56 protein-coding genes and 2 tRNA genes (1 of these 58 cut by a window edge) are annotated in these 55,675 nt (G+C 63.3%); 43 read left to right on the forward strand and 15 right to left on the reverse strand.

Translation table 11 applies throughout. The features are described from left to right. The 9 genes from dnaA to L0U80_RS00045 form a co-directional block, all read left to right on the forward strand. On the forward strand, positions 1–936 hold a 936-nt coding region (gene dnaA, locus L0U80_RS00005), incomplete at its 5' end, for a chromosomal replication initiator protein DnaA (protein ID WP_233861557.1). A 315-nt stretch (positions 937–1,251) separates the two neighbouring features. Further along, entirely contained in the window at positions 1,252–2,355 is a 1,104-nt protein-coding gene (gene dnaN / locus L0U80_RS00010; RefSeq protein WP_233861560.1) for a DNA polymerase III subunit beta, read from the forward strand. 114 nt (positions 2,356–2,469) lie between these two features. Continuing rightward, positions 2,470–4,944: a DNA topoisomerase (ATP-hydrolyzing) subunit B gene (gene gyrB / locus L0U80_RS00015; protein ID WP_233861563.1), complete on the forward strand. Its 2,475-nt coding sequence runs from the start codon at positions 2,470–2,472 to the stop codon at positions 4,942–4,944. Between the two features lie 426 nt (positions 4,945–5,370). Then, the gene (locus tag L0U80_RS00020; protein ID WP_233861565.1) at positions 5,371–5,685 is read left to right on the forward strand and encodes an ArsR/SmtB family transcription factor; all 315 of its coding nucleotides are present in this window, start codon (positions 5,371–5,373) and stop codon (positions 5,683–5,685) included. A 4-nt stretch (positions 5,686–5,689) separates the two neighbouring features. Continuing rightward, positions 5,690–6,121 (forward strand): YeeE/YedE family protein, encoded by a 432-nt coding sequence (locus L0U80_RS00025; RefSeq protein ID WP_233861567.1) that lies wholly within the window; start codon positions 5,690–5,692, stop codon positions 6,119–6,121. 10 nt (positions 6,122–6,131) lie between these two features. Continuing rightward, entirely contained in the window at positions 6,132–6,563 is a 432-nt protein-coding gene (locus tag L0U80_RS00030; RefSeq protein WP_233861570.1) for a YeeE/YedE family protein, read from the forward strand. Between the two features lie 223 nt (positions 6,564–6,786). Further along, entirely contained in the window at positions 6,787–7,134 is a 348-nt protein-coding gene (locus L0U80_RS00035) for a carboxymuconolactone decarboxylase family protein (protein ID WP_233861573.1), read from the forward strand. Positions 7,135–7,182: 48 nt separating this feature from the next. Then, on the forward strand, positions 7,183–7,707 hold the full coding sequence (locus tag L0U80_RS00040) for an ArsR/SmtB family transcription factor (protein ID WP_308444833.1): 525 nt from the start codon (positions 7,183–7,185) through the stop codon (positions 7,705–7,707). Next, on the forward strand, positions 7,700–8,221 hold the full coding sequence (locus L0U80_RS00045; protein ID WP_233861574.1) for an SRPBCC family protein: 522 nt from the start codon (positions 7,700–7,702) through the stop codon (positions 8,219–8,221). Before L0U80_RS00040 ends, L0U80_RS00045 begins: the two co-directional genes overlap by 8 nt. A 53-nt stretch (positions 8,222–8,274) precedes the next feature. On the opposite strand, the gene L0U80_RS00050 is transcribed toward L0U80_RS00045, so the two are convergent. The 4 genes from L0U80_RS00050 to L0U80_RS00065 form a co-directional block, all read right to left on the reverse strand. Continuing rightward, a complete protein-coding gene (locus L0U80_RS00050) occupies positions 8,275–9,141 on the reverse strand; it encodes an NmrA family NAD(P)-binding protein (protein ID WP_233861577.1) in 867 nt (288 codons plus the stop codon). Positions 9,142–9,326: 185 nt separating this feature from the next. Continuing rightward, complete coding sequence (locus tag L0U80_RS00055) at positions 9,327–10,172, reverse strand: helix-turn-helix transcriptional regulator (protein WP_233861580.1); 846 nt, start codon at positions 10,170–10,172, stop codon at positions 9,327–9,329. Positions 10,173–10,209: 37 nt separating this feature from the next. Continuing rightward, a complete protein-coding gene (locus L0U80_RS00060) occupies positions 10,210–10,767 on the reverse strand; it encodes a carboxymuconolactone decarboxylase family protein (protein ID WP_233861583.1) in 558 nt (185 codons plus the stop codon). 683 nt (positions 10,768–11,450) lie between these two features. Continuing rightward, positions 11,451–11,930 (reverse strand): AraC family transcriptional regulator, encoded by a 480-nt coding sequence (locus L0U80_RS00065; RefSeq protein WP_233861586.1) that lies wholly within the window; start codon positions 11,928–11,930, stop codon positions 11,451–11,453. Between the two features lie 159 nt (positions 11,931–12,089). Here L0U80_RS00065 and L0U80_RS00070 point away from each other — a divergent pair, with 159 nt between their 5' ends. Then, positions 12,090–13,496, forward strand: a complete 1,407-nt coding sequence (locus L0U80_RS00070; protein ID WP_233861588.1) for an ethanolamine ammonia-lyase subunit EutB — start codon at positions 12,090–12,092, stop codon at positions 13,494–13,496. Continuing rightward, a complete protein-coding gene (eutC, locus tag L0U80_RS00075; protein WP_233861591.1) occupies positions 13,493–14,281 on the forward strand; it encodes an ethanolamine ammonia-lyase subunit EutC in 789 nt (262 codons plus the stop codon). Before L0U80_RS00070 ends, eutC begins: the two co-directional genes overlap by 4 nt. Before the next feature lie 6 nt (positions 14,282–14,287). Here the strand turns inward: eutC and L0U80_RS00080 are convergent, their stop codons facing one another. Continuing rightward, positions 14,288–14,674, reverse strand: coding sequence for a DUF779 domain-containing protein (locus L0U80_RS00080; RefSeq protein ID WP_233861594.1), 387 nt, complete (start codon positions 14,672–14,674; stop codon positions 14,288–14,290). A gap of 92 nt (positions 14,675–14,766) precedes the next feature. Continuing rightward, positions 14,767–16,287: an aldehyde dehydrogenase gene (adh, locus tag L0U80_RS00085; RefSeq protein WP_233861597.1), complete on the reverse strand. Its 1,521-nt coding sequence runs from the start codon at positions 16,285–16,287 to the stop codon at positions 14,767–14,769. Positions 16,288–16,604: 317 nt separating this feature from the next. On the opposite strand from adh, the gene L0U80_RS00090 reads away from it, so the two are divergent. Both L0U80_RS00090 and L0U80_RS31760 read left to right on the forward strand, forming a co-directional pair. Then, positions 16,605–16,799, forward strand: coding sequence for a hypothetical protein (locus tag L0U80_RS00090; RefSeq protein ID WP_233861600.1), 195 nt, complete (start codon positions 16,605–16,607; stop codon positions 16,797–16,799). Positions 16,800–16,927: 128 nt separating this feature from the next. Then, positions 16,928–17,131 carry a hypothetical protein gene (locus L0U80_RS31760; protein ID WP_373322169.1) on the forward strand — a complete coding sequence of 68 codons (204 nt, stop codon included), beginning with the start codon at positions 16,928–16,930 and terminating at the stop codon, positions 17,129–17,131. Positions 17,132–17,299: 168 nt separating this feature from the next. On the opposite strand, the gene L0U80_RS00100 is transcribed toward L0U80_RS31760, so the two are convergent. Then, entirely contained in the window at positions 17,300–18,886 is a 1,587-nt protein-coding gene (locus tag L0U80_RS00100) for a winged helix-turn-helix domain-containing tetratricopeptide repeat protein (RefSeq protein ID WP_233861606.1), read from the reverse strand. Positions 18,887–19,068: 182 nt separating this feature from the next. On the opposite strand from L0U80_RS00100, the gene L0U80_RS00105 reads away from it, so the two are divergent. The 3 genes from L0U80_RS00105 to L0U80_RS00115 all read left to right on the forward strand — a co-directional run bounded on the left by L0U80_RS00105 (position 19,069) and on the right by L0U80_RS00115 (position 20,789). Then, the gene (locus L0U80_RS00105; RefSeq protein ID WP_233861609.1) at positions 19,069–19,824 is read left to right on the forward strand and encodes an SDR family oxidoreductase; all 756 of its coding nucleotides are present in this window, start codon (positions 19,069–19,071) and stop codon (positions 19,822–19,824) included. Positions 19,825–19,887: 63 nt separating this feature from the next. Next, positions 19,888–20,367, forward strand: coding sequence for a carboxymuconolactone decarboxylase family protein (locus L0U80_RS00110; RefSeq protein WP_233861611.1), 480 nt, complete (start codon positions 19,888–19,890; stop codon positions 20,365–20,367). 23 nt (positions 20,368–20,390) lie between these two features. Beyond that, entirely contained in the window at positions 20,391–20,789 is a 399-nt protein-coding gene (locus tag L0U80_RS00115; RefSeq protein ID WP_233861614.1) for a cupin domain-containing protein, read from the forward strand. 393 nt (positions 20,790–21,182) lie between these two features. On the opposite strand, the gene L0U80_RS00120 is transcribed toward L0U80_RS00115, so the two are convergent. Together L0U80_RS00120 and L0U80_RS00125 are read right to left on the reverse strand one after the other, a co-directional pair. Further along, positions 21,183–22,133, reverse strand: a complete 951-nt coding sequence (locus L0U80_RS00120; RefSeq protein ID WP_233861617.1) for a cation diffusion facilitator family transporter — start codon at positions 22,131–22,133, stop codon at positions 21,183–21,185. A 637-nt stretch (positions 22,134–22,770) separates the two neighbouring features. Beyond that, positions 22,771–22,846: transfer RNA gene (locus L0U80_RS00125), tRNA-Lys, on the reverse strand. A 253-nt stretch (positions 22,847–23,099) separates the two neighbouring features. On the opposite strand from L0U80_RS00125, the gene L0U80_RS00130 reads away from it, so the two are divergent. Next, positions 23,100–23,504 (forward strand): PaaI family thioesterase, encoded by a 405-nt coding sequence (locus tag L0U80_RS00130; protein ID WP_233861620.1) that lies wholly within the window; start codon positions 23,100–23,102, stop codon positions 23,502–23,504. A 35-nt stretch (positions 23,505–23,539) separates the two neighbouring features. Continuing rightward, entirely contained in the window at positions 23,540–24,424 is an 885-nt protein-coding gene (locus tag L0U80_RS00135; protein WP_233861623.1) for a patatin-like phospholipase family protein, read from the forward strand. Positions 24,425–24,472: 48 nt separating this feature from the next. On the opposite strand, the gene L0U80_RS00140 is transcribed toward L0U80_RS00135, so the two are convergent. Continuing rightward, complete coding sequence (locus L0U80_RS00140) at positions 24,473–25,486, reverse strand: D-2-hydroxyacid dehydrogenase family protein (RefSeq protein ID WP_233861625.1); 1,014 nt, start codon at positions 25,484–25,486, stop codon at positions 24,473–24,475. A gap of 433 nt (positions 25,487–25,919) precedes the next feature. On the opposite strand from L0U80_RS00140, the gene L0U80_RS00145 reads away from it, so the two are divergent. Beyond that, positions 25,920–27,776, forward strand: a complete 1,857-nt coding sequence (locus L0U80_RS00145) for a phosphoenolpyruvate carboxykinase (GTP) (RefSeq protein WP_233861628.1) — start codon at positions 25,920–25,922, stop codon at positions 27,774–27,776. A 316-nt stretch (positions 27,777–28,092) separates the two neighbouring features. Further along, positions 28,093–29,217 (forward strand): transcriptional regulator GvmR, encoded by a 1,125-nt coding sequence (gvmR, locus tag L0U80_RS00150; protein WP_233861630.1) that lies wholly within the window; start codon positions 28,093–28,095, stop codon positions 29,215–29,217. Positions 29,218–29,343: 126 nt separating this feature from the next. On the opposite strand, the gene L0U80_RS00155 is transcribed toward gvmR, so the two are convergent. From L0U80_RS00155 to dprA, 3 genes are all read right to left on the reverse strand, one after another. Continuing rightward, positions 29,344–31,980, reverse strand: coding sequence for a DNA topoisomerase III (locus tag L0U80_RS00155; protein WP_233861633.1), 2,637 nt, complete (start codon positions 31,978–31,980; stop codon positions 29,344–29,346). Positions 31,981–32,221: 241 nt separating this feature from the next. Further along, positions 32,222–32,599 (reverse strand): thioredoxin family protein, encoded by a 378-nt coding sequence (locus tag L0U80_RS00160; protein WP_233861635.1) that lies wholly within the window; start codon positions 32,597–32,599, stop codon positions 32,222–32,224. Positions 32,600–32,664: 65 nt separating this feature from the next. Then, on the reverse strand, positions 32,665–33,885 hold the full coding sequence (gene dprA, locus L0U80_RS00165; RefSeq protein ID WP_233861638.1) for a DNA-processing protein DprA: 1,221 nt from the start codon (positions 33,883–33,885) through the stop codon (positions 32,665–32,667). Between the two features lie 252 nt (positions 33,886–34,137). Between dprA and def the strand changes: the two genes are divergently transcribed. From def to ccmI, 23 genes are all read left to right on the forward strand, one after another. Further along, positions 34,138–34,641: a peptide deformylase gene (def, locus tag L0U80_RS00170; protein ID WP_233861640.1), complete on the forward strand. Its 504-nt coding sequence runs from the start codon at positions 34,138–34,140 to the stop codon at positions 34,639–34,641. Positions 34,642–34,696: 55 nt separating this feature from the next. After that, a complete protein-coding gene (gene fmt / locus L0U80_RS00175) occupies positions 34,697–35,695 on the forward strand; it encodes a methionyl-tRNA formyltransferase (RefSeq protein ID WP_233861641.1) in 999 nt (332 codons plus the stop codon). A gap of 104 nt (positions 35,696–35,799) precedes the next feature. Continuing rightward, positions 35,800–36,444, forward strand: a complete 645-nt coding sequence (locus L0U80_RS00180; protein ID WP_233861644.1) for a LysE family translocator — start codon at positions 35,800–35,802, stop codon at positions 36,442–36,444. 113 nt (positions 36,445–36,557) lie between these two features. After that, positions 36,558–37,415, forward strand: a complete 858-nt coding sequence (htpX, locus tag L0U80_RS00185) for a zinc metalloprotease HtpX (protein WP_233861647.1) — start codon at positions 36,558–36,560, stop codon at positions 37,413–37,415. Positions 37,416–37,584: 169 nt separating this feature from the next. After that, complete coding sequence (gene rsmB / locus L0U80_RS00190; RefSeq protein WP_233861650.1) at positions 37,585–39,108, forward strand: 16S rRNA (cytosine(967)-C(5))-methyltransferase RsmB; 1,524 nt, start codon at positions 37,585–37,587, stop codon at positions 39,106–39,108. Next, positions 39,105–39,695: a DUF4390 domain-containing protein gene (locus L0U80_RS00195; RefSeq protein ID WP_233861653.1), complete on the forward strand. Its 591-nt coding sequence runs from the start codon at positions 39,105–39,107 to the stop codon at positions 39,693–39,695. Before rsmB ends, L0U80_RS00195 begins: the two co-directional genes overlap by 4 nt. Beyond that, on the forward strand, positions 39,685–42,108 hold the full coding sequence (locus L0U80_RS00200) for a sensor histidine kinase (protein ID WP_233861656.1): 2,424 nt from the start codon (positions 39,685–39,687) through the stop codon (positions 42,106–42,108). The genes L0U80_RS00195 and L0U80_RS00200 overlap by 11 nt, the downstream gene beginning before the upstream one ends. Further along, positions 42,109–42,795 (forward strand): response regulator transcription factor EsaR, encoded by a 687-nt coding sequence (gene esaR, locus L0U80_RS00205; RefSeq protein ID WP_233861659.1) that lies wholly within the window; start codon positions 42,109–42,111, stop codon positions 42,793–42,795. It abuts the gene before it with no gap. A gap of 81 nt (positions 42,796–42,876) precedes the next feature. Next, a tRNA-Phe gene (locus tag L0U80_RS00210) sits at positions 42,877–42,952 on the forward strand. 326 nt (positions 42,953–43,278) lie between these two features. Next, complete coding sequence (locus L0U80_RS00215; RefSeq protein ID WP_233861662.1) at positions 43,279–43,461, forward strand: periplasmic nitrate reductase, NapE protein; 183 nt, start codon at positions 43,279–43,281, stop codon at positions 43,459–43,461. 62 nt (positions 43,462–43,523) lie between these two features. After that, a complete protein-coding gene (locus L0U80_RS00220) occupies positions 43,524–43,919 on the forward strand; it encodes a chaperone NapD (protein ID WP_233861665.1) in 396 nt (131 codons plus the stop codon). After that, positions 43,891–46,383: a periplasmic nitrate reductase subunit alpha gene (gene napA, locus L0U80_RS00225; protein ID WP_233861667.1), complete on the forward strand. Its 2,493-nt coding sequence runs from the start codon at positions 43,891–43,893 to the stop codon at positions 46,381–46,383. Before L0U80_RS00220 ends, napA begins: the two co-directional genes overlap by 29 nt. A gap of 9 nt (positions 46,384–46,392) precedes the next feature. Then, on the forward strand, positions 46,393–46,878 hold the full coding sequence (locus tag L0U80_RS00230) for a nitrate reductase cytochrome c-type subunit (protein ID WP_233861669.1): 486 nt from the start codon (positions 46,393–46,395) through the stop codon (positions 46,876–46,878). A 15-nt stretch (positions 46,879–46,893) separates the two neighbouring features. Continuing rightward, the gene (locus L0U80_RS00235) at positions 46,894–47,511 is read left to right on the forward strand and encodes a NapC/NirT family cytochrome c (protein ID WP_233861671.1); all 618 of its coding nucleotides are present in this window, start codon (positions 46,894–46,896) and stop codon (positions 47,509–47,511) included. 23 nt (positions 47,512–47,534) lie between these two features. Beyond that, positions 47,535–48,179: a cytochrome c biogenesis heme-transporting ATPase CcmA gene (gene ccmA, locus L0U80_RS00240; protein ID WP_233861673.1), complete on the forward strand. Its 645-nt coding sequence runs from the start codon at positions 47,535–47,537 to the stop codon at positions 48,177–48,179. Next, complete coding sequence (gene ccmB / locus L0U80_RS00245) at positions 48,167–48,835, forward strand: heme exporter protein CcmB (protein WP_233861675.1); 669 nt, start codon at positions 48,167–48,169, stop codon at positions 48,833–48,835. The genes ccmA and ccmB overlap by 13 nt, the downstream gene beginning before the upstream one ends. 5 nt (positions 48,836–48,840) lie before the next feature. Next, on the forward strand, positions 48,841–49,584 hold the full coding sequence (ccmC, locus tag L0U80_RS00250; RefSeq protein WP_233861677.1) for a heme ABC transporter permease CcmC: 744 nt from the start codon (positions 48,841–48,843) through the stop codon (positions 49,582–49,584). Then, a complete protein-coding gene (locus tag L0U80_RS00255) occupies positions 49,581–49,775 on the forward strand; it encodes a hypothetical protein (RefSeq protein WP_233861679.1) in 195 nt (64 codons plus the stop codon). The genes ccmC and L0U80_RS00255 overlap by 4 nt, the downstream gene beginning before the upstream one ends. After that, positions 49,772–50,248 (forward strand): cytochrome c maturation protein CcmE, encoded by a 477-nt coding sequence (gene ccmE / locus L0U80_RS00260; protein WP_233861681.1) that lies wholly within the window; start codon positions 49,772–49,774, stop codon positions 50,246–50,248. Before L0U80_RS00255 ends, ccmE begins: the two co-directional genes overlap by 4 nt. Beyond that, positions 50,245–52,320 (forward strand): heme lyase CcmF/NrfE family subunit, encoded by a 2,076-nt coding sequence (locus tag L0U80_RS00265; RefSeq protein ID WP_233861683.1) that lies wholly within the window; start codon positions 50,245–50,247, stop codon positions 52,318–52,320. Before ccmE ends, L0U80_RS00265 begins: the two co-directional genes overlap by 4 nt. Continuing rightward, positions 52,317–52,871, forward strand: a complete 555-nt coding sequence (locus L0U80_RS00270) for a DsbE family thiol:disulfide interchange protein (RefSeq protein ID WP_233861685.1) — start codon at positions 52,317–52,319, stop codon at positions 52,869–52,871. The genes L0U80_RS00265 and L0U80_RS00270 overlap by 4 nt, the downstream gene beginning before the upstream one ends. A 32-nt stretch (positions 52,872–52,903) precedes the next feature. Then, positions 52,904–53,347 (forward strand): cytochrome c-type biogenesis protein, encoded by a 444-nt coding sequence (locus L0U80_RS00275; protein ID WP_308444834.1) that lies wholly within the window; start codon positions 52,904–52,906, stop codon positions 53,345–53,347. After that, positions 53,344–54,231, forward strand: a complete 888-nt coding sequence (gene ccmI, locus L0U80_RS00280; RefSeq protein WP_233861687.1) for a c-type cytochrome biogenesis protein CcmI — start codon at positions 53,344–53,346, stop codon at positions 54,229–54,231. Before L0U80_RS00275 ends, ccmI begins: the two co-directional genes overlap by 4 nt. A gap of 113 nt (positions 54,232–54,344) precedes the next feature. Here ccmI and arcC read toward each other — a convergent pair whose 3' ends face one another. Next, the gene (gene arcC, locus L0U80_RS00285) at positions 54,345–55,274 is read right to left on the reverse strand and encodes a carbamate kinase (protein WP_233861689.1); all 930 of its coding nucleotides are present in this window, start codon (positions 55,272–55,274) and stop codon (positions 54,345–54,347) included. A 102-nt stretch (positions 55,275–55,376) separates the two neighbouring features. Continuing rightward, a protein-coding gene (locus L0U80_RS00290; RefSeq protein ID WP_233861691.1) for an ornithine carbamoyltransferase crosses the window boundary here: on the reverse strand, positions 55,377–55,675 show its 3' portion. The gene runs 712 nt beyond the window's last position; the window shows 299 of its 1,011 coding nt (coding positions 713–1,011); its start codon lies off the right edge, out of view; the stop codon is at positions 55,377–55,379.

Below are 55,675 nucleotides of genomic sequence, written 5' to 3' on the forward strand. Positions count from 1 at the left end.
GTCGCCGACAATCCGGGGGTCTCGTACAACCCGCTGTTCCTTTATGGCGGCGTGGGCCTCGGCAAGACCCACCTGATCCACGCCATCGGCAACCAGCTGCTGCTGGACAAGCCGGGCGCGCGGATCCGCTACATCCACGCCGAGCAATACGTTTCGGATGTCGTGAAAGCGTACCAGCGCAAGGCGTTCGACGACTTCAAGCGCTATTACCACTCGCTGGACCTGCTGCTGATTGACGATATCCAGTTCTTCTCGGGCAAGTCGCGCACGCAGGAGGAATTCTTCTACGCGTTCGAGGCGCTGGTCGCGAACAAGGCGCAGGTCATCATCACGAGCGACACGTACCCGAAGGAGATCTCGGGTATCGACGACCGCCTGATCTCCCGCTTCGACTCCGGCCTGACCGTGGCGATCGAGCCGCCCGAGCTGGAAATGCGCGTCGCGATCCTGATGCGCAAAGCCCAGTCCGAAGGTGTGAGCCTGAACGAGGACGTCGCGTTCTTCGTCGCGAAGCACCTGCGGTCGAACGTCCGCGAACTGGAAGGCGCGCTGCGCAAGATCCTCGCGTACTCGAAGTTCCATGGCCGCGAGATCTCGATCGAACTGACCAAGGAAGCGCTCAAGGACCTGCTGACGGTCCAGAACCGGCAGATTTCGGTCGAAAACATCCAGAAGACGGTCGCCGACTTCTACAGCATCAAGGTCGCCGACATGTATTCGAAGAAGCGTCCGGCGAACATCGCGCGGCCACGGCAGATTGCGATGTACCTCGCGAAGGAGCTGACGCAGAAGAGCCTGCCGGAAATCGGCGAACTGTTCGGCGGCCGCGACCATACGACCGTGTTGCACGCCGTGCGCAAGATCGCCGACGAGCGCAGCAAGGACGCGCAGCTGAACCACGAGCTACATGTTCTAGAGCAAACGCTCAAGGGGTGACGCCGGCGACGGCGGGGCCGGCCCCGGTCCCGGTGGCGCGGCTGGAGCGGGCGCCTCGCCCACGCAGCACGTAACGGGCACTCCCTGGCAGTATCCCTGAGTGGGCTGACCTGTTTATTGCGCGGATCAGCCCCAATTTAGGGAAGTGGGTCGTTTTCAGGCACAATATGGGTTTAACCGTCAGACGATGCCGGCTACGCTGGCGGACCGGACGGATTTCTCGCCGCGGCGCTGCAGCAAGGCGGCGCCAGCGCCCGGACTACGGTTTGGGTGCTGGACGGGGAGCGCAGGCCGTCACATCAACGAAGGAACTCTATGCAACTGGTCAAGACCGAACGCGATAACCTCCTCAGGCCGCTGCAAACGGTGAGCGGCATTGTCGAACGCCGCCACACGTTGCCGATCCTCGCCAATCTGCTCATCACCAAGAACGGTTCCGATGTTTCGTTCCTTTCGACGGACCTCGAACTGCAGATCACCACGCACGCCGACTTCGGCGTGGGCGGCGACCAGATCGCCACGACCGTCGCCGCGCGCAAGCTGCTCGACATCCTGCGCGCGATGCCCGACGGTCAGGTGACGCTCACGCTCGCCGACAAGCGCCTCACGGTGCAGTCCGGCAAGAGCCGTTTCGCGCTCCAGACCCTCGCCGCGGACGAGTTCCCCACGGTCGCGCAGTCGAAGGAATTCGGCGCGAGCCTTGAAGTGCCGCAAAAGACCTTCCGGCAACTGCTCGGCATGGTCTATTTCGCGATGGCGCAGCAGGACATCCGCTACTACCTGAACGGCATGCTGCTCGTCGTCGACGGCGACCAGCTCATGGCGGTTGCGACCGATGGTCACCGCCTCGCGTTTTCGTCGATGAAGATCGAAGGCTCGTTCGCGCGCCAGGAAGTCATCATCCCGCGCAAGACGATCCTCGAACTCCAGCGCCTGCTCGAAGACATCGACGACGTGCTGAAGATCGACATCGGCTCGTCGCAGGTGAAGTTCACCTTCGGTCAGGTCGAACTCGTTTCGAAGCTCGTGGAAGGCAAGTTCCCCGACTTCCAGCGCGTGATCCCGAAGGCGCACAAGAACACCTTCCAGATCGGCCGCGAAGAACTGCAACGCTCGCTGCAGCGCGCGGCGATTCTCACGTCCGACAAGTTCAAGGGCGTGCGCTGCATCATCGAGCCGGGCCAGCTCAAGATCATGTCGACGAACGCGGATCAGGAAGAGGCCCAGGAAGAACTGGAAATCGCCTACCAGGGCGACACCATCGACATCGGGTTCAACGTCACGTATCTGCTCGACGTACTGGCGAACCTGAAGATCGACATGCTGGAAGTCAGCCTCGGCGACGCCAGCTCCAGCGCACTCATCACGATTCCTGAGAACGAGGAATTCAAATACGTGGTGATGCCGATGCGCATTTAAAAAGCGCGACAGAAGAAGAACTCCAGGGGGCGCTGCGCCCCTTTGGCGTTTTTATGGCTTTTCAAAAGCCCCTGAGCAGTAACGCTGGCAGTACAGCAGAACCGGAACAAATCCATGACTGATACGAACAACTCCCAAACCGACAACAGCAGCTACGGCGCCGCGTCGATCCAGATCCTCGAAGGTCTGGAGGCCGTGCGCAAGCGGCCGGGGATGTACATTGGCGACACGTCGGACGGCACCGGTCTGCATCACCTGGTTTTCGAGGTGCTCGACAATTCCATCGACGAAGCGCTCGCAGGCTACTGCAACGACATCCATGTCGTGATCCACGCCGACAACTCGATCTCCATCACCGACAACGGCCGTGGCATTCCCACGGACGTCAAGATGGATGACAAGCACGACCCGAAGCGCAGCGCCGCTGAAATCGTGATGACCGAGCTGCACGCGGGCGGCAAGTTCGACCAGAACAGCTACAAGGTCTCGGGCGGCCTGCACGGCGTGGGCGTCTCGTGCGTGAACGCGCTCTCCAGCTGGCTGCGCCTCACGGTGCGCCGCGACGGCAAGAAGCGCTTCATGGAATTTCACCGCGGCGTCGCGCAGAACCGCGTGATCGAGGAAGTGAACGGCACGCCGACCTCGCCGATGCTACTGGTCGGCGACACCGAACACCGCGGCACGGAAGTGCACTTTATGGCCGACGAGACGATCTTCGGAAGCGTCGAATACCACTACGACATTCTTGCGAAGCGCATCCGCGAACTCTCGTTCCTGAATAACGGCGTGCGTATCCGTCTGACCGACCAGCGCACGGGCAAGGAAGACGACTTCGCGTTCGCGGGCGGCGTGAAGGGCTTCGTCGAGTACATCAACAAGCAAAAGAGCGTCCTGCATCCCACCATCTTCTACGTGCAGAACGAGAAGGATGGCGTGGGCGTCGAAGTGGCGATGCAGTGGAACGACAGCTACAACGAAAGCGTGCTGTGCTTCACGAACAACATCCCGCAGCGCGACGGTGGCACGCACTTGACGGGCTTGCGCGCGGCGATGACGCGCGTGATCAACAAGTACATCGCCGACAACGAAATCGCCAAGAAGGCCAAGGTCGAAACGTCCGGCGACGACATGCGCGAAGGGCTTTCGTGCGTGCTTTCCGTGAAGGTGCCCGAGCCGAAGTTCAGCTCGCAGACGAAGGACAAGCTCGTTTCGTCGGAAGTGCGCGCGCCGGTTGAGGAAATCATCGCTAAGGCGCTCGAAGAATTCCTGCTCGAAACGCCGAACGACGCAAAGATCATCTGCAGCAAGATCGTCGACGCCGCGCGTGCGCGCGACGCCGCGCGAAAAGCGCGTGAAATGACGCGCCGCAAGGGTGTGCTCGACGGCGTGGGCCTGCCCGGCAAGCTCGCGGACTGCCAGGAAAAGGATCCGGCGAAGTCGGAAATCTACATCGTCGAGGGCGACTCTGCAGGCGGCTCCGCGAAGCAGGGCCGCGACCGCAAGTTCCAGGCGATCCTGCCGCTGCGCGGCAAGGTGCTCAACGTCGAGAAGGCGCGCTACGACAAGCTGCTGTCGAGTGAGCAGATCGTCACGCTGATCACGGCGCTCGGCTGCGGCATCGGCAAGGACGACTACAACCTCGATAAGCTGCGTTATCACCGCATCATCATCATGACCGACGCGGACGTGGACGGCGCGCACATCCGCACGCTGCTGCTCACGTTCTTCTATCGTCAGATGCCGGAGATGATCGAGCGCGGCTACATCTATATCGCGCAGCCGCCGCTCTACAAGATCAAGGCGGGCAAGGACGAGCGTTATCTGAAGGATGAGTCGGACCTCAACGCTCACATGCTGCGTCTCGCGCTGCTGGGTTCGGAGCTTGTGCCGAATGAAGGTGCGACGCCGATCGCTGGCGACGCGCTCGGCGAACTCGCGCGTTCGTATCAACTGGCGCGTGGTGTGGTCGATCGTCTGAGCCGCCTCTATGACGAGCGCGCACTCGAAGCGATCATGGATGGTGTCGCGATCGATCTGTCGAGCGAGGCTTCGACCGAAGCATCGGCGCGCACGCTCGAAGCCGCGCTGCGCGATGACGCGCTCAAGCCTGAGGTCAATGTTGTGCCGATGTACGACTCGGTGCGCGAACAGCGTTCGCTGCGCGTTGAGCGGCGTCATCACGGCAACTTGAAGGTGTCGGTGATCGACGAGGAGTTCCAGCTCACCGCCGATTATCAGCAGCTCGTGAATACGGCCAACACGTTCAAGGGTTTGGTTGGTAAGGGCGCGATTATCCGGCGCGGTGAACGCAACATGGCCGTGACCGACTTCAAGAGCGCCATGAAGTGGCTCATCGCCGATGCAGAACGCAATGTGTCGAAGCAGCGTTATAAAGGCCTCGGCGAAATGAATCCCGAGCAGCTTTGGGAAACGACGATGGATCCGGGTGTGCGGCGCTTGCTGCGCGTGCAGATCGAGGATGCTATTGCCGCCGATGGTATCTTCACTACGCTGATGGGCGATGATGTGGAGCCGCGTCGGGCGTTTATCGAGAACAATGCGCTTCGGGCGGGGAACATCGACGTTTGAGGTTCCTTGTAGATGAACGCATAACCTGAGAAAAACGGGCCCATAAGTTGAGAGACTTATGGGTCTTTTCTATTGGTAGCCTGGATTTTTCGAGGATTCGTCCACGGGTCTGTGCTCTACGAAGAGATTCACGAACGTGAAGGACTGGGGTACACGTCGACACTGCGCACTATGACACGGTGCTCTTTGCGTTCCAGCCCGTCTCCTCGCGCGGTTGGCGTCCCCAGCACGTTCAGTGGACTCTTCAGGTGTCGTACGCCGTCATCATCAGCGCGCCGGGGTTGTCCGGCGCGAGACTGAAGTACAGGGAAGGCAGAACGCGCATCGGCACGGGACGTTTGAGTAGCAACCTTCGACTAAACATTCTATTGATTTATATTATATGTATTTGTATAGTGACTCAAAGCAGAGCCTTGGAACACCTTCATGCCCGCTGTTGCCCTGGACCCTCAACTGATGCGCGAAGCCGCAGCCCGCGCCGTTGACCACCTCAAGGTGCTGGGGAACAGCGAGCGGCTGTTGCTGCTGTGCCAACTGTCCCAAGGTGAGCTTTCCGTGAGTGAACTGGAGGAGTGTCTGGGAATTCGTCAACCGACGTTGTCGCAGCAACTGGGCGTCCTGCGCACTGACGGGGTGGTGAATACCCGCCGGGACGGCAAGCGCGTTATCTACAGCATCGCGGACCAGCAGCTCCTGCAATTGCTCGCGGCTCTGTACAGCATTTATTGCCCTCAAAAGTGAAACCATGAGCATCGACTGGAACGCTTTCACGCCCTCGTTCGCGCTGGCTGGCGGCTTGCTTATCGGCATCGCTGCAGCGATGTTGGTCCTCTTCAACGGCCGCATCGCCGGTATCAGTGGCGTGCTCGGTGGATTGCTTCGCCCCGTAAAGGGCGACGTCGCATGGCGGGTCGCCTTCCTGGGAGGCCTTATCGTCGCCCCGGCGCTCTTTACGCTGTTCAGCGGCCAAACTGGCCGAATCGATGCCGGATTTGATGCGTTGGTTGTGGCCGGCTTACTGGTGGGGGTCGGCACGCGCTATGCCGCGGGCTGCACATCGGGACACGGTGTCTGTGGCTTGTCGCGGCTTTCACCGCGGTCGATGGTGGCAACACTGTCCTTCATGGGCGCGGGCTTCGCGACCGTCTTCGTAGTTCGGCACGTTCTTGGCGCCTAAGGAGAACCGCATGGGCATCCTGGTTTCGTTTTTGAGCGGTCTCGTCTTCGGACTTGGCTTGCTCATCTCCGGCATGGCCTCACCCGCCAAGGTGCTTGGCTTTCTGGACATCGCCGGCCAGTGGGACCCGTCACTGGCTCTGGTGATGGTTGGCGCCATCGCAGTGGGATTGGTTGCCTTCACGTTGGCGCGTCGGCGTAGCGTGAGCTTGCTCGGCTTTGACATGAAGTTGCCCACTAACCGGCATATCGACCGTCGCCTGGTTATTGGCAGCCTTTTGTTCGGCGTCGGTTGGGGCGTGGCAGGCTTGTGTCCGGGGCCCGCGCTGGTCGCGCTGGGGACAGGACAGCCCGAGTTCGTCGTGTTTGTCGCGGCAATGCTGGCAGGTATGGGCTTTTTCGAACTGCTGGAGCGCGCGAAATCAAGCGGGCAGCAAGCGTAAAAAGTGAACGGCCAACGCTGCATCGCCGTTAATGGCGCTGCTACTTCCATGCGACACGCAAAGCCCGATTACCTGGTCGAGTTGTTCGTACTGCTATCGATAATCCCACGCGTGAGGGATTGGTATTGACCGACCGGATCCGTGGTTTAGCGCCGTGGCGATTCAGGCTGGCCAACTTAACACGCACAGTGTGCGATCTGATTTGTGTAGCGAGGAGAACCTCATGAGCAGCATCCCATCCTTCAAACAAACGGTCAAAGACGTCTCGGCGCAAACGCGACGGTTGCGCGAGAGCCAGCCCGATTTGATGACGGCGTTTAACCAACTCGCTGCGGCCGGCACCAAGGACGGCGCGTTGCCCCACAAGACCCGCGAACTGGTGGCGTTAGGCATCGCGATCGCAGGCCGTTGCGACGACTGCATCGGCTTTCATGTGCAGACTCTTGTCAAACTCGGCGTCACGCGAGCCGAACTGGAGGACGTGCTGGGCACAGCCATCTATATGGGCGGCGGACCCTCATTGATGTACGCCACGCACGCCCTCGCGGCTTTTGATGAGTTTTCGTCTTGATGCATCCTGAGGTGCACGTCAAGGCCCCGGTCGAGTGACCGGGGCCTTGTGTTTTCACGAAGCACCCCCGTCGATGCTCATCTACACAGCTTCCTTGACAAACCGATTTGGTTTACCGAGTATTTAACCTATCAGCTAATTAACCGATTGGAAAATTACTTGGACCAGGATCACCTCAGCGTCACGTTTGCCGCGCTGGCGGACCCGACGCGACGCGCCATCCTCGCGAGGCTTGCGCAAGGCGAAGCCACCGTTGGCGATCTTGCCGTGCCTTTTGAACTGAGTGCGCCGGCCATCAGCAAGCACCTGCGCGTTCTCGCGCGGGCTGGCCTCATTACGCAAGGGCGCGATCGCCAGTATCGCCCTTGTCGCATTGCACCTGCGCCGCTCAAGCAGGCCGCCGACTGGGCACTGCAGTACCGTGCCCTGTGGGAGCAGCGACTCGATCAACTCGACAGCTACCTGCAGCAACTGCAACAGAAGCCGGTCAAGGGCGCTCCCGGACAGGCAGCACCGAAGCCCACACCCAAAGTTTCCAAACCTCGAACCAGGAAAACTCGTCACCATGACTGACAAACTTTCCGCTCCATTCGTCATCGAGCGCCGCTTCGCTGCGCCGCGCGAACTCGTGTACGCCGCATTGACTGAAGCTGAGCATCTGAGTACGTGGATGAGCCCACCCGGGATGGAACTGTCCCACTGCACGGTGGATGCGCGTGTCGGTGGCGTCTTTCACTACGCGATGAAGCCGCGCGGCATGCCCGACGCTCCGGCGATGTGGGGCAAGTGGACGTTCCGCGAATTGACGCCGCCCGAGCGCATTGTCGTCGTCGTGCAGTTCAGTGATGCCGACGGTGGCGTGACGCGACATCCAATGGCCACACTATGGCCGCTTTACACACTATCGACGACCACGCTCAGCGAAATCGACGGCGGCACGTTACTGCGCCTCGAGTGGCGCGCGCTGAACGCAAGCGAAGCCGAAGAAGCTATCTTCGACGCGTCGCACGCGAGCATGTCGCAAGGCTGGGGCGGAACCATGGACGTGCTCGACAAGTACCTCACGCAGCAGCAAGCCGGGCGCTGAATCGAGACGCGGTGCAGGGGCGCGACGATGCGCAACCGCCTGCACCGCACTGATCAGACAGCGCGTGACACAAGCTCGCGCAGAACGGTTTCGAGACCGATCCGACCACGGAGGATTGCGTCCGCGTGACCTTCGAAGTCGATCCAGCCTTCGTTGAATCCATCGAGCATCCGCATGCGCGGCAGCGGATGCTTCATCCCTTGCGCCCGGAACAATGCTTCCCAGTTCTGCCTGTCGACCACCTCGGAACGTGCCGGGCGATCGAGTACGCGGGCAAACGCCGATGCGAGGTCGTTCGGGCTCACGCGGTGCGGGCCTTCGAGTTCGACGATGCGCACGCCATCCCACGTTTGCTGGAGCAGTTCGGCCGCGACGCGACCGACGTCGGCGGTGGCGACCATCGGCACGGGTTTGTCGAGCGGCTGCAGGAAACTGGCGATGACACCGTCGTCGCGTGCCGAGGCGACATCCCATTGGGCGTTTTCCATGAACCACGCGGGACGCAGGAACGTCACAGGCATCGGCAGGCCGCTCAGTGCCTGCTCCATCAACGTGCGTTGCGTGAGCAGGTTGCTCTCGGAAGCCTGCGCACCGATCGTCGAAAGGCAGACCACTCGTTCTGGCTTGGCCATCCGGATCGCTTCAGAAACGGCATCGATGACCACGCGCGCTTCAGGAAAATCCGGTTCGGGATCGAATTCCGAAGGCGGCAGAATAAACACGCCAGTCGCGCCTTCGAACGCGGCCGCGAGGGAGGCAGCGTCTTCCATGGGGGCCGTCGCCAGCTCGCAGCCGCGCTCCGCCCATGCGTTTGCCCGCGTGGCGTCGCGTACGACGGCACGCACCTGATGACCCGAAGCTAGAAGCTCGCGCGCCGCTGCACCGCCGACCTTGCCAGTGATTCCTGTGATTGCATACATCGTTCGTGCTCCTTGCGTCGATAAGTAAAGTGTCGAGCCGACGATGTGCATTCTGGACAAGCACCAGCCGAAACAAAATGACATGGATAGCACTGAAAAAGTGACATCGTGTCACCAATGAGGCGCGATAAGCGCGCGGTCCGCTTCAATCGACACAGCCCGACGAACCGTGGGCATCGATCGGTTCAGTGTTGTCTGGAATGGCTGGCGAGCAACTGCCGGTGGCGCGCTTCGGTTTCGTCATCGGCGGGGAACATGCATTCCAGCCGCAGTTCCTGCGCCACAACGTTCTGCGGCGCACCCACGGTCGTGACCAACGAGAAATATCGAAGCACGTCCCCCTCGCGGACGAAACCCAGCGGAATGACGGGCATCGCGGGGTCGCCTGGCTGACCATGCTGCATTTTCCAGTCGCGTGGCACGTCGGGATACGCGCGTAGTTCGTCGAGCAACCGCCGGGTGCCGGCATCAACCGCGTGTCCAACCGATTCTCGATACACGCGTTGCAGCAAGCTTCGCGAGACCGCGTGCCAGTCGGCAATGAATGGACGCATCCCCTGAGGATCGAAGATCAAATGCAGCATGTTGCGCGGACCTTCGCGCGAGGCCATGTCGATGAAACAGTCGAAGAAGCGCGGCGCTGCGTCGTTGGTCATCAACACGTTCCAGTAGCGATCCATCACGATCGCCGGAAACGGCTCATGTTGGCGTACGACCCGCTCGAGCGCGCGGATGACACTATGCATCTCCTGGGCGTTCCATGGCGCCTCTGAATAGACGGGCGCGTAGCCAGCGGCGAGCAGAAGGCCGTTGCGCTCGCGCAATGGCACATCGAGCGTCTGCGCGAGTATCAGCAGCGTGTCCCGGCCCGGCACGCTGCGCCCGCTTTCGATGAAGCTGATCTGTCGCTGCGAGATGCCGGCCTCGAGCGACAGATCGAGCTGACTCACGCCACGCACGTCGCGCCAATAGCGCAGCAAGTCGCCGAGTTCGCTCGATGGCGCTTTCGGATCGGGGCGGGTGGCGTTCATCGGATTCCCCTGATCGAGGTGGACGAGTACAGATGGCTCAGTGTTCGCTCGCGTGCCAGGCGAACTCCTCGAACTGCGCTTCGAGCCGCGGCTGAGTCACGCTGGCGGTGTAGTTCGTAATCGTAGATGCAGCAACCACCGCGATGACTTCAAGGATCTGCTCAGCACTGAACCCTGCATCCAGGAAGCGTTTCTGATCCGAATCGGCCAGGCGGCCCCGTTTTTCTATCAGTGTGCGCGCCAATGCCGATAGCGCGGCCGGTCCATCGTCATAGGGCAAGATGCCGTTCCGGATTGCATCGACATCGGCGGGGCGCACGCCCTCCTTCAACGCGAGCGCCGTGTGAAATGCGACCGGCCATTCGCTGGCGTTCACGACCGCGTTGGTCAGCAACACCGTCTGAATCTGCGGTTCGGTGAGACTGCTCGAATGCACGCGCTGGAACAGGCCGATGAAACCGTTGATCAGCACCGGCGATCCGGCCATCGTGGCGGCGATGTTCGGAATCAGGCCGAACGTCTGATGCAATTGCTCGAGCACGGGCTTTGATTGCGCGGGAGCGGAATCGATCGTGTATGCGGGAAAGCTGGACATGATGTATCTCCTGGGCGGTGTGCGCTACCGGAACGGAAGCGCGACAGCCGAAGAGTAGATGCGGGCGTTCATCGCGCCAATTACATCGCATGTAATCACCGCGCGGTGAAATGCGGGCGGCGCGTGGAAGCGCGGTTACAGCCACGTCCTGCGGTTCCCTGATTTGCACTCACGGGCGACTGTGGCCCGACGCACCCAGGTGCACGCGGCTGATTTCGAGTCGGTGTGGCGCCGCGGAATATCACAACCGCCGGTTATGCGTCTCGCGCAACGTTCGGCTGAGAGTCAGCAAATGAAGCCCTTCACCAATCGCTGCCCGGCAGTCAAATACCGGGCAGCTTGCCTTCTGGCCGCGCTATTCACAGGCGCGTGAGGATAACGTGCGGATAAGCTCACGGAACGGCTGTGCACGAAATGGGGATAAGTCCGACCGTGTCGCGAAGCCGAAAAAGTTACCAGACGCACCACGACGTTGTTCACGCACGCCGCGCGCGGTTATCAATCGAGTAACTTTTTGATTGGCGAGTAGTTTTTCCCGGTTATCCACAGGAAACGAGCGGGCTTGTTAACTATTACTACGTTTACATACGAGTAAACAAGAAAACCTTAAAGACCACGCCCGGGAGCAGCACTGCGATGCTTCCAGCTAACGCATCTAGCGCCGCCAGTCTTTCCGGTGGCACTCAGACAAGCGGTAGATAAAGCTCCGTGCGCAGCGCCTCGGGTGGCACCTCTTCAGGTGTATTCAGATACAGCTCGAAAGAAGGCGCTGCAAAATCGGCCTGGTGCCCCGATTTGGGCAGCCAGTCGGCGTAAAACCAGGTCCATGCCACTTTCAGGTCGTCATACGGTCCCTCGTGAAGGAGCATCGCGTGCGCGCCACCGCGCAGCTGGATCCGCTCGACCGGCGACGTGGGCGTCACATCCTGCGCGTCCTGCAGATGAATCGCGGCCTTCGCACGCAGTTTCGACGCATCGACCTGATTGGGATCGTCGTAAAAGATGCCGACCAGCTTCGCCCCCGACGTCTGCACGCGGCGTGCCCCGAGCCACTGGGCGAGCGTGTCAAACGCATCGCCGATCTTCGTGTACGGACCGACGTGCCCCACTGCAAGCAGGTTCATCGGTTCGAGGGTGACCAGCTTGACGTCGCTCCGTTTCATGATCGTGTCTCCGTGGCAATCGGCGGGTCGAACCGCCGGGGTCGAACGATTCACGATAGCACCGACGCGCACAGCGCGTGGGCGGGCGTGACGCTGCCTTTTTTTGGCGCTATCGTGGCAACAGACGGCGGAGCCACCGCCTGCACCGGAGCGTCCCCGATGAGCCATGCGACGACGCATGTTCAGACGATAGGTAGCCGTGTCTATCGCTTCGAAGGTCTACGCACGCTGCTCGCAAAGGCGAGCCCGCCGCGCTCCGGCGACCAGCTCGCGGGCCTCGCCGCCGAATCCGAAGAAGAACGCGTCGCGGCAAAGCTCGCGCTGGCCGACCTGCCGCTGCGCGCGTTTCTCGACGAGCCGCTGATTCCCTATGAAACGGACGAGGTGACGCGGCTGATCGTCGATAGCCATTCGGCGCAGGCCTTCGCGCCTGTTGCGTCGCTGACCGTCGGCGAATTCCGCGAGTGGCTGCTGGCGGATTCGACCGATGCCCCCACGCTCGCCGCCCTCTCCGACGGCCTCACGCCAGAGATGGTCGCCGCCGTGTCGAAGCTGATGCGCAATCAGGATCTCATCGCGGTGGCGAAGAAGCGTCCGGTGGTCACGCGTTTTCGCAATACGATCGGCTTGCCCGGCCGTCTTTCGGTGCGTCTGCAACCCAATCATCCAACCGACGATGTCAAAGGCATTGCTGCGTCGATGCTCGATGGCCTGATGTACGGCTGCGGCGACGCGGTAATCGGCGTGAATCCCGCCTCCGACAACCTCGCCGCGATCATCCCGCTGCTCGACATGATCGACGGTTTTCGCGAGCGCTACGCGGTGCCGACTCAGTCGTGCGTGCTCACGCATGTGACGAACACGCTTGCCGCGATCGAAAAAGGCGCGCCGGTCGATCTCGTGTTTCAGTCGATCGCGGGGACGCAGGCGGCGAACGCGAGTTTCGGCATCTCGCTCGCGCTGCTCGACGAGGCGCACGAGGCGGCGCTCTCGCTTGAGCGCGGAACGCTCGGCGATAACGTCATGTACTTCGAGACCGGTCAGGGCAGCGCGCTGTCCGCAAACGCGAATCACGGCATCGACCAGCAGACCTGCGAAGCGCGCGCCTACGCCGTCGCGCGGCGTTACCGGCCGCTGCTGGTGAATACGGTCGTGGGTTTCATCGGGCCGGAGTATCTCTACGACGGCAAGCAGATCATCCGCGCGGGGCTCGAGGATCACTTCTGCGGCAAGCTGCTTGGCGTGCCGATGGGTTGTGACATCTGCTACACGAATCACGCGCAGGCCGACCAGAACGACATGGATACGCTGCTCACGCTGCTCGGCGTGGCGGGCGTGAATTTCATCATGGGCGTGCCCGGCGCCGACGACGTGATGCTCAACTACCAGAGCACGTCGTTTCACGATGCGCTTTATCTGCGCGACGTGCTCGGTCTGCGTCGCGCGCCGGAGTTCGAGACGTGGCTCGCGCAGATGCAGATCGCCGATGCGCGCGGCACGTTGCTGAGCGCTTCCCGGGAGCAAGCGTTGCTCTCATCGGCTGCGAACTGGGTGGAGGGCGCATGAGCGGACCGGTCGAAGCGAATCCGTGGGACGCGTTGCGCCGCTTCACACGTGCGCGCATTGCGCTGGGTCGCGCGGGAAGCGGGTTGCCGACCGCACCGTTGCTTGCCTTCGAACTTGCGCATGCACAGGCACGCGATGCGGTGCAGCAGCCGCTCGACGCCGACGCGTTGCATGCGGCACTGCGCGAACGCGAGCTGACTTCAATCGACGTACACAGCGCCGCTCCCGATCGCGATCACTACCTGCGCCGACCCGATCTTGGACGGCGTCTCGACGATGCGAGCGTTCGCGCGTTGCACGACGCAGCAGGCGCGAGCACCGATGTCGTTTTCGTCATCGCGGATGGTCTTTCTTCACTCGCTGCTGCGACGCACGCGCTTCCGTTGCTCGATGCGTTGCGGCCGTTGCTCAACGACTGGCGAGTTGGGCCAATCGTGGTCGCGCGGCAGTCGCGCGTGGCGCTGGGCGACGAGATCGGTGAATGTTTGCGCGCGCGGTTCGTCGTGATGCTGATCGGCGAGCGGCCCGGACTCAGTTCGCCGGACAGCCTCGGCCTCTATCTGACCGCCACGCCGCGCACAGGTCGCACCGACGCCGAACGCAACTGCATCTCGAACGTTCGCCCCGATGGCCTGGGTTACGGCGCGGCCGCGGCGAAGCTGCACTATCTGCTCACGCGCTCACGCGCGCTCGGTTTCACCGGCGTGAATTTGAAAGACGATAGCGACGACGCGCTCGCCGCTCCAGGTGCACCGTTATCCGCACCGCGCGACGTGGGCGCCTGAAGCGGTTCATCCATCCACTCGCGCGACAGGATGCGTGTCGAGCCACGCGTTCTCGGCGTCGTTAAAGAGCCGCGAGCGTGTGAGAAAGCGCAGTCCGGTGGGCCGTTCCAGCGAGAACATGCCGCCATTGCCTGGCACCGCGTCGATGACGAGCTGCGTGTGCTGCCAGTATTCGAATTGCGCAGCGGTCATGTAGAACGGCATGCCGCCGATTTCGCCGAGCCGCACGTCCGACGTGCCGACCATGAATTCGCCTACTGGAAAGCACATCGGCGCGCTGCCATCGCAACAGCCACCGGACTGGTGAAAGAGGAGCGGGCCATGCTCGCCCGCGAGCCGCTCGATCAGCGCGAGCGCTGCGGGTGTGGCCGTGACGCGAAGCACCGTGTCCATGTCGCTCCTCGCGCGGATCGTGCTGTGAAGGGAACGTGCGGCGCGCGAAACGCGTATGCATCTCGCGCGCCGTACTCACATCGACAAATCGCTCAGAAGAAGCCGAGCGGCTTGTTGCTATAGCTGACGAGCAGGTTCTTCGTCTGCTGATAGTGGTCGAGCATCATCTTGTGATTCTCGCGGCCGATGCCCGACTGCTTGTATCCGCCGAACGCTGCGTGCGCGGGATAGGCGTGATAGCAGTTGGTCCACACGCGCCCGGCTTCGATTGCGCGGCCGAAGCGGTAAGCGCGTCCTCCGTCGCGCGTCCAGACGCCCGCGCCGAGACCGTAGAGCGTGTCGTTGGCGATTTCGAGCGCTTCCTCTTCGGTCTTGAACGTCGTCACGGAAACCACCGGCCCGAAGATCTCTTCCTGGAAGATGCGCATCTTGTTGTGACCGCGGAACACGGTCGGCTTCACGTAGTAGCCGGCGCTGAGTTCACCCGACAACGCATTGCGCTCGCCGCCGATCAGGCACTCTGCGCCCTCCTGCTTGCCGAGGTCGATATACGACAGGATCTTTTCGAGCTGCTCCTGCGAGGCCTGCGCGCCGATCATCGTCTTCGGGTCGAGCGGATGGCCCTGCTGGACCGCGGCCACGCGCTTGAGCGCGCGTTCCATGAAACGGTCGTAGATCTTTTCATCGATCAACACGCGCGACGGACACGTGCACACTTCGCCCTGATTGAGCGCGAACATCGCGAAACCTTCGAGCGCTTTGTCGAAGTAACTGTCGTCGTGGTCGAGGACATCGGCGAAGAAAATGTTCGGGCTCTTGCCGCCCAGTTCGAGCGTGACGGGGATGATGTTCTGGCTCGCGTACTGCATGATCAGGCGGCCCGTCGTGGTCTCGCCGGTGAAGGCGATCTTCGAGATGCGGCGATTCGACGCGAGCGGCTTACCCGCTTCGAGGCCGAAACCGTTCACGACATTCAGCACGCCCGGCGGCAGCAGATCCTGAATCAGTTCGACGAGCACGAGCATCGACGCGGGCGTCTGCTCGGCGGGCTTGAGCACGACGCAGTTGCCGGCCGCGAGCGCTGGCGCGAGCTTCCACGCGGCCATCAGGATCGGGAAATTCCACGGAATGATCTGGCCGACTACGCCGAGCGGCTCGTGGAAGTGATAGGCGACGGTGTCGTGATCGATCTCGGAGATGCCGCCCTCTTGTGCGCGCACGCAGCCCGCGAAATAGCGGAAGTGATCGATGGCGAGCGGGATATCGGCGGCGAGCGTTTCGCGCAGCGGCTTGCCGTTGTCGATCGTTTCGGCGACGGCGAGCTTGTGCAGGTTCTGCTCGAGGCGATCGGCGATGCGGTTCAGGATGTTCGCGCGATCGGTCGGCGAGGTCTTGCCCCAGGCGGCTTTTGCCTTGTGCGCGGCGTCGAGCGCGAGTTCGATGTCCGCTTCGCGCGAGCGGGGAATCGACGTGAACGCATGGCCGGTGATCGGCGAAATGTCGTCGAAGTATTCGCCGCCCAGTGGCGCGACCCATTCGCCGCCGATGAAGTTGCCGTATTGTCGCTTGTACGGGAATTCGGTGGTCAGGAACTGCATGTCTGCGTGATTCATGGTTGTGCTCCTCTATGTTCTCGGTACCGATATGGACGGGAGCGGCGTGCCGCTCTTCCGGCAGGCGCTTACGCCAGAACCGTGCCAGCGGAGGATTTGTCTCGGGAGGCGCACGCGGGGCCGTGTACGCGGGGGATGAGGGGCATTGCACCGGAGAGGAGACGCTCAAGGCCGATTGCTCCGGAGCGCAACAGTTCGCTTCGGCAGTGCTTCAAAATCGAACAGTCGAGGAAAGTATTTCGGCTTTCCGGTCGCGCATGCTGTAGTCTTGCGGCCGGAATACCGCAATACCGTAATAGTCAGGAAGGAGAACACGCATGTCCGAAACATTCGTCTGCCGCAACCAGTCGTGCGGCACGCCCTGGGAACAGAGCGAAGTGGTCATCAAGAACGAAGGCCAGGGTCCCCTGTTCCGCTGCCCGCTTTGCGGGGCGCGTAACTACCTCGAAGTGTTCGAGGACGAAGACGGCAAGGTCGTTTATGAGCAGGTTGACGGCAAGCCGTTCCTGTAAGTGGCGCTGTCGGGGCCGCAGTTTCCGGTGCACCCGTCGATTCTGAGGTGCGAGAGTCGATCCGCTGCTGCCGCCATGCTAAATTTGTCGCTACATCAAATCGGGGGCAAATGATGAACCGCATTTTCATGACGCGAGAGGACGCCATTCACCTCCTCGTCGAGGCGCACACGGCGGCTTCGGGCAAAAGCGTGCAGCTGATTCAGCCGGTCGGTAAAGATCCCGCAAAGGTCGAGGCGCTCGACCGGCTGTTGCTCGACGTCCGGGCGGGCCGGGTCAATGAGTTTCGCGTCGATGCAAACGATAACGTCCATATCGCCATTACGGACTAGGCGGATTTTCGCGGCGAGAATCAGCGGGCGGTCGCGGGGAGCTTGCCGGTCGATGGCTGCGAGCCGCTCTGGTAAGGCGTTCGGGGCCGCCGCGTGCGAACAGCCGGGGAAAGTGACGTAAATCGAAAACCGCGCCAAACCTGGTCGTCTTCGATAACACGGCGCGGTTCAGTCCTCGCGTGCTTCAGGATCGAACCCGGCCGTGGCGAGGCCTTCTGCCAGAACGGCAAGATTTTCGCCGCGCTGGATCGGCAGCCAGTCGGTCAAATTGTCGAGGCGCATGTCCGGCATCAGAACGTGCAAGTGAATCGCGGCTTGTCTCGCTTCCTCCTGTTTCCCGAGCCAGCCCCGGCTCGCGGCGAGCACTGCGTGCGCCAGGCCGAAACCCGGCAAATCGCGGACGGCTTTCTCGGCCCACGCAGCGGCCTCGGCGAAGTTACGCATGAACAAGTGCGCAGCCGATAACCCGAACTGCATCCGGTAGCGTTCCGGATCGACAGGGCTCAACTGCAACGCATGGCTGAATTGCCTGATCGCCTGTTCGGTCTCGCCGTGCCACAAGCGAAGGAACGCGCCGAGGAACAACGCAGCCGCAAGATTGGGATTCAGTTCGAGCGCCCGATCCAGAATCGCAATGCCTTCGGCGAGGTCACCGGCCAGATGTCCCAGGGCGTGCCCGGCGCGCGCGAGCGCCACGGCATCGTATTTGCCAAGTTCGACCGCACGGCGCGCCAGGCGCGCGCCTTCGGCCATTTCCCGCGGGCGATCCTGCATCCAGCCATTGACCTTGCGCCAGCAATGACACCAGGCCGCCATCGCATACGCCGACGCGTAATCCGGATCGCAAGCAAACGCGCGCTGGAATAGCGGCAACGCTTCGTCAATCGCCTCACGGGTGCCCTGATGAAGCTGTGCCATGCCGCGCAGGTAATAGTCGTATGCATCCAGGACTTCGGTCGGTTTGTACCGCGCGCGAGTGATCTCCGCCTGTTCGAGCTGCGGCGCGATCGCGCCGACCACACTCTCGGCAATCTGGTCCTGAAACTCGAAGATATTGTTGAGTACGCCCTCGAAGCGGCCCGCCCAATGCGTTGCACCGGTGCTTGCATCGACCAGCTGGCCGGTGATGCGAACGCGGCCCTGCGCGTGCCGCCAACTGCCTTCGAGTACATAGCGCACGCCAAGCTCTCGTCCGATCTGCTTCACATCCACGTTTCGATGCTTGTACGTAAAGCTCGAATTGCGTGCCACGACGAACAACCATCGGTATCGCGACAGCGCGGTGATGACGTCCTCGATCACGCCATCGGCCAGGTAATCCTGCTCAGGGTCACCGCTGAGATTGACGAACGGCAGGACGGCGATGGAAGGCTTGCTGGCCTGCACCGTTTCCGTCGATGACGTTTCGGCTGCCGTCGTTGCATCGCTGGACTGAAGCGATGCCTGTTGTTCGGTGACGTCGGCGACAAACCGGAATCCCCTGCGCGCCACGGTCTTGATCACGCGCTGCTGCTGACCGTCGTCGCCGACCGCGGTGCGCGCCGCGTTGACGTGGCTGGCAACGGTGGATTCGGAAATCACGCGTCCGCCCCACACCGCATCGATCAGCTCGTCACGGCCCACGACGCGGTTGCGATGACTCGCCAGATAAACCAGCAGATCGAACACCTTCGGCGTCGTGGCGACCGGCTGGGAAGCGCGGCGCAAGTCGCGACGCTCCAGGTCCAGCATGCAGTCAGCGAAAACCCATTGCATTCGGGACTCCAGGTCGGGGAAGCAGCCGGAGTAAGGCGCACCCGGCGCGCAGCGAAGAAATCCAAGGAATTCTGGACGGAAATGCAAGGTGCAGGCAAAGCGGCGCCGGCTGCCGGAAATGATACTTCACCCATCGAATAACGCTGCATGCCCTGGGCATTCCAAACCGGAGGGAGAGGAACATGAAAGTCGTCGTTATTGGTGGTACCGGACTGATCGGCTCAAACGTCGTGCAGCGGCTCGGCCGCGATGGTCACGAAGTGGTGGCCGCATCGCCATCGACCGGCGTGGACTTGATGACGGGCCAAGGGTTGGCCCGGGTGCTGGAAGGCGCGCAAGTCGTCGTCGATGTCGCCAATGCGCCGTCCTTCGAGGACGAGGCAGTGATGACCTTCTTCGAGACGACGACCCGCAACCTGTCGGTCGCAGAGCACGCTGCGGGCGTCGAGCACCATCTTGCCCTCTCTGTCGTTGGCACCGAACGCCTGCAGCAGAGCGGCTATTTCCGCGCCAAGTCCGTGCAGGAAACGCAGATCAAGGCGTCGCCGATTCCATACACGCTGCTGCGCGCGACCCAGTTCTTCGAATTCGTCGGCGGCATCATCGAATCCAGCGCTCAAGGCGATGTGGTGCGCCTTTCGCCCGCGCTGATCCAGCCGATCGCCGCCGACGACGTCTCGGCCGTCCTCGCCGATCTTGCGACGGGCATGCCATTGAACGACACCGTTGAAGTCGCAGGTCCGGACCGCTTCCCTCTGGACGAACTCGCACGCAAATTCCTCGCCGCGCACAAGGATCCGCGAACCGTGATCGCCGATGTCCACGCTCGCTATTTCGGCAGCGAACTGGACGACCGCACGCTCGTCGCCGGCAACGGGCATCGCACCGGCCCGACGCGCTTCCATACATGGCTTAGCCGCTCCGTCGCGCGAGACTGAGCCGCATTTCCGCAACGCGCATTTCCGCAACGATCTCCCCTTCAATCACTCAGAGGACATGTCATGACCCACCGCATCGACTACCAGCAGCAATCCCCCGAACTGTTCAAGAAGTTCGTCGAATTCAGCCTCGCGCTCAAGAAATCCGCGATCGAGGAATCCATCCGCCATCTCGTCGATCTCCGGGCCTCGCAACTCAACGGGTGCTCGTTCTGCGTCGACATGCACGTGAAGGAAGCCACGATCCATGGCGAGCGTGCGTTGCGCCTTCATCACGTGGCCGCGTGGCGCGAATCCAACCTGTTCACGCCGCGCGAGCGTGCTGCGCTGGCCTGGACCGACGCACTCACGCAGATTTCGCCGCTGGGCGTAAGCGATGAAATCTACGATCGCGTGCGGACGCAGTTCTCCGAGAAGGAGTTGTCCGACCTGACCTTCCAGGTGATGTCGATCAATGCGTGGAATCGGGTCAACATCGGCTTCCGCATTCCGCCGGGCATCTACGACAAAGCGTTTGGCATCGACAAGTCGGGCCTGGCCTGATCGCGGCGCGAAGGAGCGCTGTCATGCACATTTCCAGATTGCTGTTCGCGTCGTTGCTGCTGGTAGCGGGCGCTGTGCAAGCGCACGAGCCGCCGGAAGCTAAAGTCACGCCGCTGATGAGAAAGGCACTGGACGACTATCCGGGCAAGGAGGTCACGGTGCTCTCGGTCGAGTATCCGCCCGGCAGCGTGGATCCGGTGCATCGGCATGACGCGCATGGGTTCATCTACGTGCTGGAAGGGTCGATTGTTATGGGCGTTCGCGGTGGTCAGACCGTCACCTTGAAACCCGGCCAGACCTTCTACGAAGGCCCGAACGATGTGCACACGGTCGGGCGCAATGCCAGTCAAACCAGGCCGGCCAAATTCCTGGTATTCCTGATGAAAGACATCGACGCGCCGATTCTGACTCCGGTGAAGTGACTTGCGGTCCTGGCAACGTTGCAAGCCAAAGCGGAGAAACGACGAGGGAACGATAAAAAACGGTCGGGCGTCCGTCGGGGACGGCGGCTGCCCGATGCATTGCATCGCAATCGTTTCCATGGCGACATGTTCCGTGTGCTCGTCGAGAATCAACGGAGAACGTGAAGGAAGCGCGCATGCACGGCGAACGCGCAACACGTTGTGTCGCTCTACTGCGGCAGTTCGAATGGAACCGAAACCCAAACCGAAGCCATGGCGGCGGCGGCCAGAGTCCGAACACGACGCATGTCCACATCAAGTCGATCTATACCAAATTCAACGTCCGGAGCCGCTCAACGCTCACCGCGCTGTGGCTCGGCAAGTTGAGAGAGCGAATTCGAGGCGCTGGATCGCTCATTCGGCCCAGGCAGGATCGCTTGTGAATATGATCGTGAGCCAGCGATGTGCGTCGTCACCGCCTAGTGCGTTGCCAATTTCATCGCGTATCGCGTCCCACTCCGTCAGCGGCTTCGCAGCCGCCTCGCGTTGAACGATGAAATACAGTTCGATCTCCCGGGAGCGGCCGACTTTGGCAACGTAGGAGCGGAAATATAGAAAGGCATAACGCTGGACAAAGCGTTGTGCGACGGTGTCTACATGCGCTTTAAGGTCGGGCGGGGCCACAAGAAGGAGTTCCATCAGTGATCGCCGGATTTCAGCAAGAGGGATGGGAATGATCACCAGACTAACAAATGCGAGTGCCAACGGATCGACGTAGCTCGACCAGTGCGAGAGAGTCGTTCCGTGGATCGCGTAGCCTATCGCGAATGCGACCAATAATGCCGTGGTAATGCCACCAGACATAATCCACGACTTGATATCGAGGCGCAGGAAATCGGACTGAATGCGGCGATTCGCCCGACTCTCGATCACCGCCATAGAGAAGCATGTGCACGCGGTCACCATAGCGTAAGCAAACGCGGAACCGAACTGCAGTTCATTTCCACCGGCGATCAGACGCATGACCGCATTGATTAACGCATAGATCGCGACGCAGACCAGCAAGGTTCCATTCAGCCCGAGTACGATCGGCTCAAGGTGCCAGAATCCCATGGTGAAGCGTTCACGCCATTTCCGAGGCAAGTCCAGATCCACCGCGTGTGATGTGATCAATCTCACGACAGCCAGGGCGAGCGTGCTCATGCTTGCATCGACGAGCGAATAGACGCCATCGAAAACGATCGAATAAGCGCCAGAAAACAGCCCGAAAATCACCCCAAGGCTGGCGATCATTAGCGTGACAGTAATTGATCGTTGCAATACAGACCGTTCATCTTCGGCGGCGAAAATATGCTCTAGTGCCATGGAAGTGATCTCCTGCATTTCGAGAGAGCAAATGGAGGGATCAGGCTATACGAACGGGAAAGGGAATGCGGCGCGTCTGCGCGCAGGCGCCGAACCATGGACGCCAAATCGCGTCTGGAGAGGTCAATGCTCCATCGGCGGATCGTCGCGCGGCGACTGCCGAAAACGGATTCAGGTATCCGGGAGCGCACCACAACAGCCACAAGTCGAACGGTGGCCCATCGGAGCGTTAGATCGCCGCTTCGCGTCTATTCTGTTGAGAAACTCCGCTACCGGGCATTAATTGAGGTTTTCAGGGGGCCTTTTTCCCGTAACCGATGCTCGCGAACGGTTTATGGCGCGATCTGGGAGGTCGATTTTTCGCACACCGGTCCGGTTGCGCAGAGAAGGGAGTTTTTCAACAGAATTGGACGAACCCGGCCACCTGTGCGGGATTTCGACTTGGTTCAGAGTGAGGACAAGATCTGTTTCCCGGCGGTGGAGTTCGTGCCAGCGATCGTTGGTTTGGTCGCTGAAGCGCCAGGTGAGATGTGGGTCGAGCCGCACTAGTGACCACATCTTCATCGGATTGCGGAGCAAGTCCGATTTTGCGGAGCAAAGAAAAAGGGCTCCAATCGCTTGGAGCCCTTTGAATGCTTGGTGGGGCGTGAGTGACTCGAACACTCGACCTACGGATTAAGAGTCCGCTGCTCTACCAACTGAGCTAACGCCCCAACAGAAGCGGAATTATGCAGTACTTCTTGCGTCTTGCCAAGACATTTTTGCGAAAACCCTGAAAAAAGTCTGCGGCCGGCTCCAGGCTCCGATCGGCGCCAGTTGATACCAACTCCCCGCCGCCCCCAAATTGCCCATTTCCTGCCGCAACCCAAGCTCGCCGGTATGATGTTGCGACACGAAGCTCATACGCCGGGCGTGCCTCGCCACACGCTGGAGCCCAGCCCGGTCTCGCATTCTGAAAGGCTTACGATGGACGACAACGCAATCAACGCACTCCTCGAGCGCGTGCTGGCGCCGTGGGTGCGCTCCCTTGGGCTGGCGCCGGTCGAAGTAACCGACGACGCTGTTACCCTGCGCCTGCCGTTTTCCGGCGAACTGCGCCACACGGGCGGCGTGATTTGCGGCCAGGTCTTCATGGCCGCAGCCGATACCGCGATGATCGTCGCCATATCGGCGGCACTGGGCGGCTTCAAGCCGATGACGACCGTTGCGCTGAACACCAATTTTATGCGTCCCGTCCGCAAGGGCGATGTGCTCGTCACGGCGCGCGTGCTGCGCATGGGCCGCAATCTGGTGTTCGGTGAAGTGGAACTCTACGATGAAGATGGCCGGATGGCCGTCCACGCTACCTCGACTTACGCGCTGCTCGACTAAAAGCGCGCCCCGATCGCCAGAAGGAATCAGGACACATGTTCGATCAGGTAGTTTTCGCGGGCGGCGGTAACCGCTGCTGGTGGCAGGCGGGCTTCTGGGACATCGTCCAGCCCGAGCTGCAGATTCGTCCGCGCGTGATCACGGGCATCTCGGCGGGCGCCGCCACGGCGTGCATGCTCTACACGCGCGAAGCCGACTGGGTCATGCGCTACTACGAAGAGGCACTGCGCCATAACAATCGCAACGCCTATTGGGGCAACCTGCTGCGCGGCGAATCGGTGTTTCCGCATTACCGCATCTACCGCCAGGCGCTGCTCGACATTTACGGCGAGCATTTCAGCAAGCTCGGCGATGCACCCGAGATCCGCATCGGCGTGTCGCACGTACCGCGCTGGCTCGGCGCGCGCAGCGCGGTGGCGGCGGGGCTGGTCGCCTACAACATCGAGAAGTACGTCCGCAAGACGCTGCATCCGACGCTCGGCCGCAAGCTCGGCTTTCGCCCCGAATTCGTGACGGCGCAAGCATGCGAAAGCGTCGAGGATCTCGCCGACCTGATCCTGCAGTCGTCATGCACGCCGCCGTTCACGCCCGTTCTGCGACGCAACGGACGCCCCGTGCTCGATGGCGGGATGGTCGACAACGTACCGGTCGATGCACTCGACGACGGGCCCGGCCGCGTGCTCGTGATGGTGACGCGCCTCTATCCGCGTCCGCAGATGTTTGTCGTGCCGCATGGCGAGCGTGGTGAGCAGCAGCGCATCTACGTGCAGCCGTCGGCCAGGGTGCCGATCTCGAGCTGGGACTACACGAGCCCGCATCAGATGCAGCACGCCTATAACCTCGGCCGCGTAGACGGCGAGCGTTTTCTCACGCGCCTGCCCGAGGTGCTCGAGGCCGCGGCGCACGTCCAGGCGGTATAGCCGGGCGTCTGCCCCTGCAGCAGCAGGGGCAGCAAGCGGGCTGCGAGCTTACCTGCGCCGTCCGCCTTGCAGCGCCTGCGGATTGGCGACACTCGCCAGATCGCCCGAATCGAACGCGAGAATGTTGCGAAACGCCGCGCTGAAGTAGAGCTCATAGCTCTCGCGTTCCACATAACCGATGTGCGGCGTGCAGATCACGTTCTCCATGCGCAGCAGGCTGTAGCCCTGCAGGATCGGCTCGCTCTCGTAGACGTCGATCGCCACCATCCCCGGCCGGTTGTGCGAGAGCGCACCGAGTAGCGCGTTCTCTTCGAGCAGTTCCGCGCGGCTCGTATTGACGAGCAGCGCCGTCGGTTTCATGCGCAACAGATCTTCCTGCTTCACGATCGCGCGCGTGTCGTCGTGCAGGCGCAGATGCAGCGAGAGCACGTCGCTTTCTTCGAACAGTGCTTCACGGCTCGCGGCGGCTTCGTAGCCGTCGGCACGCGCCGCTTCGAGCGAGTGCTCGCGGCCCCAGATGAGCACGCGCATCCCGAACGCCTTGCCGTAGCCCGCCACGAGCCGGCCGATCTTCCCGTAGCCCCAGATACCGAGCGTCTGCCCGCGCAGCACCTGGCCGAGCCCGAAGTTCGGCGGCATCGCCGACGTTTTCAGACCTGACTGCTGCCATGCGCCTTGCTTGAGGTTCGAGACGTACTGCGGAATCCGGCGTTGCGCGGACATGATGAGCGCCCACGTGAGTTCAGCGGGTGCGATCGGCGATCCGGTGCCTTCGAGCACGGCGATGCCGCGATCGCTACACGCGGCAAGGTCGATATGCGAACCGGCGCGGCCGGTCTGGCTGATCATGCGCAGGTGGGGAAGCTTGTCGAGCAGTTGCGATGTGATGCGCGTGCGCTCGCGGATCAGTACGAGCGCGTCAACTTCGGAGAGGCGGCTGGCCAACTGGCCGAGTCCGCGTACGGTATTGTTGAAGACCTTGACCTCGTGGTCGGCGAGCAGTTGAAAGCAGTCGAGTTTTCGGACGGCGTCCTGGTAGTCGTCAAGGATGGCAATTTTCATGGCACTGGGTTCTTATATGCCGCACCGGTGGTGGTGCGGCTCGGTGTTCATCTGGTGGTTATCCCACTATGCAGCGCGCGGCAGACTGGTATGAATAAGGAACGATCTCGCGGCATATCGGGATACGCAACGCTCACTACCGGGTTGTTACACTGGTCGTTTTGGGCACCGCAATTGCTTGCCCATGCCAAAACGTCCGGTACAGAACTAACCGCGAATTTTTGAATTTTTAACAGCTTGTTGGGTTTCGATGCAAGCCGCTTTACAGACGGTTTCGAACCCCTGGCTGCAAAGGCCTTGACGACCTGCTCAACCAAACGAATCGACAGTGCGAAGATTGCCTGCACTGTCCGGCTCGTAGCGGTTGCGCCTCTCGCATGCAGCGTCGAAAGGGCCGAATCGTCTTTTACTGCCCTAAAACGGAGAAAGCTCAATGAATCACCCAGATAACAACGCCCAGGTCGCAGCGCAAGTGCCTGCCTGGGTGCGCCATCGAAAACTGGTGGAGTGGGTGCAGAAGGTCGCGGCGCTGACGCAGCCGGAGCGCATCGTCTGGTGCGACGGCTCGCAGGAGGAGTACGACCGCCTGTGCCAGCAGATGGTCGATGCCGGCACGATGCGCAAGCTCAATCCCGCAAAGCGTCCGAATTCGTATCTCGCGTGCTCGGCTCCGTCCGACGTGGCGCGTGTCGAGGATCGCACGTTCATCTGCTCGGAGCGCAAGGAAGACGCCGGCCCGACCAATAACTGGATCGCCCCGGCCGAAATGCGCACGACGCTCGACGGCCTGTTCGAGGGATCCATGCGCGGCCGCACGATGTACGTCGTACCGTTTTCGATGGGCCCGCTCGGCTCACCGATCGCGCATATCGGCGTGGAATTGTCGGACAGCCCTTACGTCGCGGTGAACATGCGGATCATGACGCGCATGGGTCGCGCGGTGTATGACGTGCTGGGCGAAGACGGCGAGTTCGTGCCTTGCGTGCACTCGGTGGGCGCACCGCTCGCGGCGGGTCAGAAAGACGTGGCGTGGCCGTGCAACGACACGAAGTACATCGTCCATTTCCCCGCAACGCGCGAAATCTGGAGCTATGGCTCGGGCTACGGCGGCAATGCGCTGCTCGGCAAGAAGTGCTTTGCGCTGCGAATCGCATCGACGATGGGTCGCGACGAAGGCTGGCTCGCCGAGCACATGCTGATTCTCGGCGTGCGTTCGCCCGAGGGCCGCAAGTACCACGTCGCGGCGGCGTTCCCGTCGGCGTGCGGCAAGACCAACTTCGCGATGCTGATTCCGCCCGCCTCCCTGAGCGGCTGGGAAATCACGACGATCGGCGACGATATCGCCTGGATCAAGCCGGGCACGGATGGCCGCCTCTACGCGATCAATCCGGAAGCGGGCTACTTCGGCGTGGCGCCGGGCACGAGCGAGAAGACCAACTTCAACGCCATGGCGACGCTCAAGGAGAACGTGATTTTCACGAACGTCGCGCTGACCGACGACGGCGACGTCTGGTGGGAAGGCATGACCGACACGCCGCCCGCGCACGTCATCGACTGGCAAGGCCAGGACTGGACGCCGGAAATCGCGAAGGAGACCGGCCGCAAGGCTGCGCATCCGAACGCGCGCTTCACGGCGCCGGCCTCGCAGTGTCCGTCGATCGACGCCGAATGGGAGAACCCGAAGGGCGTGGCGATCGATGCGTTCGTGTTCGGCGGACGGCGCTCGACCACGGTGCCGCTCGTGACAGAGGCGCGCGACTGGACCGAAGGCGTCTACATGGCGGCGACCATGGGTTCGGAGACGACGGCTGCCGCCGCGGGTCAGCAAGGCGTGGTGCGGCGCGATCCGTTCGCGATGCTGCCGTTCTGCGGCTACAACATGGCCGAGTACTTCGACCACTGGCTCAAGGTGGGCGCAAAGCTCGCGCAAACGGGTGCGACGCTCCCGCGGATCTACTGCGTGAACTGGTTCCGCAAGGGTGCGGATGGCAAGTTCGTGTGGCCGGGTTTCGGCGACAACATGCGCGTGCTGGAGTGGATGGTGCGTCGTATCGAGGGCGGGGCGGGCGGCAACACGAACGCGTTCGGTGTCTCGCCGCGCTATGACGACATCGACTGGCGCGGCGTCGACTTCACGCCGGCCCAGTTCGACCAGGTCATTTCGGTCGATGCCGACGCCTGGCGCACCGAGTTGACGCTGCACTCGGATCTGTTCAAGACGCTCGCGCACGGCTTGCCCGAGGCGCTGCAGCAAACGCGCAAGGCACTGGAGGCGCGCCTCGATGGTTGAGGTGTGAGCGCTTACTGACTTTGAGGCCGCCTTCGGGCGGCCTTTTCGTTGGCGGCTCCTCGCAGCGGGGCACGATCAATGTGGGCGCGCCCGCCGTCTGTTCGCCAATCTCCGGCTTGTTTCGCTGCGATGCGGAAATTGTTGTGCCAATAGAAACAATAAGCTATCTGTCTGCACAATTCCCGCCGTCAATGAAGAGAATTTCGAGAAAAAATGGTCTTTGTAGGCAACTTCTGCAGGAACACGCCAGTCGTAGGAGAATTCGCAGCTTGCTTTGCTAATATTAAGCAAGCGCTTACAAGGCGGGAGTTGTCTAATGGATCATTTGCAGTCGATGCGAGTATTCGTCAAAGTGGCCGACCTCGGCAGTTTCGCACGGGCCGCCACAGCAATGGATATCTCCAATGCGGTTGCCACGCGTCACGTTGCCGACCTCGAAGGCCGGCTGGGTACGCGGTTGCTCAACCGCACGACCCGCAGCCTCTCACTGACCGAATCCGGTCAGGTTTATCTCGAACGCGCGCGCCAGATTCTCGACGAACTCGAAGACGTCGAGCAGATGGTGGTCGCCCGCAATCATGAGCCCGTCGGGACCTTGCGCATCGTCGCGCCGGTCGTGTTCGGGCTGCACAATCTCGCTGCGGTACTGCAGACCTACACGCAGCGCTATCCACAGGTCGTCCCCGATGTGACCCTCGTCGATCGCCAGGTCGATCTTGTCGAAGAGGGTTTCGACCTCGGTATCGTCGCGGCGCGGCAGATGCGTAGTGCGAGCATCGTCACGCGCCGCCTGACGACCGGCTGCATGACTGTCTGCGCGACGCCGGCCTACCTCGAAAAGCACGGCACGCCGACCCGTCCGGAGCAACTGATAGAGCATCCGTCGCTGTCGCTGTCGTCGGAATACTGGGGCGGCGAACGCGTATTCACGGGGCCGGATGGCGAAACCCGCGTGCGTCCAACGGACGTGATTGTCGCGAACAATACGGAAATGCTGCGTCAGTTCGCGCTGCTCGGCATGGGTATCGCGATGCTTCCGAGCTATCTGATTGGCCGCGACATGGCTCGCGGCCGGCTCGTGAGGCTGCTCAGCGACTATCGTCTGCCGCAGATCGAAATCAACGTCGCCTACCCGAGCCGCCGCCATCTGCCGGCGAAAGTGCGAACGTTCATCGATCACCTCGTCGAGCATTTCACCCAGACGCCGAACGGCCAACTCGGCGAGCAGTGGGTGAAGGACGGTCTTGCGCATCCGGCAGCAGTTCCAGCGATGGCACGCAATGCCGCGCAGCATCCCGTGGCGCCGGAGGCGTTTGCCGGTTCGGAGCCGCTTTCGAATCTGCTCGATAACGAGCGAAACCTTCGCGATGGCGAGCGGGCACCGAAGGTGGCACGCGCAACGACCGCGCGGACGCAGACTTCGGCGGTTTCGCAGCTATAAGGCGGGAATCACCGCGCATCTAGCGATGAAAAAAGGCGCAGTCTCGTAAGAGGCTGCGCCTTTTGCTTTGGAGCTGGCGGTGAGACGCTGAGGAACGCCGGGACGTTACCGCCAGGCGTTGCCCGCTCACGAGCCCGTTTTACGTGCCGCGGTTTTGCGTGCGGTCGTCTTGCGGGCTGTCGTCGTGGATTTTGCCGCTGCGGTCTTGCGCGCAGGCTTCGCGGTTTCCGATGATTCTTCGGTGGAGGCTTCTGCGGCAGACGTCGATTTTTTCGCCGCGGTTTTCGCCGCCGTCTTTGCGCTGGGTTCCTTCTTCTCGAACTCGAAGCCGATCTTGCCGTCGCTCTGCTTCACGAGGAAAGCCTTGAAGTTGCGGCCCGTACGCGACGACTTGAAGTTCGTCAGCAGGTCCGTGCGGCCCTCGGCAAGCAGCTTTGCCATCTGGTCGCGCGTAATTTCCTGCTGGAGGATCACCTTGCCCGAGCGGAAGTCGCAAGTCTTCGGATTGGCGACCGAATGCTCGCAGACGTAGCTCATGCCATGCTCGAACACGCGTCCCGCGCACTTCGGACAGGCACCCACTGCCTCCTGCTCCGAGAAATCGGGTGCTTCGCCGTCTTCGCCGCCCTGATCCTGACCGAAGTCGAACTCGAGCTTGTAGTTCTTCGTTTCGTCGTCGAACGAGAGCTTGAGGATGGCTGAGAACGGGCGACCCATCTTGCTGCGGAAGCCCGACAGCGGCCCGATCGTCTTGTTCTGCAGCAGTTCCTCGACTTCGGGGATCTCGAACTGGCGGCCGCCAGGGATCTTGGAAATCGAGAACTCGCACTTCGTGCAAGCGAAGCGCCGATAGTTCTCCTTCACCTGACCGCCGCAGTTCGGGCACGGCGTCTCGAGCGTCGCGTAGTCGCCGGGGATCGTGTCCGAGTCGTATTCCTTCGCGCGCTTGACGATGGTCTGCGTCATGCGGGCGATTTCCTGCATGAACGCATCGCGCGGCAGCTTGCCCCGCTCCATCTGCGACAGCTTGTATTCCCACTCGCCCGTGAGTTCCGGCGCGGTGAGTTCCTTCACGTCGAGGCCGCGCAGGAGCGTCATGAGCTGGAAGGCCTTCGCGGTCGGGATCAGGTCGCGCCCTTCGCGCACGAGATACTTCTCGCCGAGCAAGCCTTCGATGATCGCCGCGCGCGTGGCCGGCGTGCCGAGACCCTTCGCGGCCATGGCTTCGCGCAGTTCCTCGTCGTCGACGAGCTTGCCCGCGCCTTCCATGGCCGAGAGCAGCGTCGCTTCGTTGTAGCGTGCTGGCGGCTTCGTCACGAGTTGATGCGCGGCGATCTTGTCGGTCTTGACCTTCTCTTCTTTTTGCACCGGGACGAGGTTGGCGTCATCGCCGCCCGCGTCGCGGCCGTAGACCTGCAGCCAGCCCGGCTCGACCAGCACTTTGCCTTCGGTCTTGAAGTGATGCCCCGCGACTTCGGTGATGCGCGTCGTGACGCGATATTCGGCGGCCGGGAAGAACACAGCTAGGAAGCGCTTCACGACGAGGTCGTAAAGCTTCTGCTCGGGCTCGGAGAGCGACTTCGGCGCCTGCAGCGTCGGGATGATGGCGAAGTGGTCGCTGATCTTCGAGTTGTCGAAGATGCGCTTGTTCGGCTTCACCCAGCCACGGTCGAGCACCTGCTTCGCATGCGGCAGGTAGTTGTTGCTCTCCTTGAGCATCCCGAGCGTTTCTTTGACCGTCTCGATGTAGTCCTCGGGCAGCGCGCGCGCGTCGGTACGCGGGTACGTCAGCACCTTGTGCTTTTCATAGAGCGCCTGCGCGAGACCGAGCGTGTTCTTGGCCGAAAAGCCGAAGCGGCCATTCGCCTCACGCTGGAGGCTCGTCAGGTCGAAGAGCGCGGGCGAGAGCTGCGTGGAAGGCTTCGATTCCTCGGTGACGGTACCTTCGCGACCGTGGCAGGCCGCGACGATCGTTTCGGCGGCCGGTCGGCTCCAGAGGCGCGAGTCGCGCTTCTCGGGGTCGAATTCGTCGCGCTTGAATTTCGGGTCGTACCAGCGGCCTTCATAGAAGCCCGCCGCGCAGACGAACTCCGCGCGCACTTCCCAATAGTCACGCGGCACGAATCGGCGAATTTTCTCTTCACGTTCGACGACGATCGACAAAGTTGGCGTCTGAACACGCCCGACCGTGGTCAGGAAGAAGCCGCCGCCCTTGCTGTTGAACGCGGTCATTGCACGCGTGCCGTTGATGCCGACGAGCCAGTCAGCTTCCGAGCGGCAGCGCGCCGCGTCGGCGAGCGGTTGCATGTCTGCATCGCTGCGCAGGTGCGCGAAGCCGTCACGGATCGCGGCGGGCGTCATGGACTGCAGCCACAGGCGCTGGACCGGCTGTTTCGCCTTCGCGTGTTGCGCGATGAGGCGGAAAATCAGCTCGCCCTCGCGCCCCGCGTCGCATGCGTTGATGAGGCGGTCGACGTCCTTGCGCTTCATCAGCTTCATGAGCACTTTGAGCCGCGATTCGCTTTTTGCGATCGGGTTCACGTCGAAATGAGGCGGGATGACGGGCAGATGCGCGAAGCTCCATTTGCCTCGCTTGACTTCATAGGCTTCTGGCGCGGCGATTTCCAGCAGATGGCCGACTGCCGACGAAAGGACGAAGTCGTCGCTTTCGTAGTATTCGTCATGCTTCGCAAACCCGCCCAAAGCGCGCGCGATGTCGTTTGCGACGGACGGCTTCTCGGCGATGATCAGAGCTTTGGACATGAGTTTTGTAAGTGGGTGAATCCGGTTTGGCGCGCCTGCGGCCGACACCCCCTTGGGTCGGTCCCAGGCCGGTCCTGTTTCTCGACCGCTTTATAGCACAAGGTGCGGCGGCGGCGATTTCTGCGTCTTCTTGTTGCCTGCCGTGGTCACTCGCGGCGCCCAATCATAATGGCGCGGCGAGCCGGCCGGCAAGCGGCGGTCTGACCGGGGTCAGATTTGTTGTGAAGACACATTGCGTAGCTCACGCCTCCGCGAGCGCGGGACGCAGCTTCGGTGCGTCGGTTACGCCCGGCAGTGCCGTGAGGTCGGCGAGCATACGTTCGACCACCGCGCCATGCGGCAGTACGGTGCCAAAGAAGCACGTTGCGGTGCCGTCTTCGATCAGGATCGTCGGAAAGTTCTCCACGTCGAGGTCGTCGAAGCGGTCCGCGTGGGTTTCGATGTCGATCCACGCGAAACAGACGTCCGGATGGGCGTCGGCGATGCGGTCGAATGTCGCCCGATAGTCGCGGCACGTTCCGCACCACTCCGCGCAAAGGCACGCGACGAACAACGTGTCGCGGTCGGCGATCCGGTCGGCGATCCGGTCGGCGTCGGTGTCGAGGTTAAGCGCGGGCATGCTCGTTCCTTGTGTTCTCTTATATATAGAGGCGGTACGTTTGGCGCGAATGTAACACGCTGGCGCTAGCATGGCGTCGCCCTCACGAACCATCCACCGGGGAGCGAATTCAGTTGGCCCGCCAGTTCGAGCTGCAGCAGCGTGCTTTGCAGTACCGCTTCGGGCATGTCGGTGCGCGCCGCGAGGATTTCAAGCGTGGCTGGCGCGTGACCGAGCGCATCGAGCAGGCGCGACGCGTCTGGGCCCAGGCTGGCTGGCGGTCCGGTGCGAGCGATTCGCCGGGTTTCGTCGGTCGGTGTGGCGTGCGTGCGTGCCTGCAACGCCGATGGGGTGCGAGTCTGTCTCTGGCTGCGTTCGAGGCTACTGTCCAGCGCTCGCGCGGCGGGCTGTGGGACACCAAGCGATTCGAGTACTTCCTCCGGCGACTCGACGAGCTGCGCGCCCTGCTTGATCAACCGATGGCACCCGCGCGCGAGCGGCGCATGAATCGAACCCGGGAGTGCGAAGACGTCGCGACCCATTTCATTGGCGAGCCGCGCGGTGATCAGCGAGCCGGAACGCATGGCAGCTTCCACCACGACGACCCCCTCGACGAGTGCTGCAATCAAGCGATTTCGCTGCGGAAAATTCGCAGAGCGCGCGGGCGTGCCGAGGGGCCATTCGGAGACGATCGCGCCACGTTGGGCGAGCTGTACCGCGAGCGCCCGATGCGCGCTCGGGTAGACGAGATCCGCACCCGTGCCGATGACGGCAGCCGTTCCCCCGCATTCGTCGAGCGCTCCCCGATGCGCGGCGCCATCCACGCCGAGCGCGAGCCCTGAAACGACCGTGACGCCCGCGGCGGCGAACGCGCGTGCGAACCTTGTGGCGTCTTCGAGCGCCTGGGGCGTGGCGCTGCGGCTACCCACGACGGCGATGCTGCGCGCGTGTAGCAGGCTGAGCTTGCCTTGCACGTAAAGCATCGGCGGCGGATCGGGCATGGCGAGGAGCCGCGGCGGGTAAGCCGGATCGGCGAGCGTGACCAGCGCGTTGCCCGGCACCGCACACCAGGCGTTTAGCGCGTCGATCTGGTCCGCAAAAGAGGGCGCAGGCGGTGCGAGTGCGGCCCGCGCTGTGTCGTCGCCTGCCGTGGCGGCGAGCGTGGCCAGCGGCTGGGCCAGCACGTTCTGGGGCAGACCGAAGGCGCCGAGCAGCGTCCGCAGCGCGGCGGGCTTCAGGCCGCGCGCGGTGGAAAGGCGCAGCCAGGCGGACCGTTCGTCCGCGTCGAGCGGCAAGGGTGCGAGCATGACAAAAAAACTCCGCGCCGGGCGTGTAACAACCCGTCGTGATAAAATTTTCACTATCCGAAATACAGTGCGGCGCTTCCCGTGAGGCGTTGCGCAGACCTGTGGAGTAGCCTGCTGCGCGGGCGGCGGCGCGTTGAATCCGGCCGTTTTGTACCTATATCCTCTGCATCCTCCGATGGGCCGGCAAGCTGGCCGAACGGCCAGTCTGCGCGATGCCGGACGATCCCGGCGCCCCGAGAAATCCGCTAAATCATGGCTCTACTAAACATTCTTCATTACCCGGACAAGCGCCTGCACAAGGTCGCCAAGCCGGTCGAGGTTTTTGATGAGCGCGTTCGCAAGCTCGTCAAAGACATGGCCGAGACGATGTACGCCGCGCCTGGCGTCGGTCTTGCGGCGACGCAGGTGGACGTGCATGAGCGCATCGTCGTGATCGACGTGTCGGAGACGCACGACGAACTGCGCGTGTTCATCAATCCGAAAATCATCTGGTCAAGCGACGAACGCATGGTCCACGAAGAGGGCTGCCTTTCGGTGCCGGGCATCTACGACGATGTCGAGCGCGCCGAGAAGGTGCGCGTGCGCGCGCAGAACGAGAAGGGCGAGACCTACGAAGTCGATTGCGAAGAGCTGCTGGCTGTGTGCATCCAGCATGAAATGGATCACCTGATGGGCCGCGTGTTCGTCGAGTACCTCTCGCCGCTCAAGCAAACGCGCATCAAGAGCAAGATGAAGAAGCTCGAGCGGGCGATGTGACGCGTTCGCGTCGCCTCGTCCTCTCTTCTTTCATCCAGCCTGACTTCAAGCGCCCATGAGCCACTCCCTTCGCGTCATCTTTGCCGGCACGCCGGAATTCGCCGCTGCGGCACTTGCCGCGATCCACGAAGCGGGCTTCGCGGTGCCGCTCGTGCTGACTCAACCCGACCGCCCGGCCGGGCGCGGGATGAAGCTTCAGGCGAGCCCGGTCAAGCGCTATGCGCAGGATAACGCGCTCGCGGTGGCGCAGCCGACGTCACTGCGGCGCGCGGGCAAGTACCCGGAGGAAGCCGCCACCGCGCTGGACTTGCTGCACGCGACACCACACGACGTGATGGTTGTGGCCGCCTACGGTTTGATCCTGCCGCAGGAAGTGCTGGATATTCCTCCGCACGGCTGCATCAACATTCACGCGTCGCTTCTGCCGCGCTGGCGGGGTGCCGCGCCGATCCACCGTGCAATCGAAGCGGGGGACACCGAAAGCGGTATCACGCTGATGCAGATGGACGCCGGCCTCGACACCGGGCCGATGATCTCCGAAGTGCGCACGCCGATCGCCCCGGTCGATACCACCGCGACACTGCACGACCGCCTCGCGCAACTGGGCGCGGAACTGATCGTGAAGGCGCTCGTCGACCTGGAGCGCAACGGCACGCTGCCTTCGACGCCGCAGCCGGCGCAAGGCGCCAACTACGCCGAAAAGATCGGTAAGCAGGAAGCAGCGCTCGACTGGCGCCGTCCCGCCGACGTGCTCGCTCGCCAGATCCGCGCTTTCGATCCGTTTCCCGGCGGCGTCGCGACGCTTGATGGCGCGCAGGTCAAGCTCTGGGCCGCCGAACCGGCGGACGGGACGAGTGTTCCTGCTGGTGCCGCACCGGGCCAGATCATCGACGTGTCGCCCGCCGGTGTGGTGGTGGCGTGCGGCGAGGGCACGCTGCGCGTAACGCAGTTGCAGAAGCCGGGCGGCAAGCGCCTGCCGGCACGCGAATTCCTGGCTGGCTTACCGCTTGCAGCGGGGCAGCGTTTCCAGTTGCCCGATACGCCCACAGTCTGAACGACGCCGGAATCGGGCACCAGTCGTCCGTTCGGCCAGGTGTCGCGCTCGATTCCAGGCGCGTTAGAATCGGTTCAGCCTGATTTGTTTTTCCTGAGGTCGTCATGTTCGGTATCACCCACTTTGGTTTTTTCGTCGTCGCGGTCTTTTTGCTCAACGTGACGCCGGGCCCTGATACCGCTTACATCGTCGGCCGCAGCGTCGCACAAGGACGTGGTGCCGGTCTTGTCTCCGCGCTCGGCATTTCGGCGGGGTGCTGCGTGCATTCGCTCGCGTGCGCGTTTGGCCTGACTGCGCTGCTCGCGGCGTCGGCTACCGCGTTCACCGTGGTCAAGTTCGTCGGCGCGCTTTATCTCGTGTATCTCGGCGTCCGGCTGATCTTCGTGAAGGTCGCACCTGCGCCCGTCAAGACCGAAGCAGCGCCGCGCGCCACGGCGCCCCGGCCGCTTCGTCAGCTATTCCTCCAGGGTTTCTGGACCAACGTTCTCAATCCCAAGGTAGTGCTGTTCTTCGTCTCGTTCTTCCCGCAGTTCGTGTCTGCCGGCAGTTCGCACAAGGCGCTTGCGTTCCTTGCGCTCGGCGTCGTGTTCGTGGCTATGAGTACGGTCTGGAACAGTTTCGTTGCCTGGATCGCCGGCAGTGTTACGCGGCGCTTCTCGGGCAAGCCGGGCGTCAAGAAGTGGCTCGACCGCAGTGTCGGTACCGCGTTCGTCGGCCTTGGCGTGAAGCTTGCCACTGCCACCCGCTAACGTTGAATTTTTCGCATCCACCCATATCTAACAGATCGCTTACAATGCGCCCGCCGCGTCGGTGAGACGGGCGCCGACTGATTTGATTCCCCTCTTGGGTTAAGGAGCACAGCATGTTCAACTGGGTCAAAACCGCGATGTTGATGGCCGCGATTACGGCCCTCTTTATCGTGATCGGCGGCCTGATCGGCGGTCAGCGCGGCATGATGTTCGCGCTCGTGATGGCGCTCGGCATGAACTTCTTCTCGTACTGGTTCTCGGACAAGATGGTCCTGCGCATGTACAACGCTCAGGAAGTGGACGAGAACACGGCGCCGCAGTTCTATCGCATGGTCCGCGAGCTTTCCACGCACGCCAATCTGCCGATGCCGCGCGTCTATCTCATCAACGAGGATGCGCCCAACGCCTTTGCCACCGGCCGCAATCCGGAAAATGCGGCCGTTGCCGCCACTACGGGCATCCTGCGCGTGCTCTCCGAGCGCGAGATGCGTGGTGTGATGGCGCATGAACTCGCACACGTGAAGCATCGTGACATCCTCATTTCGACGATTTCCGCCACGATGGCCGGTGCGATCGCGGCGCTCGCGAACTTCGCGATGTTCTTTGGCGGCCGCGACCAAAATGGGCGCTCGGCCAATCCGATTGCGACCATCGCCGTCGCTTTGCTGGCGCCGATCGCGGCCGCGCTGATCCAGATGGCGATTTCGCGTGCGCGGGAGTTCGAGGCTGACCGCGGCGGTGCGCAGATTTCGGGCGATCCGCAAGCGCTCGCGTCTGCGCTCGACAAGATTCACCGCTACGCACAGGGCATCCCGTTCCGGACCGCTGAAGAGCATCCGACCACCGCGCAGATGATGATCATGAATCCCCTCTCGGGCGGCGGTATGGCGAACCTGTTCTCGACGCACCCCGCTACCGAAGAGCGTATTTCGCGTCTCATGGAAATGGCGCGCACGGGTCGCTTCGACTAAGCCGCACTTTTTTCGCGATCCTCTGCGATGAACAGGGCAGGCAATGTGCCTGCCCTGTTCGTTTGCGCGAGGTTCAGGCGCGTCCGGCCGCGTCTGAAGCGTTGCGCTCACGCCACGCTACAATGCATCGTTTGCGCCATGCTCTACGTGGCCCGCTTCCGGTTTTTTCATGACATCCAGTTCTTCCCGGCGACCTGCCGCCCCGTCCCGCGACCGACGCTCAAGCCCTGGCGCGCGCAAGCCCGGCACTGCGGCTGGCCATCAGTCGGTGCATCTGTCACCTGATTCGCTCGGCTTCGCGCTGGACCAGGCCGCACACGCCGTCGGCGCGGTGCGCGCGGGTGCAGCGTTGCCTGCCGCGCTGACGAGCGCCTTCGCCGCTCTGCCCCCCGATTTTGCTCCGCTCGCGCGCGGCGCCGTGCAGGACATCGCCTATAGGACGATGAGGCGGCTCGGCCTCGTCGACTGGCTGATCAAGCAACGCGTGAGCAAGGCGCCGCCGCCTCTTGTCGCAAATCTGATCGCGTGCTCGCTGGCGCTGCTCGTCGATGACGAAGCCAACGCCGCTTACGCTCCGTTCACGGTCGTCGATCAGGCCGTCCGCGCGGTAGGAGCGCGACGTGACACGGCGTTCGCGAAAGGTCTCGTGAACGCCGTGCTGCGTGGTTTCCTGCGCGAGCGCGAGGCGGCGCTTACCGCTGCACAAAGCAACGAGGTCGCGCGCTGGAATTACCCGCAATGGTGGATCGACGCGACGCGCACCGCGTGGCCCGGCCAATGGCAGGCGATTCTCGCCGTCGGGAACACGCACGGCCCGCTCACGCTACGCGTGAACGCGCGCCGCACAACAGCGGCCGATTACCTGAAGCGCCTTCAGGCCGCGAACATCGACGCAGCGCAGATCGGCGAACACGCCGTGCGCCTCGCGACGCCATTGCCGGTCGATCGCATTCCTGGTTTCATGGCGGGCGATGTCTCGGTGCAGGACGCAGGCGCGCAAATCGCCGCCCAACGTCTCGGCGTTCGGGACGGCATGCGCGTCCTCGACGCCTGCGCGGCGCCCGGCGGCAAGAGCGGCCATCTGCTCGAACTCGCGGACATCGACCTGATCGCGCTCGAAAGCGACGCGACGCGCGCGCGACGCATCGACGAGAACCTCGAGCGGCTCGGCTTCGCCCAGCACGATCCGGCGCATCCGATGCGCAGCGCGCGGGTCGTGACCGGCGACGCGGGCGACCCCGCCGCCTGGTACGACGGCCAGCCGTTCGACCGCATCCTGGCCGACGTGCCGTGCTCGGCGTCGGGCATCGTGCGGCGACATCCAGACATCCGCTGGCTGCGTCGTCAAAGCGATATCGCAGCGCTTGCGAAGGAGCAGCGCCGTATCGTCGATGCGCTGTGGTCGCTCCTGAAACCGGGCGGCGAACTGCTCTATGTGACCTGTTCGATCTTTCCGCAGGAGGGCGAAGAGGCGGCGCGCTGGTTTGAAAACAGCCGCCCGGATGCTGTACGATTGGACGCGCCGGGGCAACTGTTGCCGACGGCCGGGGGCGCGCCGAGCGGGGAGGCTGACAACGGCGCAGCCAGCAAGGCGCAGCCTGACGCGGCACCGAACGAAGCGGGTAGCACCGCCGATCCGAGCCGCACCGCCGATCACGACGGATTCTTCTACGCGCGCTTTCAGAAACGGTGACCATTAAACGCTTCTTCTCGCTGCGGTTCGCGGCCCTGATCTGGCTTGCGCTGGTCGCCGGTTTCATCGCCGCGACGCCGGCGCGCGCCGAGTCGATCTCGGTGCAGCGCGCGTCGCTGCAAGCCGACGGCACGGGCTGGAGCCTCGACGCCCAGTTCAGCTTCGAACTGAACAGCAGCCTTGAAGACGCGGTCAACAAGGGCATTCCGCTCTACTTCACCACCGATTTCGAACTCTCGCGCCCGCGCTGGTACTGGTTCGACGAGCAGCCCGTAAGCGCCTCGCAGAGCATCCGGCTCTCATTTCAGCCGCTCACGCGCGAATATCGCGTGTCGACCGGGGGCCTTCAACTCGGTTTCCCGACGCTCGCCGAGGCGCTCGCCGTCATCAAACACGTCACTTCGTGGCACGTGATCGACCCCAAAGACGTGCGTCAGGGCGAAACCTACACGGCCTCGGTGCGCATGCAACTCGACGTCGCGCTCATGCCCAAGCCATTCCAGATCGACGCGGTCAACAACCGCGACTGGAATCTCTCTTCCGACTGGAAGCGCTTCAACTTCACGGTGACCGAACGTGCTAAATAAAGTGCGCCGCGCCACCAGCGTCAGCAGCATCGTCGTCAGGCTGCTCGTGTCCACCGTCGCGTTCACCGCGACGCTGCTGCTCCTGCTGCTCGCCGCCGCGAGCGCGAACACCGAATTCTTCGATCGCTATTACGGCTGGCTCTATGCGGCCAACATCGTCGTCGCGCTGATCTTCCTGTCCGTGGTGACGGCGCTCGTGATCGTGATCGTCGTGCGCCTGAGGCGCGGCAAGTTCGGCACACGGCTGCTAGCGAAGCTCGCGTTTTTCTTCGCGCTCGTCGGCGTCGTGCCGGGCGGGATCATTTACGTCGTTTCGTATCAGTTCGTCTCGCGCTCGATCGAGTCGTGGTTCGACGTGAACATCGAAACTGCGCTCACGGCCGGCCTGAATCTCGGGCGCGGCATGCTGGATGCTTCGCTCGCCGATCTGCAGACCAAGGCGCGGCTCATGGCCGAGCAGATTGCGAGCGCTGACTCCGCGGGCACCACGCTCACGCTACTGCGCGCGCGCGATCAGTTCGGCGTGCAGGACGCGATCATCGTCACGCCGGACCGCAGCAGTTTGGGTGCGACGCCGGAAATGCACGTCGTCGCCCAGGCGTCGAGCAACCTGTCGTTGCTCGTGCCCGCCAACCTGCCTACGCCGCTCATGATCGCGCAGGCGCGTTCGCATGGTTACTACGCGGCGATCGAAGGCGAAGTGGACGGCGATCCGCACGAACTCGGCACGAAAGGGCCGCTGCGGTTGCGTGTCGTGACACGCATTCCCGATGCGAACACCACCGACCTGAAGCCCACAGAACGCTTCCTGCAACTCGAGCAGCCGGTGTCTGCAACGCTCGCGCGCAACGCGGACGCTGTGCAGCGCGCGTATCGCGAGTATCAGGAGAAGGCGCTCGGCCGCACGGGCCTGCGCAAGATGTACATCGGCACACTCACGCTCGCGCTCTTCCTTGCGACCTTCGTCGCGATGATGCTCGCGCTCGCGCTCGGCAACCAGCTCGCGCGGCCGCTCTTCCTGCTCGCGCAGGGCACGAAGGAAGTGACCGAGGGCGACTACACGCCGAAGCGCGAAATCAAATCGCGCGACGAACTCGGCTTCCTCACGCAGTCGTTCAACGCGATGACGCGCCAGCTTTCCGAAGCGCGCGCGGCGGTCGAGAAGAACCGCGTCGCGCTCGAACATTCGAAGGCGTACCTCGAAAGCATTCTCGCGAACCTCACGGCCGGTGTGTTCGTGTTCGACCGCCAGTTCCGGCTGACCACGGCGAATCCGGGCGCGGAACGCATCTTCCGTCAGCCCTTTGAGACGCAGCTCGGCGTATCGCTCGATCACATCGCGGCGCTGGCGGAGTTTGGCGCGATGGTACGCAAGGCGTTTGCCGATCAGGAGGCTGCGAGCAGCGACGATGACAACGCGCGCGGCCACTGGCAGCAACAGTTCTCGGTGCCGATTTCGGGCGAAGCCGATCCGCTCACGCTGCTCGTGCGCGGCGCGCGCCTCGTCTCGGACACGGGCCGCGACGCGGGCGACATGCAGACGTCGGGCTATGTGGTCGTGTTCGACGACATCTCCGACGTGATCTCGGCTCAGCGCTCGGTTGCGTGGGGCGAAGTCGCGCGGCGTCTCGCGCACGAGATCAAGAATCCGCTCACGCCGATCCAGCTTTCGGCGGAACGCCTCCAGATGAAACTCTCGGATAAACTCGCGCCTGCCGACGCCGACGTGCTCAAGCGCGGCGCGACGACGATCGTGAATCAGGTCGCGGCGATGAAGCAGATGGTCGACGATTTCCGCGACTACGCGCGCACGCCGCCGGCGGTGCTTGCGAGCCTGCAGCTCAACGATCTGGTGAGCGAGGTGCTCACGCTGTATGGCGCGGAGGAAGGCAAGAGCGCGCTGGAGGTGGAGCTGTCGGCGCTGCCGGTGATACGCGGCGATGCGACGCAACTGCGCCAGGTGATCCACAACCTGCTGCAGAATGCGCAGGACGCGGTGGCCGACACGCCGAATCCACGTGTGCTGCTCGAAACGCGGGCCGTAGAATACGGAGACCCGGACGCCGAAGGCCGCACGCGCGTGGCTGTCCGACTCACGGTATCGGACAACGGACCAGGCTTCCCGGCGCGGATTCTGACGCGAGCGTTCGAGCCCTATGTGACGACGAAAGCCAAAGGAACAGGACTCGGGCTTGCGATGGTCAAGAAGATCGTCGATGAGCACGGTGCGCGCATCGACATTCGTAATCGCCTGAAGGCGGGCGATGTAATCGAAGGCGCACAGATCTCGATTCTCTTTCTCCAGTTGGCCGACGACGCCGACACGCCAGGGTCTGGCGAGCGGGTGGGACGTCCCGCGACGGAGCAGGGAATAAAAGCAACAGCGGCAACAGTGCAGACAAGGGCAGCGTAAATGGCAACCATCCTGGTGGTAGACGATGAAATGGGCATCCGGGAATTGCTCTCGGAGATCCTGAGCGACGAAGGACACGTCGTGGAGCTGGCGGAGAACGCGCAGGATGCGCGCGAGTTCCGGCTGCGTCAGGTGCCCGACCTGGTGCTGCTCGATATCTGGATGCCGGATACCGACGGCGTCACGCTGCTCAAAGAGTGGGCGGCACAGTCGCTACTGACGATGCCGGTCATCATGATGTCGGGGCATGCGACGATCGACACTGCCGTCGAGGCGACGAAGATCGGGGCACTGAATTTCCTCGAAAAGCCGATCGCGCTGCAAAAGCTGCTGAAAGCGGTCGAGCAGGGACTCGCGCACGGTACCGCCGCGCCGGTGGCGGCGCAGGCTTCGGGCAAGCCGGCGGCGGGAGGTTCTGCCGTGGTGGCTTCTGCAGCGGCACTTCCCGTGCTCGCGGGCGATGGCGTGCAAGGTGCGGCCGCGGTGGTGCAGATGGCGTCGATTTCGTTCGACATCCCGCTGCGCGACGCCCGCGACGCGTTCGAGCGTGCCTACTTCGAATATCACCTTGCGCGCGAGAACGGCAGCATGACGCGCGTCGCCGAAAAAACCGGGCTCGAACGCACGCACCTGTACCGCAAGCTCAAGCAGTTGGGTGTGGATCTCGGCAAGAGCAAAGGTGAATGAGTCTGCGAGCCCGCGCCGCCTGGAGTTTGGCAAAGGGCTTGCGTCAGGCGTCAAGAATCGCTATACTCTTTCTTCTCAGTTGGCCCGGTAGCTCAGTTGGTAGAGCAGCGGATTGAAAATCCGCGTGTCGATGGTTCGATTCCGTCCCAGGCCACCAGATTTAGACGCCCAACCGTTCGCGGTTGGGCGTTTTCATTTGTGGCGTTCAAAAACGCCATGCGGACTTCCCGGTTGACCTGATGCTCCAGCCAGGCCCAGACGCGGGCCGGGCACAGGCGAGGCTCAAACTCAGGCCCGCACGTTCGCAAACCATGGCCGAGTGACGATGCCAGCGGTGGCAAATACCGGGCATTCACCTTGACAAGCGCCACGGCGTCCACCAAAAATTCAACGCATAAATATAAGAAATAAGTAGGGGATGCCGTCCGCCTGTCTTCGGCGGGCTCGCCATTACGCACGTTGGAGTGTTGCGAGGATCGCATCATGAGTGACGTACCGGCCAAAGACGTACGACCCACCGACGTACCGACCCGATCACAAGAACTACTCAGCTTTCTTTTTCTGACCGTCGTCCTGATCCCGGTGCTGACCGTACTGTTCATCGCCGCCTATGGCTTCGCCGTCTGGATTTACCAGATGCTGATCGGCGGCCCCCCACATCACTGAATTTCCTGGCAAGACTGTAGTGGACACGCGCCGCGCCGTCCGCGCGGACAGGAGAGCAGATCATGCGGTCCAGTAAAGGACGCACACGCGAACGCATCCGCGAACGCACACGCGCCGCCGCCCCATCAGGCGGCCCAGCCCCGGTCGAGGCGCAGGCGGCGTGCTCCGCGGAGATCCATATCGTCGGCGTCGTCGTGTATGCAAGTTCAGCGCATCTCAAAAACGTCGCTGGCACAATCGGACGCATGGCCGGAGTGGAAATTCACGCCGTCTCGGAGCAAGGCAAACTCGTCGTTACCATCGAAGGCCATGGAAGCGACGAGGTTGCCAATACGCTCCAGGCGATCCACGGGCTACCCGGGGTCTATTCAGCCGCGCTCGTATACCAGCACCACGAAGACGCCGAGTCGTTGAACGAGGAGCTTGTCGATGAAGCTGACCCGCCGGGCGTTTATTAAGCAGACCGCAGCAGCGAGTGCTGCGTCTGCCGCGGGAATCACGCTCAGCGCCCCTCTGGCGCTGGCCGCCGATAGCGTGGACAACGGACTCACGTGGTCGAAAGCGCCGTGCCGGTTCTGCGGTACCGGCTGCGGTGTCAGCGTGGGCGTCAAGGGAGAGAAGGTCGTCGCGACCGTCGGCGATCCCCATGCCGAGGTCAACCGCGGCCTGAACTGCGTGAAGGGTTACTTCCTGTCGAAGATCATGTACGGCGAGGACCGCCTGACGACACCGCTCTTACGCATGAAAGACGGCAAGTACGACAAGAACGGCGAGTTCGCGCCGGTCAGCTGGGATCAGGCGTTCGACGTGATGGCCGACCAGTTCAAGCGCGCGCTGAAGGCGAAAGGCCCGTCGGCGGTCGGCATGTTCGGCTCGGGCCAGTGGACGATCTTCGAAGGCTATGCGGCGTTGAAGCTCATGAAGGGGGGCTTTCGCACCAACAACATCGACCCGAACGCGCGGCACTGCATGGCGTCCGCAGTGGCCGGTTTCATGCGGACCTTCGGCATGGACGAGCCGATGGGCTGCTACGACGACATCGAGCAAACCGATGCTTTCGTGTTGTGGGGCGCGAACATGGCCGAGATGCACCCGGTGCTGTGGACGCGTGTCACCGACCGGCGCCTGTCGGCGCCGAACGTCAAGGTTGTGTCGCTGTCCACCTTCGAGCAGCGTACGTTCGACCTCGCCGACGAAACGATTGTCTTTACGCCGCAGGGCGACCTCGCGATCCTCAACTACATCGCGAACTACATCATCAAGAACGGCAAGGTGAACCGCGATTTCGTCGATAAGCACACGGTCTTCAAACGCGGCAACACCGACATCGGCTACGGGCTGCGTCCCGAGCATCCACTACAGAAGGCTGCGAAGAACGCGGCCGATGCCGGCGGCGCAAAGCCGATGACGTACGACGAATATGCGAAGTTCGTTTCAACCTACGACGCAGCGTATGTGACAAAGCTGTCCGGTGTGTCGAAGACGAAGCTCGACCAGCTCGCGAAGCTGTACGCCGATCCGAATATCAAGGTGATGTCGCTCTGGACCATGGGCTTTAACCAGCACACGCGTGGGACATGGGCCAACAATCTCGTCTACAACCTGCATCTGCTGACCGGCAAGATCGCGACGCCGGGCAACAGTCCGTTCTCGCTGACCGGCCAGCCATCCGCGTGCGGCACCGCGCGCGAGGTCGGCACGTTCTCCCATCGCCTGCCGGCCGACATGGTCGTGGCGAATCCTAAGCATCGTGCGGAAACCGAGCGCATCTGGAAGCTGCCGCCGGGCACGATCCCCGACAAGCCCGGCTATCACGCCGTGCTGCAAAACCGCATGCTGAAGGACGGCAAGCTGAACGCGTACTGGATCCAGGTGAACAACAACATGCAGGCGGCGCCGAACATGATGCAGGAAGGCCTGCCCGGCTACCGCAACGCGGACAACTTCATCGTGGTGTCCGACGTGTATCCGACTGTCACGTGCGTTGCCGCCGACCTGATTCTGCCGACCGCAATGTGGGTTGAGAAGGAAGGCGCCTACGGCAATGCGGAACGGCGCACGCAGTTCTGGCATCAGCTCGTGCCCGCACCGGGCGAAGCGCGCTCGGACCTGTGGCAATTGCTCGAATTTTCGAAGCGTTTCAAGGTCGAGGAAGTCTGGCCCGAGGATCTGCTCGCGAAGAAACCCGAGTTCCGGGGCAAGACGCTGTTCGACGTGCTCTACCGCAACGGGCAGGTGGACAAATTCCCGGTGTCGCAGACCGATCCGAAATATCGCAACGACGAAGCCAAGGCGTTCGGCTTCTACGTGCAAAAGGGCTTGTTCGAGGAATACGCGGCCTTCGGGCGAGGGCATGGCCACGACCTCGCGTCGTTCGACACTTACCACAGGGCGCGCGGCCTGCGCTGGCCGGTCGTCAATGGCAAGGAAACCCGCTGGCGTTACCGGGAAGGCTCGGATCCGTACGTGAAGGCGGGCACCGGTTGGCAGTTCTACGGCAACCCGGACGGCCGTGCCGTCATTTTCGCGCTGCCTTATGAGCCTGCCGCCGAATCGCCGGATAAGGAATATCCGTACTGGCTATCGACCGGACGCGTGCTCGAACACTGGCATTCGGGGTCGATGACGCGGCGCGTGCCCGAACTCTATCGTGCGTTTCCGAACGCGGTGTGCTTCATGCATCCCGACGATGCGAAAGCCCAGGGCCTGAGACGAGGCGACGCGATTTCGGTGACGTCGCGGCGCGGCTACATCGTGACGCGCGTGGAAACGCGCGGGCGCGTCAAACCTCCGCGCGGACTGGTGTACGTGCCGTGGTTCGATGCGAGCCAGTTGATCAACAAGGTCACGCTCGATGCGACCGATCCGATCTCGCTGCAGACGGATTTCAAGAAGTGTGCGGTGAAGATCGCCAAAGTCTAGGGGACGACCATGCGGATCTGGGGCGTCATTGTCAGCGTTGCCGTGTTATTCATCCCGGTGGCCGATGCTGCGCCGCCCACCGTACCGCCACCTCCGTTCGTCGATCCGTTGCGCGGCCCGACGGCGCTCGACCAGGCGACAAAGCCGCCGCTGATGGCGCCGACCGAGAACAAGGACGTGATCCGCGGGCGCGCATTTGCGCAGCAGCCGCCGACGATTCCGCACAAGATCGACGGCTATCAGCTCGACCGCAACGCGAACGTCTGTCTCGCGTGTCACGCGCGCAGCCGCGCCGCGCAGAGCGGTGCGACACCGATCGGCATTTCGCACTACTCGAATCGCGCGGGTGAAACGCTCGGCCATCTGGCGCCGCGCCGTTACTTCTGCACCGCGTGCCACGTACCGCAGGCCGATACGCAACCTCTCGTCGGCAACACCTTCATGGAACTCAACGACGTGAAGATGCCGAGCGGTGCGCGCGCGAAGCGCCCCTGATCAGGAAGGCCCGATATGCGCAATCTCATCCGGCGCTACTGGCAGATCATCACCCGCCCGTCCGTGTATTTCAGCCTCGGGTTTCTGACGCTGGGCGGCTTCATTGCCGGGGTCGTGTTCTGGGGTGCGTTCAACACGGCGATGGAGCTCACGAATACCGAGCGTTTCTGCATCGCCTGCCACGAGATGCGCGACAACACCTACTCAGAACTGCAGACAACGATTCACTACTCGAACCGTACCGGCGTGCACGCGGTGTGCTCCGATTGCCACGTGCCGCACGCGTGGACCAGCAAGATCGCGCGCAAGATGCAGGCGTCGAAGGAAGTCTGGGCGAAGATATTCGGCACCATCAACACGCGCGAGAAGTTCCAGGATCGCCGGCTCGAACTGGCCGAGCATGAATGGAGACGCATGAAGGCGAACGACTCGCTCGAATGCCGCAATTGCCACTCGTTCGAACACATGGATTTCACGCGCCAGAGCCCGCGTGCGCAGGCTGCGCACCAGCGATTTCTGGGTACCGGCGAGAGGACCTGCATCGACTGTCACAAGGGCATCGCGCATCACTTGCCGAACATGCAGCAGGCGCAGGAGGACATGGAACAGTGGGAGAAGCAGCAGAAGCAGTGACCGCATAGAGGGGACAGCATCGGATGCTTTCGATCGAGCAACTGGCTATGGCGCGTGGCGGCAAGCTGCTCGCGTCGGGTATCGACATGCAGGTGGAGCCGGGCGGCGCGCTGCAGATTCACGGCGCGAACGGCAGCGGCAAGACCACGCTGATCGGTGTGCTTGCCGGGCTGCGGCGGCCCGTGGCGGGGCGTGTGCGTTGGCGTGGTGTTGACGTGCACGCGCATCCCGCGCCATTCCGGCGCGATCTAGCCTACGTCGGCCACGCGAATGGCGTTAGCGATGACCTGACCGTCGCCGAAAACATCCGCTTTGCGGCGCGGCTCGACGATCGCCGCCCGCACCCTGCGTACGGCGCGGACGACGAGCGCGATGTGCTCGAACGCGCGGGCCTCTTTGCGTTGCGCGCGCGGCGCGTCGGCACGCTGTCACAGGGGCAGCGCAGGCGCGTGGCGCTCGCGCGGCTCATCGCTTCCGCCAAGCGGCTCTGGCTGCTCGACGAGCCCGTCGATGCACTCGACGCCACCGCCGCCGACTGGCTCGAAACCTGTATCGCTTCGCATCTGCGCGATGGCGGCATGGTCGTGTCGACCACGCATCGGCCGTTCGCGATGGCGGGCGTCACGCACCATCTGGATCTCGATCAGGGCCGCGCATGGTCGGACTGACACTGGCGATCGTCGGCCGGGAATTGATGCTGAGCTGGCGGCGGCGCGCCATCGCCATCGGCGGCTTGATGTTTTTCGTGATCGCGTCGAGTCTCTTCGCGCTCGCGCTCGGCCCCGATCCGAAACTGCTGCACGCGGTGGCGCCGGGCGTCGTCTGGGTGACGGCGCTCTTCGCCGCGATGCTGTCGACCGGCCAGCTATTCGGCCACGATTATTCGAGCGGCGCGCTCGAGCAGATGCTGCTTTCGCCGCAGCCGCTCGCGCTGATCGTGCTCGGCAAAGTGCTCGCGCACTGGCTGACGAGCGGCTTCGCGTTGACGCTGCTCGTGCCCGTCGTCGCCCTGCAATACGACCTCGATTTCACCGCCGTGCTGCCGCTGATGGGTTCGCTGCTGCTCGGCACGCCTTTGTTGAGTCTGCTCGGTGCGATCGGCGCGGCGCTGACGCTCGGCGTGCGCGGCGGCGGCGTAATGCTTGGACTGCTCGTGCTGCCGCTCGACGTGCCGGTGCTGATTTTCGGCGCAGGCGCGGCCAACGCCGCTGCCGATCCCGCGTGGGCGAGCGCGAACTTTTCGCTGCTCGGCGCCGCGCTGTGCCTCGGCGTGTGGCTGTGCCCATGGGCCAGCGCCGCCGCGCTGCGCATTGCGATGGAATGACCGCGATGACTCGTCCCCACTGGTTCCGCTATGCCTCGCCGCACACGTTCGCGCCGCTTGCCGCGCGGCTCGCGCCCGCATTCGGCGTCGCCGCGCTGATCCTCATCGCCAGCGGCCTCGCGATCGGCCTCGCGATCGCGCCGACCGATGCGCTGCAGGGCGACATCTACCGGATCATGTTCGTCCATGTGCCGGCGGCGTGGATGTCGATGTTCGTCTACGTCGTGATGGCTGGTTACTGCGCGCTCGGGCTGATCTTCAACACGCGCCTGTCCGCGATGATGGCGCAGGCGCTCGCGCCGTGCGGCGCGGTGTTCACGCTGATCGCGCTCGTCACCGGCGCCCTGTGGGGCAAGCCGGCGTGGGGCGCATGGTGGGTCTGGGACGCCCGGCTGACCTCGGAGCTGATCCTGCTGTTCCTGTACCTCGGCTTCATCGCGCTGCACGCGGCCATCGACGACGCGCGCCGCGCCGATCGCGCGTGCGCCGTGCTCGCGCTGGTCGGTGTGGTCAACATCCCGATCATCTACTTCTCCGTGCAGTGGTGGTACACGCTGCATCAGGGGCCGTCGCTCGGCTTCGGCAGCGGCGTCGCGATGACGGCGTCGATGCTCGCGGGCATCGTCGTGATGACGTTCGGCTTCTGGGCGTATGCGATCGCGTCGACGCTCATGCGCGTGCGCGCGATCATCCGCGCGCGCGAACGCGCGGCGCCGTGGCAGACCAGACTGGAGGAGCAGGCAGCATGAGCCGACTCGCCGATGTCGTGCAGATGCTCGCGCATACGCCGTACCTGAGCGCGGCGCTCGCGTTCACGTTCGTGGTGCTGGCACTCGACGCGTGGGCGGCTGGACGCGATGGCAACGCGGACCCCGCCGCGAACCCTGCCGCGCGCGCACACGCGGACACCCGCACCAACGCCGACGAGCCGCGCTCATGAACACACGCTGGCGCCGCGCGGGCTGGATCGGGGGCGGACTCGTTGCCATCGCGCTCGCGTGTGCATTCGTGTTGAACGCCTTTCGCGCGAACGTCGTCTTCTTTGTGAGCCCCAGCCAGATCGACGCGCGGATCAGCGATACAACGCGAGCGTTCCGGCTCGGCGGCATGGTCGAGCGCGGCTCGTTGCGTCGTGACGCGGATGGCCTGACCGTCCATTTCGTGGTCACGGACAACGTGAGACAGATTGGCGTCGTCTATCGCGGCCTGCTGCCGGACCTGTTTCGCGAGGGCAGCGGTGTGGTCGCGCAAGGCACGCTCGGCGCGGATGGCCAGTTCCACGCGGACCAGGTGCTCGCAAAACACGACGAGAAATACACGCCTCCCGATCTGCACAACCTGAACGCGCACGGCGTAGCCGCCGCGCCGCACACGACGCTTTATCCGAGCGTCGCCACGGGGAGCGGATCGTGATCCCCGAGATCGGTCATTTCGCTTTGATACTCGCGCTACTGCTCGCGCTCGTCAGCAGCGTCGTGCCGCTTTTCGGCGCGCACTACGGCATCGACGCATGGATGCGACTCGCTTGGCCCGTCGCGCGTGCGCAGTTCGGTTTCGTCGCGCTTGCTTTCGGTTGCCTCGCGTGGGCGTTCGTGCATAACGATTTTTCGGTGCTGTACGTCGCCGAAAATTCCCGTTCGACGCTGCCTGCAATCTATCGCTTCACCGCCGTTTGGGGCGGCCACGAAGGATCGCTGTTGCTGTGGATGCTCTGGCTCACGCTGTGGATGGTCGCGGTGACCTGCTTCGGACGGCAACTGCCGGTCGAGATCGTCGCGCGCGTGCTGGCGGTGATGAGCTGGATCGCGTCCGGCTTTCTGCTATTCATGCTGTTCACGTCGAACCCGTTCGTGCGGCTCCTGCCGCCGATGCTCGACGGACGCGGGCTCAATCCGCTGCTGCAGGACCCCGGCATGGTCTCGCATCCGCCGATTCTGTACATGGGCTATGTCGGTTTCTCGGTGGCGTTTGCGTTCGCAATTGCCGCGCTGCTCTCGGGGCGGCTCGACTCGGCGTGGGCGCGCTGGTCGCGTCCGTGGACGGCGGCGGCATGGGTGTTTCTGACGCTCGGCATCATGCTCGGCAGCGGCTGGGCGTACTACGAACTCGGCTGGGGCGGATGGTGGTTCTGGGACCCGGTCGAGAACGCATCGTTCATGCCGTGGCTTGCCGGGACGGCGCTGATCCATTCGCTCGCCGTCACGGAAAAGCGCGGCGGCTTCAGGCGCTGGACCGTGCTGCTCGCGATCTGCACGTTCGCGCTCTGTCTGCTCGGCACGTTCCTCGTGCGCTCTGGCGTCGTGACGTCCGTTCACGCGTTCGCCGCCGATCCGGCGCGCGGCGTGTTCATTCTCGGTTTCCTTGCACTGCTTGTCGGCGGTGTGCTGCTGCTGTACGCGTGGCGCGCGCCGCACATTCCACCAGGGCCCGGGTTCGAGCCCGTGTCCCGCGAGGCGCTGCTTCTGTCGAATAACGTGCTGCTCATCGTGGCCGCCGGTTCGGTGCTGCTCGGCACGCTGTATCCGATGGCACTCGAAGTGCTGCGCCTCGATCGCGTTTCGGTCGGGCCGCCTTACTTCGACAGCGTATTCGTCCCGCTCATGGCGCCCGCTGTTTTCCTGATGGGCATCGGTCCGCTCGCGCGCTGGAAAAGCGCACGCGTTCCCGATCTGGCCGTGCGCTTGCGCTGGGCCGCGCTGGTCAGTTGCGCGACCGCGGTGGTTTTGCCGCTGTTGCTCGGCAGCTGGCGTCCTCTGATCGGACTCGGCATCCTGCTCGCCGCCTGGAGCGTCGCGACCGTCGCGGTCGGTGTTCGCGAACGCGTCGGCGGACAGTCGGGCCCGCTGCTCGCGCGCTGTGCCCGCATTCCACGCGCCACGTATGGGATGTGGCTCGCGCATTGCGGTGTGGGCGTGTTCATCGTCGGCGTAACACTCGTGAATGGATTCGAAGCGGAGCGCGATCTGCTGATGCATCGTGGCGACAGCGTCTCGCTCGGCGCGTACCGCTTTCGGTTCGACGGCACGGACAAAGTGAGCGGACCGAACTGGCAGGGCACGCGCGCGGCCATCACGGTGACGAAAGACGACGCGCCGGTGGCAACGCTGCATCCGGAGAAGCATTTGTTCAACGCGCAGGACACGCCGATGACCGAAGCGGCAATCGACCACGGCGTGCTGCGCGATCTCTATGTGGCGCTGGATCAGTCGACGCCCGATGGCGGATGGACGCTGCGCATCCAGATCAAGCCGTTTGTGCGCTGGATCTGGGCTGGCTGTGTGTTGATGGCGCTCGGCGGCGTGCTGGCCGCGAGCGACCGGCGCTACCGGCTGGCGCCATCACGTGGGCGACGTGAGGTGGCACGTGTGCTCGATCCGTCGAGTGCGGCGGGTGCTTCCCTTGCCCCGGTCGACTCTGCTGCCTCCACCGCCTCGCCGCACATCGTCGGCGTGCCGCCCGCTTCCGCGAGCGAGGCCAGCCAATGAAACACGGCCCCATGCGCTACCTGCTCGTGCTCGTCGGCTTCGGCGTGCTGGTCGCGCTGCTCGCGGCCGGGTTGCGGCACGATCCGCGAGAACTGCCGTCTGCGCTGATCGGGCAGCGCGCGCCGGACTTCGATTTGCCGCGCCTCGCCGATTCCGGCGCGACCGACGAGCGGCTGTCCGCAGGCGCGCTGCGCGGACAGGTGTGGATACTGAACGTATGGGCGTCGTGGTGCGACTCGTGCCGCGACGAACATCGCACGCTGGAGCAACTCGCGGGGCGCCACGTCGTGCCGGTCTACGGCCTCGACTACAAGGACGATCCCGCCAACGCGCGCCAATGGCTCGCCGACGCGGGCAACCCGTACACGGCGTCGCTCGTCGACCGCGACGGACAGACCGGCATCGACTTCGGCGTGTACGGTGTGCCTGAGACGTTCGTGGTCGATCGCGCGGGCGTGATCCGATATCGGCATGCGGGGCCACTGACGAACGCATTGGTCGACAGCACGATTCTGCCGCTCGTTCAAACGCTGCAACAGGATCCGTCATGATGAGGATGCCGAAGCGATTCGTCGCCATGTTGATGCTGCTGCTCGCCTGTGCGATCTGTCCGGTTGCGCGCGCGCAGTTCGCTAGCGGCGCCAACGAGGACGCGCGCGTGCGCGCAATCGCGAGCACCTTGCGCTGCCTCGTTTGCCAGAACCAGACCCTGGCCGATTCGAACGCCGATCTTGCGGCCGACCTGCGCGAGCGGATCCGCGAGCAGGTTCGCGCCGGTGCGACCGACGACGACATTCGCGCGTACATGGTGCGTCGCTACGGCGATTTCGTGCTGTATCAGCCGCCGCTGAAGCCGGTGACCTGGTTGCTGTGGTTTGGTCCGTTCATCGCGCTCGTGGCCGCCGCGCTCGCGCTGTTCGCGGGCATCCGGCGTCGTCGGCACGTCCGCGCGCGCACGCTCGATGAGCAGGAGCGCGAGCAGATGCACGTGCTGCTTGCCGATACCGACGAGGGCCCCGCCCGATGATCGCGTTCTTCATGATCGCCGCTGCGATGACGGTCGTCGCCCTGCTCTGTGTGCTAACGCCGCTGCTGCGCCGCACGCCGACGGCGCACGCATCCGGCACCGCGCGCACGCTGGCGGTGGCGGTTTTTCGCGCGAATCTCGCGGAAGTCGAACGGGATGTATCTGCTGGCCTGCTCGCGAAGGAACATCGCACCGACGCGCGGCTGGAACTCGAACGGCAACTGGTCGACGACACGCGGTTGCAGCCAGCCGGCGTCGACGCCGTCGAGAGCAGTGGGCGAGGCACATTCCGGCGCGCGGGCATCGCCGCGTTGGTGCTGGCCGTTCTGCCTGCCGCTGCGATGGGTCTGTATCTGCAGCTCGGCAATCCAATCGCGATTCCGCTGCTAGCGGGTGACGGAATCGGTCTCGCCGACGATCACGCGATGCTCGAAAGCACGCCCGAAATCATGGTCACGCGGCTCGCCGTGCGTCTCGCGCGCGAGCCCGGCGATGCGGACGGCTGGGTGCTGCTCGGACGTTCGTACGCTGTGCTCGCGCGCTATGACGATGCCATCACCGCGTATCGACGCGCACTGGCGCTGGTGCCGGATCAGGCGCAGTGGCTGGCCGATCTTGCCGATATCGAAGCGACGGCCGCTGGCGGCGATCTGAACGGCGCGGCACGCGCGAGCATCGAGGCGGCGCTCACGGCCGACCTTGACAATCCGAAGGCGCTGGCACTGGCCGGCTCGGCCGCGTTCGACCGGCGCGACTACACGGCGGCGATCGACTATTGGCAGCGCCTCGCCGCATTGCCGGAGATCAGCGAGGAAGCGGCGGCGCAGGCGCGAGCGAACGCGTCGGTCGCACAGGATCGGCTAGGTGCCTCTGCGAAACCCTGATCGCGATACCCGATTTCCTGGCTACCCGTACTGCGCAGGTTGATGCCGACGCCCTGCGGACAGTGTCGCGCGGTTTGCGCCCTCGCCTCGATATGTAGTCCGCGCGAGTCTGCTCAATAGAAAACCACCCCGGGATTCCCGGTGCTTACGCGTGTGCCCGCCTTGCCTTGGGTAATCGCCACGATATCGGACAGCGCGCCGATCACCGCATCTTTGCCCGTAATGCGCGCGAACTCCGAAGCCGCCATCACTTTCGGCCCCATCGAACCGGCCGCAAATCCCAGCTTCTCCAGTTCGTCTGGATGCGCGCTCGCGATCGCCTTTTGCGTCGGCTTGCTCCAGTCGAGATAGGCTGCGTTCACGTCGGTTGCGATGATGAGGAGGTCGGCGTCCAGTTCCTGCGCGAGCAGCGCCGAGCACAGATCCTTGTCGATCACCGCTTCCACGCCGCCCAGCTTGTGGCCCTCGCCATATAGCGTGGGAATGCCGCCGCCACCCGCGCAGATCACGATCGTGCCGCGTTCCAGCAGCCACTTCACCGGGCGGATTTCGAAGATGTGCTTCGGCCGCGGACTCGCCACCACGCGGCGGAATTTGTCGCCATCGGGGGCGATGACCCAGCCGCGTTCGGCGGCCAGCTTCTCGGCCTGCTCTTTCGTGTAGACGGGGCCGATCGGCTTGGTCGGATGCTGAAAGGCCGGATCTTTGGCATCCACTTCGACCTGCGTGAGGATGGTCGCGAAGGGCACCTCATAAGGCAGCAGGTTTCCGAGTTCCTGCTCGATCATGTAGCCAATCATGCCTTCGGTCTGCGCGCCGAGCACGTCGAGCGGGTAGCCCGGCACTTCCTTGTAGGCCTCGCCCTGCAGTGCGAGGAGACCGACTTGTGGTCCGTTACCGTGCGCGATCACGAGTTCGTTGCCGTCCGCGATCTGTGCGATCTGCGTGGCCGCGAGACGCACGTTTTCGCGCTGGTTTTCCGCCGTCATCGGCTCGCCGCGACGCAGCAGCGCGTTGCCGCCAAGCGCAATCACGATTCGCATGTTGCACTCCCAGGTTGTGAATGTCGTAAGAGCGAGGCGCTCGCGCAGGCCAGCCGGGTATGGCACCCGGCGGCCGGCGCGCGCCCCGTCAAGCCGTGCGGTTCACAGGTCGGCAAGCGTCGAGACGAGGATTGCCTTGATCGTGTGCATGCGGTTTTCCGCCTGCTCGAAAGCGAGGTTGAGCGGCGATTCGAACACTTCCTCCGTGACCTCGACGCCGCCCTTCAGCTCCGGATACTTGTCGGCGATCTGCTTGCCGATAACGGTTTCGCTGTTGTGGAAGGCGGGTAGGCAGTGCATGAAACGCGTTTGCGGATTGCCGCTCGCCTTCATTATCGCCATGTTCACCTGGTAGGGAAGAAGCACCTTGATGCGCTCGCCCCAGGCTTCCATCGGCTCGC

Source organism: Paraburkholderia adhaesiva (genome assembly GCF_021390575.1).
Lineage (GTDB): Bacteria > Pseudomonadota > Gammaproteobacteria > Burkholderiales > Burkholderiaceae > Paraburkholderia > Paraburkholderia adhaesiva.

What these genes read in the sequence shown, in the direction of transcription:
- dnaN (WP_233861560.1), top strand. Translation starts at nt 1,252, where the DNA reads ATGCAACTGGTCAAGACCGAACGCGATAACCTCCTCAGGCCGCTGCAA.
- gyrB (WP_233861563.1), top strand. Translation starts at nt 2,470, where the DNA reads ATGACTGATACGAACAACTCCCAAACCGACAACAGCAGCTACGGCGCC.
- L0U80_RS00020 (WP_233861565.1), top strand. Translation starts at nt 5,371, where the DNA reads ATGCCCGCTGTTGCCCTGGACCCTCAACTGATGCGCGAAGCCGCAGCC.
- L0U80_RS00025 (WP_233861567.1), top strand. Translation starts at nt 5,690, where the DNA reads ATGAGCATCGACTGGAACGCTTTCACGCCCTCGTTCGCGCTGGCTGGC.
- L0U80_RS00030 (WP_233861570.1), top strand. Translation starts at nt 6,132, where the DNA reads ATGGGCATCCTGGTTTCGTTTTTGAGCGGTCTCGTCTTCGGACTTGGC.
- L0U80_RS00035 (WP_233861573.1), top strand. Translation starts at nt 6,787, where the DNA reads ATGAGCAGCATCCCATCCTTCAAACAAACGGTCAAAGACGTCTCGGCG.
- L0U80_RS00045 (WP_233861574.1), top strand. Translation starts at nt 7,700, where the DNA reads ATGACTGACAAACTTTCCGCTCCATTCGTCATCGAGCGCCGCTTCGCT.
- L0U80_RS00050 (WP_233861577.1), bottom strand. Translation starts at nt 9,141, where the DNA reads ATGTATGCAATCACAGGAATCACTGGCAAGGTCGGCGGTGCAGCGGCG.
- L0U80_RS00055 (WP_233861580.1), bottom strand. Translation starts at nt 10,172, where the DNA reads ATGAACGCCACCCGCCCCGATCCGAAAGCGCCATCGAGCGAACTCGGC.
- L0U80_RS00060 (WP_233861583.1), bottom strand. Translation starts at nt 10,767, where the DNA reads ATGTCCAGCTTTCCCGCATACACGATCGATTCCGCTCCCGCGCAATCA.
- L0U80_RS00065 (WP_233861586.1), bottom strand. Translation starts at nt 11,930, where the DNA reads ATGAAACGGAGCGACGTCAAGCTGGTCACCCTCGAACCGATGAACCTG.
- L0U80_RS00070 (WP_233861588.1), top strand. Translation starts at nt 12,090, where the DNA reads ATGAGCCATGCGACGACGCATGTTCAGACGATAGGTAGCCGTGTCTAT.
- eutC (WP_233861591.1), top strand. Translation starts at nt 13,493, where the DNA reads ATGAGCGGACCGGTCGAAGCGAATCCGTGGGACGCGTTGCGCCGCTTC.
- L0U80_RS00080 (WP_233861594.1), bottom strand. Translation starts at nt 14,674, where the DNA reads ATGGACACGGTGCTTCGCGTCACGGCCACACCCGCAGCGCTCGCGCTG.
- adh (WP_233861597.1), bottom strand. Translation starts at nt 16,287, where the DNA reads ATGAATCACGCAGACATGCAGTTCCTGACCACCGAATTCCCGTACAAG.
- L0U80_RS00090 (WP_233861600.1), top strand. Translation starts at nt 16,605, where the DNA reads ATGTCCGAAACATTCGTCTGCCGCAACCAGTCGTGCGGCACGCCCTGG.
- L0U80_RS31760 (WP_373322169.1), top strand. Translation starts at nt 16,928, where the DNA reads ATGACGCGAGAGGACGCCATTCACCTCCTCGTCGAGGCGCACACGGCG.
- L0U80_RS00100 (WP_233861606.1), bottom strand. Translation starts at nt 18,886, where the DNA reads ATGCAATGGGTTTTCGCTGACTGCATGCTGGACCTGGAGCGTCGCGAC.
- L0U80_RS00105 (WP_233861609.1), top strand. Translation starts at nt 19,069, where the DNA reads ATGAAAGTCGTCGTTATTGGTGGTACCGGACTGATCGGCTCAAACGTC.
- L0U80_RS00110 (WP_233861611.1), top strand. Translation starts at nt 19,888, where the DNA reads ATGACCCACCGCATCGACTACCAGCAGCAATCCCCCGAACTGTTCAAG.
- L0U80_RS00115 (WP_233861614.1), top strand. Translation starts at nt 20,391, where the DNA reads ATGCACATTTCCAGATTGCTGTTCGCGTCGTTGCTGCTGGTAGCGGGC.
- L0U80_RS00120 (WP_233861617.1), bottom strand. Translation starts at nt 22,133, where the DNA reads ATGGCACTAGAGCATATTTTCGCCGCCGAAGATGAACGGTCTGTATTG.
- L0U80_RS00130 (WP_233861620.1), top strand. Translation starts at nt 23,100, where the DNA reads ATGGACGACAACGCAATCAACGCACTCCTCGAGCGCGTGCTGGCGCCG.
- L0U80_RS00135 (WP_233861623.1), top strand. Translation starts at nt 23,540, where the DNA reads ATGTTCGATCAGGTAGTTTTCGCGGGCGGCGGTAACCGCTGCTGGTGG.
- L0U80_RS00140 (WP_233861625.1), bottom strand. Translation starts at nt 25,486, where the DNA reads ATGAAAATTGCCATCCTTGACGACTACCAGGACGCCGTCCGAAAACTC.
- L0U80_RS00145 (WP_233861628.1), top strand. Translation starts at nt 25,920, where the DNA reads ATGAATCACCCAGATAACAACGCCCAGGTCGCAGCGCAAGTGCCTGCC.
- gvmR (WP_233861630.1), top strand. Translation starts at nt 28,093, where the DNA reads ATGGATCATTTGCAGTCGATGCGAGTATTCGTCAAAGTGGCCGACCTC.
- L0U80_RS00155 (WP_233861633.1), bottom strand. Translation starts at nt 31,980, where the DNA reads ATGTCCAAAGCTCTGATCATCGCCGAGAAGCCGTCCGTCGCAAACGAC.
- L0U80_RS00160 (WP_233861635.1), bottom strand. Translation starts at nt 32,599, where the DNA reads ATGCCCGCGCTTAACCTCGACACCGACGCCGACCGGATCGCCGACCGG.
- dprA (WP_233861638.1), bottom strand. Translation starts at nt 33,885, where the DNA reads ATGCTCGCACCCTTGCCGCTCGACGCGGACGAACGGTCCGCCTGGCTG.
- def (WP_233861640.1), top strand. Translation starts at nt 34,138, where the DNA reads ATGGCTCTACTAAACATTCTTCATTACCCGGACAAGCGCCTGCACAAG.
- fmt (WP_233861641.1), top strand. Translation starts at nt 34,697, where the DNA reads ATGAGCCACTCCCTTCGCGTCATCTTTGCCGGCACGCCGGAATTCGCC.
- L0U80_RS00180 (WP_233861644.1), top strand. Translation starts at nt 35,800, where the DNA reads ATGTTCGGTATCACCCACTTTGGTTTTTTCGTCGTCGCGGTCTTTTTG.
- htpX (WP_233861647.1), top strand. Translation starts at nt 36,558, where the DNA reads ATGTTCAACTGGGTCAAAACCGCGATGTTGATGGCCGCGATTACGGCC.
- rsmB (WP_233861650.1), top strand. Translation starts at nt 37,585, where the DNA reads ATGACATCCAGTTCTTCCCGGCGACCTGCCGCCCCGTCCCGCGACCGA.
- esaR (WP_233861659.1), top strand. Translation starts at nt 42,109, where the DNA reads ATGGCAACCATCCTGGTGGTAGACGATGAAATGGGCATCCGGGAATTG.
- L0U80_RS00215 (WP_233861662.1), top strand. Translation starts at nt 43,279, where the DNA reads ATGAGTGACGTACCGGCCAAAGACGTACGACCCACCGACGTACCGACC.
- L0U80_RS00220 (WP_233861665.1), top strand. Translation starts at nt 43,524, where the DNA reads ATGCGGTCCAGTAAAGGACGCACACGCGAACGCATCCGCGAACGCACA.
- napA (WP_233861667.1), top strand. Translation starts at nt 43,891, where the DNA reads ATGAAGCTGACCCGCCGGGCGTTTATTAAGCAGACCGCAGCAGCGAGT.
- L0U80_RS00230 (WP_233861669.1), top strand. Translation starts at nt 46,393, where the DNA reads ATGCGGATCTGGGGCGTCATTGTCAGCGTTGCCGTGTTATTCATCCCG.
- L0U80_RS00235 (WP_233861671.1), top strand. Translation starts at nt 46,894, where the DNA reads ATGCGCAATCTCATCCGGCGCTACTGGCAGATCATCACCCGCCCGTCC.
- ccmA (WP_233861673.1), top strand. Translation starts at nt 47,535, where the DNA reads ATGCTTTCGATCGAGCAACTGGCTATGGCGCGTGGCGGCAAGCTGCTC.
- ccmB (WP_233861675.1), top strand. Translation starts at nt 48,167, where the DNA reads ATGGTCGGACTGACACTGGCGATCGTCGGCCGGGAATTGATGCTGAGC.
- ccmC (WP_233861677.1), top strand. Translation starts at nt 48,841, where the DNA reads ATGACTCGTCCCCACTGGTTCCGCTATGCCTCGCCGCACACGTTCGCG.
- L0U80_RS00255 (WP_233861679.1), top strand. Translation starts at nt 49,581, where the DNA reads ATGAGCCGACTCGCCGATGTCGTGCAGATGCTCGCGCATACGCCGTAC.
- ccmE (WP_233861681.1), top strand. Translation starts at nt 49,772, where the DNA reads ATGAACACACGCTGGCGCCGCGCGGGCTGGATCGGGGGCGGACTCGTT.
- L0U80_RS00270 (WP_233861685.1), top strand. Translation starts at nt 52,317, where the DNA reads ATGAAACACGGCCCCATGCGCTACCTGCTCGTGCTCGTCGGCTTCGGC.
- L0U80_RS00275 (WP_308444834.1), top strand. Translation starts at nt 52,904, where the DNA reads ATGCTGCTGCTCGCCTGTGCGATCTGTCCGGTTGCGCGCGCGCAGTTC.
- ccmI (WP_233861687.1), top strand. Translation starts at nt 53,344, where the DNA reads ATGATCGCGTTCTTCATGATCGCCGCTGCGATGACGGTCGTCGCCCTG.
- arcC (WP_233861689.1), bottom strand. Translation starts at nt 55,274, where the DNA reads ATGCGAATCGTGATTGCGCTTGGCGGCAACGCGCTGCTGCGTCGCGGC.